General features: G+C 73.0%; 36 protein-coding genes and 1 pseudogene (2 of these 37 only partly in view). 15 read left to right on the top strand and 22 right to left on the bottom strand.

Annotation, left to right across the window (positions count from 1 at the left end):
• The 3 genes from argJ to ETAA1_RS28605 all read right to left on the bottom strand — a co-directional run.
• Positions 1-977, bottom strand: the 5' portion of a protein-coding gene (gene argJ, locus ETAA1_RS28615) for a bifunctional glutamate N-acetyltransferase/amino-acid acetyltransferase ArgJ (protein WP_145244030.1). It extends 214 nt beyond the left edge of the window; only the first 977 of its 1,191 coding nucleotides appear in the window; its start codon is at positions 975-977; the stop codon falls past the left edge of the window.
• A 114-nt stretch (positions 978-1,091) separates the two neighbouring features.
• Entirely contained in the window at positions 1,092-1,448 is a 357-nt protein-coding gene (locus tag ETAA1_RS28610) for a hypothetical protein (protein ID WP_145244029.1), read from the bottom strand.
• Positions 1,449-1,528: 80 nt separating this feature from the next.
• On the bottom strand, positions 1,529-2,629 hold the full coding sequence (locus ETAA1_RS28605; protein WP_145244797.1) for a DUF1559 domain-containing protein: 1,101 nt from the start codon (positions 2,627-2,629) through the stop codon (positions 1,529-1,531).
• 195 nt (positions 2,630-2,824) lie between these two features.
• Here ETAA1_RS28605 and pckA point away from each other — a divergent pair, with 195 nt between their 5' ends.
• Entirely contained in the window at positions 2,825-4,357 is a 1,533-nt protein-coding gene (gene pckA / locus ETAA1_RS28600) for a phosphoenolpyruvate carboxykinase (ATP) (RefSeq protein ID WP_145244028.1), read from the top strand.
• Positions 4,358-4,434: 77 nt separating this feature from the next.
• Here pckA and cysN read toward each other — a convergent pair whose 3' ends face one another.
• From cysN to ETAA1_RS28565, 7 genes are all read right to left on the bottom strand, one after another.
• Positions 4,435-6,363: a sulfate adenylyltransferase subunit CysN gene (gene cysN, locus ETAA1_RS28595; protein WP_145244027.1), complete on the bottom strand. Its 1,929-nt coding sequence runs from the start codon at positions 6,361-6,363 to the stop codon at positions 4,435-4,437.
• A 112-nt stretch (positions 6,364-6,475) separates the two neighbouring features.
• Positions 6,476-7,393 (bottom strand): sulfate adenylyltransferase subunit CysD, encoded by a 918-nt coding sequence (cysD, locus tag ETAA1_RS28590; RefSeq protein ID WP_145244026.1) that lies wholly within the window; start codon positions 7,391-7,393, stop codon positions 6,476-6,478.
• Between the two features lie 26 nt (positions 7,394-7,419).
• Positions 7,420-7,842, bottom strand: a complete 423-nt coding sequence (locus tag ETAA1_RS28585) for an RrF2 family transcriptional regulator (protein WP_145244025.1) — start codon at positions 7,840-7,842, stop codon at positions 7,420-7,422.
• Positions 7,843-7,970: 128 nt separating this feature from the next.
• Complete coding sequence (locus ETAA1_RS28580; protein ID WP_202920484.1) at positions 7,971-8,702, bottom strand: phosphoadenylyl-sulfate reductase; 732 nt, start codon at positions 8,700-8,702, stop codon at positions 7,971-7,973.
• 199 nt (positions 8,703-8,901) lie between these two features.
• Positions 8,902-9,468, bottom strand: a complete 567-nt coding sequence (locus tag ETAA1_RS28575; protein ID WP_145244024.1) for a hypothetical protein — start codon at positions 9,466-9,468, stop codon at positions 8,902-8,904.
• A gap of 147 nt (positions 9,469-9,615) precedes the next feature.
• Positions 9,616-11,121, bottom strand: coding sequence for an FG-GAP repeat domain-containing protein (locus ETAA1_RS28570; protein WP_145244023.1), 1,506 nt, complete (start codon positions 11,119-11,121; stop codon positions 9,616-9,618).
• Between the two features lie 76 nt (positions 11,122-11,197).
• Positions 11,198-13,201: a hypothetical protein gene (locus ETAA1_RS28565; RefSeq protein ID WP_145244022.1), complete on the bottom strand. Its 2,004-nt coding sequence runs from the start codon at positions 13,199-13,201 to the stop codon at positions 11,198-11,200.
• 172 nt (positions 13,202-13,373) lie between these two features.
• Here ETAA1_RS28565 and ETAA1_RS28560 point away from each other — a divergent pair, with 172 nt between their 5' ends.
• From ETAA1_RS28560 to ETAA1_RS28545, 4 genes are all read left to right on the top strand, one after another.
• A complete protein-coding gene (locus ETAA1_RS28560) occupies positions 13,374-13,730 on the top strand; it encodes an STAS domain-containing protein (protein WP_145244021.1) in 357 nt (118 codons plus the stop codon).
• Positions 13,731-13,858: 128 nt separating this feature from the next.
• Positions 13,859-15,349 (top strand): IMP dehydrogenase, encoded by a 1,491-nt coding sequence (gene guaB / locus ETAA1_RS28555; RefSeq protein ID WP_145244020.1) that lies wholly within the window; start codon positions 13,859-13,861, stop codon positions 15,347-15,349.
• A gap of 7 nt (positions 15,350-15,356) precedes the next feature.
• On the top strand, positions 15,357-16,442 hold the full coding sequence (locus tag ETAA1_RS28550; RefSeq protein WP_145244019.1) for a hypothetical protein: 1,086 nt from the start codon (positions 15,357-15,359) through the stop codon (positions 16,440-16,442).
• Between the two features lie 153 nt (positions 16,443-16,595).
• The gene (locus tag ETAA1_RS28545; RefSeq protein ID WP_145244018.1) at positions 16,596-17,909 is read left to right on the top strand and encodes an RNA polymerase sigma factor; all 1,314 of its coding nucleotides are present in this window, start codon (positions 16,596-16,598) and stop codon (positions 17,907-17,909) included.
• A 106-nt stretch (positions 17,910-18,015) separates the two neighbouring features.
• Here ETAA1_RS28545 and ETAA1_RS28540 read toward each other — a convergent pair whose 3' ends face one another.
• Positions 18,016-20,955 (bottom strand): DUF1549 domain-containing protein, encoded by a 2,940-nt coding sequence (locus tag ETAA1_RS28540; RefSeq protein WP_145244017.1) that lies wholly within the window; start codon positions 20,953-20,955, stop codon positions 18,016-18,018.
• Between the two features lie 392 nt (positions 20,956-21,347).
• Here ETAA1_RS28540 and ETAA1_RS32510 point away from each other — a divergent pair, with 392 nt between their 5' ends.
• Positions 21,348-21,509, top strand: a complete 162-nt coding sequence (locus ETAA1_RS32510; protein ID WP_202920483.1) for a hypothetical protein — start codon at positions 21,348-21,350, stop codon at positions 21,507-21,509.
• Here the strand turns inward: ETAA1_RS32510 and ETAA1_RS28535 are convergent.
• Genes ETAA1_RS28535 through ETAA1_RS28520 form a run of 4 tightly spaced genes read right to left on the bottom strand, consistent with a single transcriptional unit; the run spans position 21,506 to position 31,304 of the window.
• Positions 21,506-22,387 carry an EamA family transporter gene (locus tag ETAA1_RS28535; RefSeq protein WP_145244016.1) on the bottom strand — a complete coding sequence of 294 codons (882 nt, stop codon included), beginning with the start codon at positions 22,385-22,387 and terminating at the stop codon, positions 21,506-21,508. The genes ETAA1_RS32510 and ETAA1_RS28535 overlap by 4 nt on opposite strands.
• Before the next feature lie 23 nt (positions 22,388-22,410).
• A complete protein-coding gene (locus ETAA1_RS28530) occupies positions 22,411-24,660 on the bottom strand; it encodes an AAA family ATPase (protein WP_145244015.1) in 2,250 nt (749 codons plus the stop codon).
• Between the two features lie 36 nt (positions 24,661-24,696).
• Positions 24,697-27,924, bottom strand: a complete 3,228-nt coding sequence (locus ETAA1_RS28525) for an AAA family ATPase (protein ID WP_145244014.1) — start codon at positions 27,922-27,924, stop codon at positions 24,697-24,699.
• 59 nt (positions 27,925-27,983) lie between these two features.
• Positions 27,984-31,304 carry an AAA family ATPase gene (locus tag ETAA1_RS28520; protein ID WP_145244013.1) on the bottom strand — a complete coding sequence of 1,107 codons (3,321 nt, stop codon included), beginning with the start codon at positions 31,302-31,304 and terminating at the stop codon, positions 27,984-27,986.
• 101 nt (positions 31,305-31,405) lie between these two features.
• On the opposite strand from ETAA1_RS28520, the gene ETAA1_RS28515 reads away from it, so the two are divergent.
• A complete protein-coding gene (locus ETAA1_RS28515; RefSeq protein ID WP_145244795.1) occupies positions 31,406-32,347 on the top strand; it encodes a TIGR01777 family oxidoreductase in 942 nt (313 codons plus the stop codon).
• Positions 32,348-32,366: 19 nt separating this feature from the next.
• Here the strand turns inward: ETAA1_RS28515 and ETAA1_RS28510 are convergent, their stop codons facing one another.
• On the bottom strand, positions 32,367-33,101 hold the full coding sequence (locus ETAA1_RS28510) for an ABC transporter ATP-binding protein (protein ID WP_145244012.1): 735 nt from the start codon (positions 33,099-33,101) through the stop codon (positions 32,367-32,369).
• Between the two features lie 45 nt (positions 33,102-33,146).
• On the bottom strand, positions 33,147-34,604 hold the full coding sequence (locus ETAA1_RS28505; protein WP_145244011.1) for an ABC transporter permease: 1,458 nt from the start codon (positions 34,602-34,604) through the stop codon (positions 33,147-33,149).
• A 287-nt stretch (positions 34,605-34,891) separates the two neighbouring features.
• Here ETAA1_RS28505 and ETAA1_RS28500 point away from each other — a divergent pair, with 287 nt between their 5' ends.
• Together ETAA1_RS28500 and ETAA1_RS28495 are read left to right on the top strand one after the other, a co-directional pair.
• Positions 34,892-35,884 carry a WD40/YVTN/BNR-like repeat-containing protein gene (locus ETAA1_RS28500; protein WP_145244010.1) on the top strand — a complete coding sequence of 331 codons (993 nt, stop codon included), beginning with the start codon at positions 34,892-34,894 and terminating at the stop codon, positions 35,882-35,884.
• Positions 35,885-36,237: 353 nt separating this feature from the next.
• On the top strand, positions 36,238-38,118 hold the full coding sequence (locus tag ETAA1_RS28495; protein WP_145244009.1) for a protein kinase domain-containing protein: 1,881 nt from the start codon (positions 36,238-36,240) through the stop codon (positions 38,116-38,118).
• Positions 38,119-38,273: 155 nt separating this feature from the next.
• On the opposite strand, the gene ETAA1_RS32505 is transcribed toward ETAA1_RS28495, so the two are convergent.
• Positions 38,274-38,831, bottom strand: a complete 558-nt coding sequence (locus tag ETAA1_RS32505) for a hypothetical protein (protein ID WP_202920482.1) — start codon at positions 38,829-38,831, stop codon at positions 38,274-38,276.
• A gap of 84 nt (positions 38,832-38,915) precedes the next feature.
• On the opposite strand from ETAA1_RS32505, the gene ETAA1_RS28485 reads away from it, so the two are divergent.
• Positions 38,916-40,274 carry a DEAD/DEAH box helicase gene (locus ETAA1_RS28485; protein WP_145244008.1) on the top strand — a complete coding sequence of 453 codons (1,359 nt, stop codon included), beginning with the start codon at positions 38,916-38,918 and terminating at the stop codon, positions 40,272-40,274.
• Between the two features lie 141 nt (positions 40,275-40,415).
• Here ETAA1_RS28485 and ETAA1_RS33975 read toward each other — a convergent pair whose 3' ends face one another.
• Positions 40,416-41,408 carry an RNA polymerase sigma factor gene (locus ETAA1_RS33975; RefSeq protein WP_390621256.1) on the bottom strand — a complete coding sequence of 331 codons (993 nt, stop codon included), beginning with the start codon at positions 41,406-41,408 and terminating at the stop codon, positions 40,416-40,418.
• Between ETAA1_RS33975 and ETAA1_RS28475 the strand changes: the two genes are divergently transcribed.
• Positions 41,361-41,798, top strand: a complete 438-nt coding sequence (locus ETAA1_RS28475) for a transposase family protein (RefSeq protein ID WP_145244007.1) — start codon at positions 41,361-41,363, stop codon at positions 41,796-41,798. The genes ETAA1_RS33975 and ETAA1_RS28475 overlap by 48 nt on opposite strands.
• A gap of 44 nt (positions 41,799-41,842) precedes the next feature.
• Here ETAA1_RS28475 and ETAA1_RS34030 read toward each other — a convergent pair.
• The 3 genes and pseudogenes from ETAA1_RS34030 to ETAA1_RS28460 all read right to left on the bottom strand — a co-directional run.
• Positions 41,843-42,178: pseudogene (locus tag ETAA1_RS34030) on the bottom strand (IS3 family transposase); the annotation flags it as partial.
• Between the two features lie 657 nt (positions 42,179-42,835).
• Positions 42,836-43,966 carry a suppressor of fused domain protein gene (locus tag ETAA1_RS28465; RefSeq protein WP_145244005.1) on the bottom strand — a complete coding sequence of 377 codons (1,131 nt, stop codon included), beginning with the start codon at positions 43,964-43,966 and terminating at the stop codon, positions 42,836-42,838.
• Positions 43,963-50,040 carry a polymorphic toxin-type HINT domain-containing protein gene (locus ETAA1_RS28460; RefSeq protein WP_145244004.1) on the bottom strand — a complete coding sequence of 2,026 codons (6,078 nt, stop codon included), beginning with the start codon at positions 50,038-50,040 and terminating at the stop codon, positions 43,963-43,965. The genes ETAA1_RS28465 and ETAA1_RS28460 overlap by 4 nt, the downstream gene beginning before the upstream one ends.
• Before the next feature lie 907 nt (positions 50,041-50,947).
• Here ETAA1_RS28460 and ETAA1_RS28455 point away from each other — a divergent pair.
• From ETAA1_RS28455 to ETAA1_RS28440, 4 genes are all read left to right on the top strand, one after another.
• Positions 50,948-51,796: a hypothetical protein gene (locus ETAA1_RS28455; RefSeq protein WP_145244003.1), complete on the top strand. Its 849-nt coding sequence runs from the start codon at positions 50,948-50,950 to the stop codon at positions 51,794-51,796.
• A gap of 62 nt (positions 51,797-51,858) precedes the next feature.
• A complete protein-coding gene (locus tag ETAA1_RS33620; RefSeq protein ID WP_145244002.1) occupies positions 51,859-53,673 on the top strand; it encodes a protein kinase domain-containing protein in 1,815 nt (604 codons plus the stop codon).
• Between the two features lie 4 nt (positions 53,674-53,677).
• Positions 53,678-57,115 (top strand): WD40 repeat domain-containing serine/threonine-protein kinase, encoded by a 3,438-nt coding sequence (locus tag ETAA1_RS28445; RefSeq protein ID WP_145244001.1) that lies wholly within the window; start codon positions 53,678-53,680, stop codon positions 57,113-57,115.
• On the top strand, positions 57,112-57,671 hold the 5' portion of the coding sequence (locus ETAA1_RS28440) for a tetratricopeptide repeat protein (protein ID WP_202920480.1). The gene runs 958 nt beyond the window's last position; only the first 560 of its 1,518 coding nucleotides appear in the window; it begins with the start codon at positions 57,112-57,114; its stop codon lies off the right edge, out of view. The genes ETAA1_RS28445 and ETAA1_RS28440 overlap by 4 nt, the downstream gene beginning before the upstream one ends.

Raw genomic sequence — 57,671 nt, 5'->3', positions numbered from 1 at the left:
TCGAACGTCACGCCCGAGTAGCCGGCCGCGGACACGACGCGGCCCCAGTTCGGGTCGTGGCCGAACACCGCCGTCTTCACCAGGGCGCTCTCCGCGACCGTCTTGGCGATCTGCTTCGCCTCGGCGTCGGTGCGGCAGCCCTCCACGTCGATCGTGATGAGGTGGTTCGCCCCCTCCGCGTCGATGGCGATCTTGCGGGCCAGCTCGGCGCACACGCCGCCGACCGCGTCGCGGAACGTCGCCAGGTCGTGCCCGGCGAGCGGCGCGCCGGTGCCGTTCGCCAGCAGGAACACGGTGTCGTTCGTGCTCGTGTGCCCTTCCACGCTGACGCAGTTGAACGTCGTCTCGCACGCGCCCTTGAGCATGGCGTGCAGGTCGGCGGGGGCCACGGCGGCGTCCGTGAGGACGAACCCGAGCATGGTGGCGAGGTTCGGGCCGATCATCGCCGCACCCTTGGCGAAGCCGGTGATCGTGACCGCGCCGCCGGGCAACTCCAGCACGCGGGTGGCGACCTTGATGCCGGTGTCGGTGGTGAGGATCGCGTGCGCCGCGTCGTTCAGCGCGTCGCGGCCGGGGGCGGCGGCGACCACGGCCTTCGGGATGCCGGCTTCCAGGATCGGCATCGGCAGCGGGCGGCCGATCACGCCGGTACTGGCGACGAGCACCTGCTCGGGCTGGCAGCCCAGGTCGCGGGCCACGAGCTCGGTCATGCGGCGGGCGTCGGCCATGCCCTGCTCGCCGGTGCAGGCGTTGGCGTTGCCGGAGCAGACCACCACGGCGCGGGCGTCGGCCCGGGGGAGGCGCTCCCGGCTGACGTGGACGGGGGCGGCGCAGACGCGGTTCTGGGTGAACACGCCGGCGGCCGCGGCGGGGGCGTCGGACACGATGACGGCGATGTCGCGGCGGTTCGGTTCGGAGCGGAGGCCGCTCACGACGCCGGCGTAGCGGAACCCGCGGGCCAGGTGCCAGTCGCTCATACCGGCTATGGTACTCGCGGGGTCAACCGGCCGGAAGCGGCCGGCGGAAAGGTGCGACCGGAACGGCCCGCGGCGGCGCGAGCGGTTCCGGTCGGGCAAACGGGGCAAGCGGCGTCAGTTTTCGAGCTTGATGGTCAGGTTCTGGGTGCCGCCGCTGGGAATCTCCACGGAGTGCTCCGGCTTGTTGGCCGTGTACTTGGGCAGGGCGTTCTTCCCTTCCATCACGTAGGTGTACTTGCCGGTGTTGAGCCGGGCCGTGAACTTGCCGTCGGCCTGAATGACCGCCGCCCCACCCATCTGCTCGGTGGAGGTGGCCAGGAAGACGAGCGTGACATCCTTGGCCGGCTGGCCGTTCGGGAGCAGAAGGATGCCCTTTACCTCCGACGGCTCGGCCCGCTGGGCCGGGGTCGACGAGCACCCGGTAAGAACGGCGACGGTCAGGGCGAACGGGACGAGAAGGCGTGAAGTCATGGTGGGGGATCCGGAGCGTGGAGGGAAACGGCCGCGGGCCGGCACCTGCCGGCCCGCGGGTGTGATCGGGGCGGCCCCGGTCAGTCGAGGCTGATCGTCTGGCCGTCCTCGGCCCCGACGATGAACTTCAGGGTGACGGCCGGGATCGTGTCGCGGAGGAAGCGGACCGAGCCGTCGCCCATGGCGGCCATGCACCCGCCGGTGTGGAACGAGAACGGCTCGTCGTTCGGCCCGCAGTTGTTGGTCTGCCACGGGCACACCGTGCCCCCGCCGATCGGGTTGGCGTTGTTGTTAATCCGGGCCTGCCCGGCCCCGCCGGTCTGGAGGCTGGGGCCGCTCACGCCGTTCGTGGCGGCGTCCGGGTCGGCCCAGGCGAACACCCGGCGGTTGTTCGTGGTGGGGTTGTTGACCGGCCGGCTCGGGGTGTTCATGGCCGAGAACCGCGTGGACCCGGCGCCGTAGGGGAGGATGGTCGGGAAAGCCCGGCCGGCGTCCTCGATCAGCAGGATCGTGTTCGACGACCCGTCCTGAATCGCGTTGATCGTCCGGCCCTCGCAGTTCATCGCGCCGGCGACCCGGTCGGCGACGCCCCCGCGGGTGCCGACGATCCCGCTCGCCGGGTTCGTGATGATGTCGCTCAACGCCGCGGCCATGTAGTCGATCCCGCCGGTCTGGTCGACCGGGTCGCGGCTCTCGTTGGAGATCGGCGTGCTCGGGCACACGTAGGTCTTGATCTTCGTCTGCGCCGCGAGGAACCCGTTCGGGTGGGCGGGGTCGTCGTAGGCCCGCCCCCGCGACTTCGCGTTCAGGGTGGCGTTCCGGTAGTTCGCGTCGGCGAAGTGGTTGTAGTTCACGTCGAACAGGTTGTAGACGGCGTTCTGCTCGATGTACGGCAGGATGAGCACCGACCAGCCGTGGACGGTGTACGTGGTCGAGTTGCCCGACTCGCACTGCCCGACCGAGGGCATCACCCCGTAGGTGGACTCGTAGTTGTGGATGCCGAGGGCCATCTGCTTGATGTTGTTCGAACAGGTGCTCCGGGCGGCCGCCTCGCGGACCTTCTGCACGGCCGGCAGCAGCAGCCCGATCAGGATGGCGATGATGGCGATGACGACCAGCAACTCGATCAGCGTGAACGCGGACCGACGAGTGCGACGGAAGTAGGACAGAGCCTGCTTCATCTACGAGACCTCTGGCGGGTGCCGGGGCGAACCGGCGGTGGATTGCAACATTCGGTCACACATAGTTTGGTGGGCCGGTGTGTGGATTCTGTGAACGACGCGCGTAGGCGCGGAGAATGTTCGCCCGGCCCGCCCCCGGCCGCGGTCGCCGCTATAGTGACCGTGCCCTCCCCGATTGAACCCTCGGAGCGTGGAATGGTCGGTTCGTCCGCCGGATTCGCGTTGGCCAACCCCGGCCGGGTGTGGGCCAACCTGCCGGCCGCGGCGCTCGTCGAGCACGCCGTGCGCCGCGGCGAGGGGGAGCTCGCCGCCCCGGGTGCGTTCGCCGCCCGCACCGGCGCCCGCACCGGCCGCAGCCCCAAGGACAAGTTCACCGTCCGCGACGAGATCACCGGCCCGCGCGTGGACTGGGCCGCGAACAAGCCGATGGAGCCGGAGCGGTTCGCGCGCCTCGTGGACCACGCCCGCGCCTACCTCCAGAACCGCGAGCTCTTCGTCTTCGACGGGTTCGCCGCCGCCCACCCCGCGCACCGGCTGCCGCTGCGCGTCGTCACCGAGCGCGCGTGGCACGCCCTGTTCGCGAACTGCCTGTTCCTCCGCCCCGGCCCCGGCGATCTCACCGGCTTCGCGCCCGAGTGGACGATCCTCCACGCCGCCGGGCTGACGTTCGACCCCGCCGCCGACGGCACCAACTCGGACGCGGTCGTGGCCCTCGATTTCACCCGCAAGCTGGTGCTGGTGGCCGGCACGCACTACGCCGGCGAGATCAAGAAGGCCATCTTCACCGTGATGAACTTCGTGCTGCCCGAGGCCGGCGTGCTGAGCATGCACTGCTCGGCGAACGTCGGCGCGGGCGGCGACGTGGCCCTGTTCTTCGGCCTGAGCGGCACCGGCAAGACGACGCTGAGCGCCGACCCCGACCGCCGCCTGATCGGCGACGACGAGCACGGCTGGGCCGCCGACGGTGTGTTCAACATCGAGGGCGGCTGCTACGCGAAGACGATCAACCTCACCCGCGCCGGCGAGCCGCAGATTTACGACGCGATCCGCTTCGGCGCGGTGCTGGAGAACGTGCCGCTGGACCCGACGACGCACCAGCCCGACTACGCCAGCCAGGCGCTGACGGAGAACACGCGGGCGGCGTACCCGGTGGACTTCATTCCCAACTGCGAGCTGTCGGGCCGCGGCGGCCACCCGCGGAACGTGTTCTTCCTGACGTGCGACGCGTTCGGCGTGCTGCCGCCGCTATCGCGGCTGACGCCGGCGCAGGCGATGGACTACTTCCTGTGCGGCTACACGGCGAAGGTGGCGGGCACGGAAGCCGGCGTGAAGGAGCCGACGCCGGAGTTCAGCACGTGCTTCGGGAAGCCGTTCCTGCCGCTGCCGCCGAAGCGGTACGCGGAGCTCTTGCGGGCGAAGCTGGAGGCGCACGCGGCGCCGGTGTGGCTGGTGAACACCGGCTGGACGGGCGGCCCGCACGGGGTCGGGTCGCGGATGTCGCTGGCGCACACGCGGGCGCTGCTAAAGGCGGCGCTCACAGGAGCGCTGGCGGACGTGCCGTTCGAGGCGGACCCGGCGTTCGGCCTGTCGGTGCCGGTGCGCTGCGAGGGCGTGCCGGACGCGGTACTCCAGCCGCGCCGGGCGTGGGCGGATGCGGCGGCATACGACCGACAGGCGGCGATGCTCGCCGGGCGGTTCCGCGACGAGGCGGCGAAGCACGCGGGGTGAGGGGGGCGGACCGCCGTCGGGGAAGACCCGGCGGGGGGACCGCGATCCGGACGACCTGTGGGTCAGGAGCAGCCGGCTTACGCCGGCTGCTCGCCGAGGTAGCCGCGCTCCTTCAACAGCGCCACGATGCGGCCGACGCTGTCCTCCACGCCGATCTGGTCCGTCGCCAGCACCAGGTCCGGGGCCGCCGGCTCCTCGAACGCCGCCGTCACGCCCGGCATCTGGGCGATCTTCCCCTCGTCCGCCAGGCGGTAGGCGCCGCTCGCGTCGCGCGCCCGCAGCACGTCCATCGGCGCCGTGCAGTACACTTCCAGCACGCGGTCCCGGCCGATCAGCTCCTTCGCCTTCTCGCGCACCGCCTCGTGCGGGGCCACGAACGCCGCCACCGTGATGACGCCGGCGTCGTTCATCAGCTTCGCCACCTCGGCCGAGCGGCGCAGGTTCTCGGAGCGGTCGTCGGCGGTGAAACCCAGGTCGCGGTTGAGCCCCTGCCGCATGTTCTGGCCGTACAGCACCGTCACCGCGCGGCCCTCGTCCCACAGGCGGCGCTCCAGCGCGTAGGCGATGCGGCTCTTGCCGCTGCCGGTGAGGCCGACCAGCAGCACCGTCACCGGCTTCTGCCCGAACCGCGCCTCGCGCTCGGCCGGCGCGATCAGGCTCTCGCGGCCCTTCGCCGTTGCCACCGGCTCGGCGTGGCGCACGGCGCCGGCCTCCAGGATCATGCCGGCGCCGACGGTGGTGTTCGCCACCCGGTCGATGAGGATAAACGCCCCGGTCGCGGCGTTGGTGCGGTACGGGTCGCACGCCAGCGGCCGCGTCAGGCTCAGCTGCACCTGCCCGACCTCGTTCAGCCCGAGCCGCGACACGGCCCGGTGCTCCAGCGTGTTCACGTCCACGCCGTGGCGGAACGCCGACACCTCGGCCGTCACCTGCCGCGTCGTGTGCTTCAGCAGGTAGGTGCGGCCGGGCACGAGCGGCTGCTCGGCCATCCACACCACCATCGCCTCGACCTGGCTGCTGACGTGCGGCGGGTTGTCGGGGTGGACCAGCATGTCGCCGCGGCTCACGTCCACTTCGTCGGTCAGCGTCACCGTCACCGCCTGCGGCGCGAACGCCTCCTGCAACTCACCGTCGTAGGTGACGATGCTCTTGACGCGGCTCCGCTTCCCCGACGGCAGCGCCGTCACCTCGTCGCCGACGCGCAGGATGCCGGACGCGACGGTGCCGGCGAAGCCGCGGAAGTCGAGGTTCGGGCGGATCACGTACTGCACCGGGAAGCGCAGGTCCGTGAGGTTGCGGTCGCTGGCGATGTGGACGGTTTCTAGGTGGTCCAGCAGCGCCGGGCCGTGGTACCACGGCATCGTGTCGCTCTTGGACGCGACGTTGTCGCCCTTCAGCGCCGACATGGGGATGAAGGTGATGTCCGGCAGCCCGAGCTTGGCGACGAAGCCGGTGTAGTCGTCCTTGATGCGCTCGAACACCTCCCGCGAGTAACCCACCAAATCCATCTTGTTGATGGCGACGACGACATGGCGGATGCCGAGCAGCGACACGATGTACGAGTGCCGGCGGGTCTGGGTCTGCACCCCGTGGCGGGCGTCGATGAGGATCACGGCCAGCTGGCACGTCGAGGCGCCGGTGGCCATGTTGCGGGTGTACTGCTCGTGGCCGGGCGTGTCGGCGATGATGAACTTGCGGCGGTCGGTCGAGAAGTAGCGGTAGGCCACGTCGATGGTGATGCCCTGCTCGCGCTCGGCCTTGAGGCCGTCGGTGAGCAGCGCGAGGTCGATCTCGCCGGCGCCGGTGGTGCCGACCTTCTCGCTGTCGCGCTTCACGGCGGCGAGCTGGTCCTCGTAGATCATCTTGGTGTCGTGGAGGAGCCGGCCGATGAGGGTGCTCTTGCCGTCGTCCACGCTGCCGCAAGTGAGCAGGCGCAGCAGCTCCTTCCGCTGGTGGCGGGCCAGGTAGGCGTGGATGTCTTCGTGGGTCAGGTCGGCGGTCTGCATGATCGTCGTGGGTCGTGTGGAACCGGGCACATGGAAGGGGGCTCGGGGCTTTCGCCGCTTGCGGCGTAGCGCTGCCCAGCGCTACGCCGCAAGCGGCGAAAGCCCCGAGCCGCTAAAAGTACCCCTCGCGCTTTTTCTGCTCCATCGACCCGGCCTCGTCGTGGTCGATGACGCGGCCCTGGCGCTCGGAGTTCTTCGCCAGCAGCATCTCCTCGATGATCTCCGGCAGCGTCGTCGCGGCGCTCTCGATCGCGCCCGTCAGCGGGTAGCAGCCGAGCGTGCGGAACCGCACCCGCTTCAACTGCGGCACCTCGCCGGGCCGCAGCCGCTTCTCCATCCGCTCGTCGTCCACCATGATGAGGGTGCCGTCGCGCTCCACCACCGGCCGCTCGGCCGCGAAGTACAGCGGCACGATGGGGATGTTTTCGAGGTGGACGTACTGCCACACGTCGAGCTCGGTCCAGTTCGAGAGCGGGAAGGCGCGGATGCTCTCGCCCTTGTTCACGCGGCCGTTGTAGAGGTTCCACAGCTCCGGCCGCTGGTTCTTGGGGTCCCACTGGTGGAGCTTGTCGCGGAAGCTGTAGACGCGCTCCTTGGCGCGGCTCTTCTCCTCGTCGCGGCGGGCGCCGCCGAACGCGGCGTCGTACTGGTAGTGGTTCAGCGCCTGCTTCAGGGCGACCGTCTTCATCACGTCGGTGTGCGTCTTCGAGCCGCTGTCGAACGGGTTGATCCCCTGGGCCACGCCCTCCTGGTTGATCCACACCTTCAGGTCGAGCCCCTGCTCGCGGCAGAACCGGTCGCGGAACGTGATCATCTCCCGGAACTTCCAGGTCGTGTCGACGTGCAGCAGCGGGAACGGCAGCCGGCCGGGGTGGAACGCCTTCTGGGCCAGCCGCAGCATCACGGCCGAGTCCTTGCCGATGCTGTACAGCATCACCGGCCGCTCGAACTCGGCCGCGACCTCGCGGATGATGTGGATGCTCTCGGCTTCCAGCACCTTCAGGTGCGTCAGGTTGTAGCTGCCGCTCATAATCCTCTCGCAACGCCGCAAGCGGCTTAAATCACGTACTGGTCGGCTTCACTGCGGGCGGCCAGGTCGGCGAGTGTCGTCTGCCGCAGGATGCCCTCCTGCGCCTCGACCATCTTCTCCCACACGGTCCGCACGGTGTGGACGTACGCCGTCGGCTGGAGCTTGTCGTCGGACCGCACCGGCGACTCGGGCGGGTCCATGACGTGGATCACGTCGAACAGCGTGATCTCGTCGGCCGACCGGCCGAGGGTGTACCCGCCGGCCGCCCCGCGGGTGCTGGCCACGAGCCCGGCGCGCTTCAGGTCGAGCAGGATTTGCACGAGGAAGCGCGACGGGATGCCGTGCTTGTCGGCCACGTCGGCGAGCCGCACCGGCCGCGGGTCGGACGACCGCGCCGCCAGCTCCAGCATGGCCACGCAGGCGTACTCGGCTTTGGCGGAGAAGAGCATGGGGTATTGGTGATTGATGAATTAGGATTGATGAATGAAACGCACGGTCGCGGCACCTCGTCGAACCCCCGGAGAGGGGTCGGCTGTTCTTCCCAATCATCAATCCCGAAATCACCAACCATCAATCCTCAGATGCCCGCCCCGTCCTGCACCTCGATCACGTGCAGGCCGCACTCCTTCTTCGACTTGCCGGCCCACCGGCCGGCGCGGTCGTCCTCGCCCGCCTTCACCGCGCGGGTGCAGGGGTAGCAGCCGATGCTCGGGTAGCCCCGGTCGTGCAGCGGGTTGTACGGCACGTCGTGCTTCATCACGAACGCCCACACGTCCTTCTTCGACCACGCCAGCAGCGGGTTCACCTTCACCAGGTTGAACTTCGCGTCCCACGCCACCACGTCGGCCTTGCCGCGGTCGGCCGTCTGGTCCTTGCGGATGGCGCTGACCCACGCCAGCGGAGCGATCGCCTTCACGGCGTCCTGGAGCGGCAGAATCTTGCGGTCGCGGCAGCAGTCGTCGGGCCGCAGCTCGTACAGCGGGCCGCCGTGCTCCGCCTCGTACTCGGCGACCGTCAGTTCCGGGCGGACGTACTCCACGGCCACGCCGTAGCGGTAGAGGATGCGCTCGCGCAGCTCCAGCGTCTCGGCGAACTGGTAGCCGGTGTCGATGTTGATGGTCCGGACCGTGGGCTCGATGCCGGCGAGCATGTGGATGAGGCAGCAGCCCTCGGCCCCGAACGCCGTCGCCATCAGCAGCCGGGGGTGGAAGCGGTCCACGGCCCAGCGCAGCACCTCCTCGGCGGACGCACCCTGGAGGCGCTCGTTCGCCGCAGAAATCTCGTCGGCCGACATCAGGAGAGGGTCCATCCACGACTCCGATTCCACAGAACCCTTATCGGCATCGTAAGGATTGGAGTCGCGGAAAAGAAGTGGTCGCGGTCAGGGTGTGACACAAGCCCTTTGGCTGGCAGTATTTATTGACGCCGAACGGGGGCCCGAAAACGCCCCCGCCCCGGTCTTGCGGACCGGGGCGGGGTGGTCGCCATCACTGCGACGGAGGGTATCGTTAGTACTTGGTCAGGTCCAGCGTCGTCTGCCGCTGCGACTCGGGGTTCGGGCCGACGTACAGGTGCAGGTGGTCCTTGTCGATGTAGATGACCTGCGTGCGCGGCTTCTTCACCTTCATCGGGAACGGGTAGTCCGACTGCACCGTCTCGGTGTAATAGATCACGCATTCCCAGTGGCAGTGGTGCAGCTGCGCCATGCCCACGAGCGGGAAGAACCGCGGCGGGTCGATCTTGTCCACGAGGCGGTTCTTGACGATCACGATGTCGTCGCGGAACGTCTCGTACAGGTACGGGCTGCCACGCGGCACGCGGGGCATGGCCCGGAGCACCTCGCCGTCGGTCGGCGGGTCCTCGCAGATCGGGTCGGGGTAGCCGTTACGCAGCGGCGGCATGATCGGCGCCTTGCCGTCATTCCGGTGGGCGTACTTCTCTTCCATCCGCTCGGTGACCCACGGCGGCACCGGGACCGGCGTGAGGAACCCCATCCCGAGCGGGTAGCAGCCGACCGACCCGCCGAGCACCACGGCGGCGGCGAGCAGCAACAGATGACGACGAAGCCAGGACATGCTCCCCCCTCCGTGCGGACCGATTCGTCCTTGAGTAGCGGAGGTATCGGCCGGTCCGGGTGGGGGAGTTGAGGACGAACTGCGGAGTTGAGCGCGGATACCGGCCGCGGCGGGTTGCCCAGCCCCCGCCGCCTGCGGCCGCGGCCCTCACTTCCCCCGGTTCCGCCACACCGTCACCGGGTGGTCCGTCGTCGGCGAGCTGAAGTTGCCGACGACCAGGTCGAGCCGGCCGGTGCCGAACAGGTCGGCGGCGCAGCACACGACCGCGTCGCAGGTGCCGCTCGCCAGCACGTGCCGCTCGAACTTGCCGGGGGCCGTCTGCTCGAACAGCACCACGGCGTCGGCCTTGCGGGCGGCGCGGTCGGGGAACTTGTCCGCCGGCAGGAAGCTCACCGCCAGCAGGTCGGGCCGCGGGCCGCCGGCGATCGTCCCCGCCACGGCGTTGTGGACGCCGTACATGTCGGCGACGCGGCGCGGCTCGAACTTCAGGTCGCCCATGTTCTCCAGCCACTGCACGCCGTGGTACGGCTTCCACAGGTACGGCTCGTCCAGGATGTCGCCGTTCGTGTAGAGCACGTCGAGCCGGCCGTCGCCGTTGATGTCGCGGAGCTCGACGCCGCTGCTCCCCCAGCCGGGGTGCGGGGCGGAATAGAGCGTGCGCTTCTGGAACTCGCCGCCGCCGCGGTTGAGGAACGCCACCACGGTCTCGTGCTCCTGGGCGATGAGCGCGACGAAGTCGGGCCGGCCGTCGCCGTCCAAGTCGGTGACGGGGACGTGGATCGTGCCGTGCCGCGGGTCGAGCACCTTCGACGCGAACACGGGCGCCTTCCAGTCCGTGGTGTGGTTCTCCAGCAGCAGGAGTTCGCCGGTCGAGTGCAGCCCGAAGACGCCGACCACCAGGTCGCGCTTCCCGGTGCCGCGGAAGTCGGCGGCCCGCACGTCGGCGACGCGGCCGACGTTCTTCAGCAGCTCGACCGCCTCGAACGAGCCGTCGGCCTTGCCGCGCAGCCACGTCACGCCGCCGCAGCGGCGGTCGGTGGGGGCGAAGCTGCCGAGGTCGGCGACGAGCAGGTCGGCGACGCCGTCGCCGTCCAGGTCGGTGACCTCGGCGCGGGCCGGGTTCGGCACCTTGCCGAGGACGCGCCACGCCGGCGCCGCGTCGGCGGGGTTCAGCGCGAGCACGCGGCCGCCGTTCATGTCGCAGGCGACGAGCAGGAGTGGGGCGTCGGCGCCGGGCCGCGGCAGCCGCACCGCCTGGACGTGCGAGATCATCGGCCGCGGCCCCGGCGGCGGCGGGTAGCTGACGGGCTCGAACCGGACCGGCAGCGGCCGGGTGGTCGGCGTCGTGTTCGCGGCCGGGTACTCGTCGGCGGCCTTCTCCTCGTAGTAGCGGACGACGTGGCCGAGCTTCGGCGGGCTGAGGGCGAGGCCCGACTGGTCGAAGAAGCGGAAGCCGCGCTCGACCTCGGCGCGCCAGTGGCGGCGCGGGAAGCTGTCGGCCGGCGGGTAGGCGTGGCACGCGCCGCCGCAGAAGTTGTGGACCTGCGCCTCCACGTCGGCCGGCAGCGGCGCCGCGGGGGGCGGCTCGGGCGGCGGCGTTTTGGTGCCGCAACCGAGCACGAGGGCGGCGAGGACGGCGAGGCGACGGGGCATGGGAGAGGTCTCGTATTCGTGGGGCCGGCTTCCAGCCGGCCTGCGGTCGACCGGCTGGAAGCCGGCCCCACGTCGGCTACCGCTCGCGCAGCCCGAGCGCGATCCCCGCGAGGCCGAGCGGGCCGACCGCGCCGCCGGGCCAGCCCTTCACCGCCTTCTCCTCCTTCGACCGGTCGCCGGACAGCCGGGCGTTGTGCCGCGCCACCCAGAACCGGCCCCACGCGTGCCCGGCCCGCTGCTTCGCCGCGTCGACCGGCGCCTCGAACGCCGACTCGTCCAGCGGCGAACTCGGCGCCGCCGCCAGCCGCAGGGCGTCGGCCTTCGCCCACGCCTTCAGCCCCTCGTCGGGGATGGCGTCGGCCAGTTGCTTCGCGGCGTCCGCCTTCCCGGCCGCGGCCGCCAGCTGCGACAGCCGCAGCAGCAGCGCCGGCGGCGGGGCCGGGTCCGGCGGCTTCTTCCCGGCCGGGACCACCACCTGGCTCATCACCGCGTCCAGCGCCGCGCCCGGGTCGCCGGTCCACTCGCCGATCTGAATCGCCGCCCGCATCCGGGCGTGTAACGGCCCCGTCCGCCGCGCCGCCTCCGCCGCGTCTTCTCCCCTGCCGTCCAGCAGCGCCAGCCCCACGACCACCGCCCGCGCGTTGTCCGTCAGCGTCGCGGTCGGCGCCGGGAGCTTGCCGTCGACGCCGAGGGTCGGCGCCTTCTCGGTGCCGACGGCCTTCCACAGCACCACCGCCGACGCCGGGAACGGGGCGGGCGGCTGCCCCTTCGCCAGCGCCGCCTTCAGCTCGTCGGCGGCCTGCGCGGGGAACGGGCTGGCCTTGTCGGCGCGCCACACCTCGAGCGCCACCACCGCCTTCGCCTCGGCCTGTTCGGGCGTCGAGAACAGCACCGTCGGCAGGTCCCGGGCGACGTCCACCTGCCCCTTCTTGACCAGCTCGCGGGTGAGCCGGCGGGCCAGCGCCAGGCGGGAGTCGAAGTCGGCCGGCAGCACCAGTTGCAGCGTCTTCTGCAGCTCGGTGTGCACGTCCGTGGTCTTCTCGTTGACGCGGAGCTTGCGGTTGCTCGCGGCCTGCGGCACCCACCGGTAGCGGGTACCCGCGATCACCTCCTCGTCGGTCCCGCCGAGGCCGAGCTGGGCCAGGGCGAGCTCGCCGCCGACGGCGTAGCGGACGGCCCCGCCGCCCTTCTTGGCGTCGTCCTTCTGCCCGGCCTGGCCGAGCTCGCCGCGGGCCTTCGTGAAGTGGGCCAGCGCGTCCTTCAGCGCCTTCTCCGGCTCCTTCCCCTCCGTCTCGGTCAGGGCGTACTGCCCGGCGACGGTGTAGAGCAGCGCCCCGCACAGCGGCCCCTCGCCGGGTGGGAGGGCTGCCTGGCCTTCCTTCTCGAACTGGGTGATGGCGTCGTTGACCAGCCGGTCCTCGCGGCCGTCCTTCGTCCGGCCGACGAGCCACACCACGCCGTACACGAGGGCGACGGCCGGGGTGAGCACGAGCAGGGCGTAGAACAGCCGGCGCTTGAGCGGGACGGGTTCGAGCTCGTGGTCGAGGGCGCCGGCCTCCTCCATCGACTTGCGGGTGACGTACCCGCCGCCGCCGCTGCTCACCACGTCGGTCGGCTTCTCGAACAGCTCCTTGCGGAGGCTCGGGCCGGTGTCCTCGGCGCGCCAGTCCTTCGGCTTCTCGTCCTTAGGGACGGGCACCTTGTTCCGCTCGCGGCACTCCGGGTTCGGGCACAGGACGTTCTTGCCGGCCTTGTCCCGCGACTCGGACCACTTGTGGTCGCAGAACGCGCACGTCATCGGGATGGGGGCGTCGGCCGGCTGCTGCTCCTTGGGGGCGTCGGCGAGGGCGGCGAGGGCGGCGGCCTCGATGTCTTCGGGCTTCGGCGCCGGCGGCTTGCGGGCGGGCGGCTTCGGCCTGGCCGGCGACGGCGCGGCGGTCGGCGGGACGGTGGCCTTCGGCGCGGGGATGGTGATGACCTGCCGGCAGTCGGGGTTCTTGCACGTGGCCTTCTTGCCGGCGAGCTCGTCTTTGAGCTTGTACGGGGTGGCGCAGTGCGGGCAGTTGAACTCGATCGCCATGAGGCAGTCCCGCCGCGGAGAACGGAGGCGAACGGACGCGAGGACAGGTGACCCCATTATCCCACCGCGTTCCCCCCACGGCAACGGCCGCGTCCGTCGTCCCGGCCGCCGGGCGGCGACACGGGCCGCGGCAGTAACCTAAGATTCGGCACCGCCCTCGAAGGAAGGCACGATGACCCGGCCGTTCGAAGTCGACGTGGGGTACGACCCGACGGGGCGGGTGTGCGTGGTCGCGCTGGCCGGTAAGCTCGACCCGCCGGCGTGCGAGGTGTTGGAGCCGGAGCTGAACGCCCGGGTCGCCGCCGGGTGCCGGCACTTCGTCCTCGACCTCAGCGGGCTGCGGTACGTCGGGAGCCTGGGGCTGCGGGCGTTCGTGGCGCTGGCCAACCGGGTGCGCGGCGAGGGGGCGGTCGCCGCGTGCGGGCTGACCGGGGGGGTCCGCGAGGTGTTCGACATGACCAAGATGGGCGCGGTCCTCCGCATCTACGCCACGCGCGCCGACGCGGTGGACGCGGTCGTCTCGCGCTGAGCCGGGCGCGCCCGCGCCGGCCCCCGACCCGGTCGCACGTCTCCCGCCTCGCCACTCTGCCCCGGCGGCCCCCGGGTTCCCTATAATCCCGAATCCACTCCACCGCCACCACCCGGGGGGCCGACGCCATGCTCAACCGCATCGCCTACCGCGGCATTACCTTCGACGACGTCCTGCTCGAACCCGGCTACTCCGACGTCGTCCCCAAGGACACCAGCGTCCGCACCCGCGTCAGCCGCAACGTGACGATCAACGTGCCGATCCTGTCCAGCCCGATGGACACCGTCACCGAGAGCGAGCTGGCCATTGCCCTCGCCCAGGAGGGCGGCATCGGCATCATCCACAAGAACCTGTCGGTCCGGGACCAGACCCGCGAGGTGGACAAGGTCAAGCGGTCCGAGAACGGCATCATCACCGACCCCATCACGCTCCCGCCCGACGACACCGTCGGCCACGCCCGGCAGATCATGGAGGAGCACAAGATCAGCGGCGTGCCGATCACCGTGAACGGCGTCCTCAAGGGCATCCTCACCCGCCGCGACCTGAAATTCCTGACGGACAACAGCCAGAAGCTCGCCGAGGTGATGACGAAGGACAACCTCGTCACGGCCCCCGGCAACACCAGCCTGGCCGAGGCCCAGCGCATCCTGACGCAGAATAAGGTGGAGAAACTGCTCCTGGTGGACGATTTATACCGGCTGACGGGGTTGATCACGATCAAGGACGTGGACAACGCCGCCAAGTACCCGGCGGCGTGCAAGGACGAGCGCGGCCGGCTCAAGGTCGGCGCCGCGGTCGGCGTCCACGACCTGGAGCGGGCGGCGTCGCTGATCGCGGCCGGCGTCGACGTGCTGGTCGTGGACTCGGCCCACGGCCACAGCCGCAACGTCGTCGAGACGGTGCGGGCGATCAAGGCGAAGCACGCCATCGACGTGATCGCCGGGAACGTGGCCACCGCCGCGGGGGCACAGGCGCTCGCCGACGCGGGGGCCGACGGGGTGAAGGTCGGCATCGGGCCGGGCAGCATCTGCACGACGCGGATCGTGTCGGGCGTGGGCGTGCCGCAGCTGTCGGCCATCGCCGAGGCGGTGAAGGGGCTGGCGGGGACAGGCGTACCGGTGATCGCCGACGGCGGCATCCGGTACAGCGGCGACATCACCAAGGCGCTGGCCGCCGGCGCCCACGCGGTGATGATCGGCGGGCTGTTCGCGGGGCTCGCCGAGAGCCCGGGGCAGACGATCCTGTACCGCGGGCGGACGTTCAAGCAGTACCGCGGCATGGGCTCGCTCGGCGCCATGGTCGCCGGCAGCGCCGACCGGTACGGACAGGGCACGACCGGCGGCGGGCGGCCGGCCAACGGCAAGCTCGTGCCCGAGGGCGTTGAAGGGCGGGTACCGTACAAGGGGCACCTGGCCCCGTACGTGTACCAGTTGGTCGGCGGGCTGCGGGCCGGGATGGGCTACTGCGGCTGCCGGACGCTGGACGAGCTTCGGACCCAGACGCGGTTCATCCAGGTGACCGCGGCGAGTGTGCAGGAGAGCCACCCGCATGACATCGCGATCACGCAGGAAGCCCCGAACTACAGCACCGCGGACCTGGGCGCCGGCGACGGCGTCTAGCCTCGCCGTGCTCGCCGGCCTCCTCGCCGGGCCGGCCGCGGCCCAGCAGCCGCCCGGCTACCGGCCCGCGGCCGTGTACGGCTCGCCGTACCCGACCACCGCCGGCCAGCCGAACGTCTTCGCCCGCCCCGCCGCGCCGCAGGCCGCGCCCCAGTCGCAGGCCCAGCCCGCGCCGCAGCCGACCGGCACCACCGGCCGGCCGAACGCCGGCCCGCCCCCGGGCTACCGGCCCGTCGGCGGCTCCGTGCCGGCGGCGGCTAAGGGCGCCCCCGCCGGGCAGGTGATGTACTTCCACAAGCCGGCCAACGCCCTCGCCGCGGACGGCATGGCCGACGCCGGCGCCGTCGCGCAGGTGTCGGCGCCCCCGGTGCTGGCCCCGGTCGCCACGGACGCGCCGGTCGCCGTACCCGCGCTGCCGCCGGCCGTTCCCGCCGTGACCGAGCGGCCACTCCCCACGCCGCTGCCGGTGTCGTCGCCGGTGTTCACGTCCGAGCCGATACTCCAGGAGCCGGCCGCGCCGCAGCCCGCGGTGCAGCCGCAGCCCGCGGTGCAGCCGAAGACGCGAGTCTCGCCGAAGGAGGCGGTGCCGCTGCCGCCCGAGGTGACGCGCCTGCCCGGGCGGGACAAGATCTTCCTGATGTACGACGACGAGACGCTGCGGCGGGTGATCCTCGAGCAGGCGAAGAAGAACAAGGTGGGGGGCCTGATCGAATTCCCGGCGCTGCCGCCGGTGGCCCCGCCGGGCACCACCTACGTCAGCCGCACCGGCACCCAGCCGCCGCTCCAGGTGGTGTACGAGTCCGGGTTCGTCGTCCACCGCCGGCTCCACTTCGAGGAGAAGAACAGCGAGCGGTACGGGTGGGACCTGGGGCCGCTGAGCCCGCTGGTGTCGACGGCGGCGTTCTACCGCGACGTGCTGCTGTGGCCGAACAGCCTGGCGAGCGGGCTCGTCACCGGGTTCTGGGACACGAGCGCCGGCAAGTGCCTGCCCGGCAGCCCGGTGCCGTACTTGTGGTACCCGCCGGAGCTGACCCTCACCGGCACCGCCGCCGAGGCGCTGGTCATCACGGGGGCGGCGATCATCGTGCCGTAATTTGAAATTAGTCAGTTGGAATTTGGCTGACGAGCGGATCAGCCCCAAGACTGCTTCTTGGGGCTGATCCGCTCGTCAGCCAAATTTCCAATTTCTAATTACAAATTGCACCTTCCCTGCAAGTCTCCCCCCGCCCGGCGACATGATAGGGGTATGACCCCGCTCGCCGCCCTGTTCCGCCGGTCAGCCGCCGACCCCCGCGCCGACGGGCCGCTGCTCGCCGCCTTCGTCCACCACCGCGACGAGCCCGCGTTCGCGGAACTCGTCCGCCGGCACGGGCCGCTCGTGTGGGGCGCCTGCCGCCGGGCGCTCCCCGACCCGGCCGACGCCGAGGACGCCTTCCAGGCCACGTTCCTCGTGCTGGTGCGGCGCGCCCGCGCGCTCACCGCCGCCGGCACCGTCGGCCCGTGGCTGCTGAAGGTGGCGGCGCTCACCGCCCGCAACGCCCGCCGCAAGAACGCGCGCCGCCTCGCCCGCGCCGCGCCGCTGCCCGACCTGCCCGACCCGCGGCCGGTGCCGGCGGACGTCGACGACGTGCTGCTGGGGTTGCCCGAGCGCTGCCGGGCGGCGGTGCTGCTGACGCACCTCGAAGGCCTCACCCACCGCGAGGCCGCCGACCGCCTCGGCTGCGCCGAAGGGACGGTGTCGTCGCTCGTGTCGCGCGGGCTGTCCCGGCTGCGGGCGCGGCTCGGCGTCGAGGTCGCGCTCGGCGTCGCCGTGCCCGCGGGGTTGGCCGACGCCGCAGTTCGATCGGCGACGGCGGATCAACTCGCGTCCGCGTCCGCTTCGTCACTCGCCCGGGAGGTATTGCGCATGTTCTGGGTCCGCAAGGCGACCGCCGCCGGCTTCGCCACGCTCGTGGTTCTCGCCGCCGGGTTCGGCGCCGGGATGGCGGTGCGCGAGGCGCCGGCCGCCGGTCAGGACAAGGAGAAGGCCGCCGTGGCCAAGGGAGACGCACTGGGTGGCCCCAAGGCGCCGTACATCGTGCTCACCATCCGCGGGCTGCCGCAGGCCGGGGCGTCCCGGGGCGTGCTGGAGCCGTTCACGATTACCGAGTTTGACGAGAGGGGGAAGTGCCTGTGGAGCGTGATACCGGGCCGCGACCAGGCCGAGAAGTGGAGCACGACAGTGAAGCTGATCGAGCTCGACCAGGAGGCGATCATCGGCGGCGCGCGGGCGTACCTGACGCGGGTGCGGAAGGACGCCACCGCCCCCCGCGACCTGCGGGTGGTGATCGAGAACGACGCCCAGGTCGGCGGGTTCACGCTGGAGGGGTTCAAGGTCTGCCGCGACGCCGGGTTCGACACCATCCGCCTGACGGGCTACCTGCCGAGCGGCGGCGGCTTCATCCCGATGTTGAAGGTCGGGCCGAACGGCGAGGCGGAAGGGTACAAGCGCTACCGCGGCGAGCTCGTCGAGACGAAGAAGCTGCTCGCTGACTACGCGCAGATGCTGCGGACGTTGTGAGCGTGGGCGCGCGGCGCTACGGGGTTGGTAGCCGCAGGCGGAACTCGCGGCTACGACTGCCCCCCAGGTTGTCCCGGGGTAGACCAGCGCCACATCCACAGCCGATTCAGTCCGCGAACAGGAACTCGCTGCTGTTCAGCAGCACGCGGCACAGGTTCGCCAGCCCGTGACGCCGGGCGTACTCGCCCCACGCGGCTTCCTCCGCGGGCGTGGGCGCTCGGCACAGCACGCGCTCCGCGATCGCCCGCACGTCGCCCGCGGCGGCCAGGTGCTCGGCGTGGCGGAGCATGAACTTGTTGTTCCACAGCACCAGCGCCTGCGGCGCCCCCACCGACGCGCCCCGCGCCGGCGCCGACTGCGACGCGTCCGGGCAGTCCAGCGCCTCCAGCAGCGGGTCCGGCCGCGTGCGGAAGATGAACCGGTACACGCTCCGCCGCCGCGCCGCGGGGGCGTCCACGTCGAAGGCGTCGTAGTCGGCCTCGGGCGTGACGTGGATGCCCGGCTTGCTCGTGAAGTGCGCCACCGGCGGGCCGTACATCGTGAAGTCGAGCCGGCCGCTGACCAGCAGCACCGCGTCGCGCACCGTCTCGGCGTCGAGGCGGGAACGGTTCATCCGCCACAGCAGGCGGTTGTCGGCGTCCTTCGCCGCGGCGGCGGGGTCGTGCCGCACCGCCTGGCGGTAGGTGCTGCTCGTCAGGATCAGGCGGTGCAGCGCCTTGAGTGAGCCGCCGCGGTCGCGGAACTCGGCGGCGAGCCAGTCGAGGAGTTCCGGGTGCGACGGGACGCCGCCCATCGCGCCGAGGTCGTTCGGCGTGTCCACGAGGCCGCGGCCGACGTGGTAGTGCCACACGCGGTTGGCGACCACGCGCCACGTCAGCGGGTTGCGCGGGTCGGCGAGCCAGTCGGCTAGCGCGGCGCGGCGCTCGCCCTCGCTGGTCGGGTCGGCGAGTTGGAAGCGCGCCGGCAGCGCGGTGATCGCCTCGACCGTGCCCGGGTGCGCGAGTTCGCCGGGGCGCGTCGGCTCGCCGCGCTTCAGGACGTGGACGGGGCGCGGTGTCGGCGCCGGGCGGAAGCTGCCGTCCGCCGTGAAGCGGTTGGTGCCGCAGTAGACCTTCGCCGGCGCCGGCAGCGCCGCCAGTTCGGCGCTCAACCGGCGTTCCCAGGTCCAGCGCGAAAGCTCCGCCGTCTGCGCGTCGGTGCGCGGGTTCGCCGCCAGCGCCGCAGCCACGGGCGCCGGCAGCGGCTTCGTCGCCTCCGCGCCGGGCGTCGTGGTGACGGACAGGCGGAAGCGGCCGATCAGGTGGCCGCCGCCGTGCAGCTGGTCGAGCTCGACGGTCAGCGCGGTGCCGGCGTCGAACCCGACCGCCTTCTCGAACGCGAACACGGCCCGGTGCGGCTGGCCGACGGCGGGATAAATGCCCCAGGCGGTCGCAGCGTTGCCGTCGATGGCGCGGGGCACCGCCCAGCCGTCCTGGTCGAAGTCTGCGGCCGCGGCCGTCAGCTTCACCGCCACGGCCTTCGCGGGCTCGCCGGGCGGGTGCACCTTCACGCGCACCTCGGACAGGTGGAGGTTGCCGTTGTGGCACCGGCCCGGCCCCTTGTGCGGCAGCGAGTCGTCGCACAGCACCTCGACGCGCAACGCCGTCAGCCCGCCACGCGGCACCGTCAGCGTCGCGGTGTACGTGTCCTTCTCCGGCGTCGGCCCCGTGGCGAGCACGGACCGATCCGGCTGCGGCTTCAGCTGCGAACCCTGCTTCGAGCTGACCGCCACGGGCGCGACCACTTGCCAGCCGGCGTCGGGGTCGCGCAGCGCCGCCACCGCCGCGCGCCGCTCGGCCGTCAGCAGCGCGGGGTCGGCGCCCTTCAGCTCGCGCACCAGCGCCAGCTCGGCGGTCAGCGCCGCGCGCCGCGCCCCGACGGCGGGGTCGGCGTCGTACTGGCGTTCGGCCTTGTCCACGCCGGCGAACACGGCCTGCAGCGCGTAGTAGTCCTGCTGCGAGACAGGGTCGAACTTGTGGTCGTGGCAGCGGGCGCACCCCACCGTGAGGCCGGCGAACGTGGTCATCGTGCTGGTCACCACGTCGTCGCGTTCCAGGTTCCGGGCCGCAATCCGGTCGAGGCTGTTCTCGTTGATGTCGCGCAGGCCGCTCTCGTCCCACGGGCCGGCGGCGAGGAACCCGGTGGCGACCAGCGCTTGCGGGTTCCCGGGGTACAGCACGTCGCCGGCGACCTGCTCGCGCACGAACCGGGCGTACGGCGTGTCGGCGTTGAACGAGCGGATGAGGTAGTCGCGGTACGGCCAGGCGTTCGGGCGAAACCGGTCCTGGTCGTGGCCGTGCGAGTCGGCGTAGTGGGCCACGTCGAGCCAGTGCCGCGCCCAGCGCTCGCCGTAGCGCGGGGAGGCGAGCAGCCGATCGACGTAGCGCTCGTAGGCGTCCGCGGCCGGGTCGGCGAGGACGGTGCGAAGTTCTTCCGGCGTCGGCGGCAAACCGGTCAGCGTGATCGACGCGCGGCGGGCGAGCGTGCGCCGGTCGGCCTCCGGCGACGGCCGCAGGCCGTTGCTCAGCAGCTTCGCCAGAACGAAGGCGTCGATCGGGGTGCGAACCCACGTCGCGTGCTCGACCGGCGGCGCGGGAACGGGCGGGCGCACGACCGGCTTGAACGCCCAGCCCGCGGCGGGCGCCTTGGCAACGGGGCCGGCGTCGGCCGGGAGCGGCGCCTTCGCGGCGACCCAGCGGCGGAGGGTGTCGATCTGCGCGGCGGTGAGCGGGTCGCCCTCGGGCGGCATCCGCTTGGCGCCCTCGCTGCCGGTGACGTGGCGCAGGAGTGCGCTGTCGGCGGAAGTCCCGACGACGGTGGTGATGCCGGCGGCGGTGTCGAGGCGGAGGCCGCCGCGCTGCCGGGCGGGGCCGTGGCACTTCTGGCACCGCGCCTCAAAGATCGGCCGCACGTCGCGCGCGAAGTCCGGCGCCGGCGGCTGGGCCGAAACTGGCCACAGCGGCAGGGCCGCGAACCCCGCGATCAGAAGCCCCACCCTGGCGCGCATCCGCGTCCCCTCGGCGGTCGGGAGAACGACACCACGATACCCGACGCGGCGGGTTTGGCACACCCCGTGCATAACAGATCGGCGTCACACAACCTGTCGGGCCGGGAATCCCCGAGGCCCGCCGCCACATTCCCCCGCACGTCCCCCGACACGTTCCAGAAGGCCGGTGGCGAAAGCCGCCGGCTTCTTCTTTTGTGCCCGCGCCAATTACGGGGTGTGTTCGGCTCCTTCCGGTGGTGACGTGCGCAACCCAGTTCCGCGCGGCCGGCAACTCGCCCGCCGGCACCCCCGCTGCGTGAACCGCCTCCGCCCCCGCCGCGGAAGCGGTTTTCGCCCGCCGCGGCGGGTAAGAGTTGCAACCCGTGTACTTCCTTCACCCCGGAGGGACCCGCATGGACGCCGCCGACCCGACCACGCTCATCGCGTTACTTCTCGACCCGTGCCTGACCGCCGACGAGGCCCGCCGCGAGGCGGCCGCGACGCCGCGCCGGCGGCCCCCGCCCGACCCGCAGCCCCGCCGCGACTGGCACGACCGGCCCGAGGCCCACGCCTAGCGCCGTCGCCACACCAGCAGCGCCACCCCGAGCACCACCAGCACCGCGGCGCCGCCCGTCCGCGCGGACAGCTCCTCGCCGAGCACGGCGGCGCCGAGCAGCACCGCCACCACCGGGTTCACGAAGGCGTAGGTGCCGACCGCGGCCGGCGACGCGACCGTCAGCAGCCAGTTGTACGCCGGCAGCGCCACCAGCGCGACCGCGATCAGGTAGCCGAGCGCGACCACCGATGTAACGGTCACGGCGCCGGGGTCGAAGCGGCTGCCTTCGCCGATCGCCAGGCCGAGCGGCACCATCAGCACGCCGGCGGCGAGCATCTCCATGCCCGCGGTCCGCACCGGCGACGCGGGCAGCTCGGCGTACCGGTTCACCAGCGACCCGACGGCCCACGCCGCGGTCGCGCCGAGGAGCACCGCCGTCCCGACGGGGTGAATGCCGCCCGGCGCCGACAGAATTGCCACGCCGCCGAGCCCGAGGCCGATGCCGAGTGTCTCCCGCGCCCGCGGCCGGCCGCGCCCGCCGTAGCCCCAGTCCAGCACCAGCAGCCACGCCGGCAGCGTGGCCACGACCAGCGCCGCGGCCCCGGTCGGCACCGTCAGCTGCGCCCACGACACGCCGCCGTTGCCGCACACGAACAGCAGCACCGCCCCGGCGGCCGCGGCGCGCCAGTGCCGCGCCGTCGGCCGCGGGTCGCCTCGCCCCATGCCGACCGCGTACAGCACCGGCCCAGCAATGAGGAAGCGGGTGCCGGCCATCAGGAACGGCGGCACGGAGTCGATCGCCAGCCGGATGGCGAGGTACGTCGAGCCCCACAGGAAGTAGATGGCGGCGAACGCGAGCAGCAGCTTGAGGCGGGCCGGCGGCGGGTCGGTCCCCATCACACTCCCTTGCGGCGGGCGGTTCACCGATTGTACGGACCGGCCGCGAACGTCACGCCGCCCGCGGTGTGGTCGGCGACGACCGCGCGGCCCGCGGCGGCGGGGTTCGCCAGCAGCCACCGGGCCAGCGGCGCCACCACCTCGCGCTCCACCGTCCGCTGCAACGGCCGCGCCCCGTAGCGGGCGTCGAACCCGACAGCCGCGAGGTGCGCCACCAGCCGGTCCGTCCACGTCACGGTCACGCCGGCGAGGCCGTCGCGCCGCGCCACCGCGGCCAGTTCCCGGCACGCGATCCGCTCCACGGCGGCCGGGCCGAGCGGGTCGAACGTCACCACCGCGTCGAGGCGGTTGAAAAACTCGGGGCGGAAGAACGCCATCGCCGCCCCGGTGTAGTTCACGCCGCCCGACGGGCCGAACCCCACCGCCCCGCCGCGGCCGGCGCCGAGGTTCGAGGTCATCACGATCACGGCGCTGCGGAAGTCGGTGACGCGGCCGTACTGGTCCGTCAGCCGGCCCTCGTCGAAGACGCCCATCAGCGCGTCGAACACCTCGGCACTGGCCTTCTCCACCTCGTCCAGCAGCAGCACGCAGAACGGCTCGCGGCGCACCCGCTTCACCAGCTCGCCGGGCTCGCCGTGCGGCGGGCCGAGGAGGCGCGCCGCGGCGTCGAACCCGCCGTACTCACTCATGTCGAGGCGCACCAGCCGCGGCGCCTCGCCGGGCCGCTTCGCCGCGTCCTCGCCGTGGCCGTACAGGTACTCGGCGAGCGCCTTCGCCAGCTCGGTCTTCCCCACGCCCGTCGGCCCGCAGAACAGCAGCACCGCCGGCGGCCGGCCGGGGTCGGTCACGCCCGCCTTGATCGCCGTCACCACGTCCGCGGCCGCGGCGCACGCCGCCGGCTGGTCGATGACGCGGCCGGTGAACCACCCCAGCACGTCGACGCGATCGAGGGTGCGTTCGTCGCGCAGCAGCAGGTCCGGCAGGCCGGTGCGGGCGCGGAAGCGGGTCACGGCGGCGTCGGCCGTCACCTCCTTCACCCCCTTCCGTGCGGTGGCATCGACCAGCTCGCGGGCGAAGCCGGCCGCCGGGCCGGGGAACGGCGCGTACGGCTGGAAGCGGCGGAACAGCCGGACGATGCTCTCGCCCGTCCCGCGGCCGACGTTCAACCCCGGCCCGGACGCGGCGGTGGCGAGCTGCTTGTCGATGACGGCCAGCGCCGCGGCCGGCTCGAACGCTCGGACCGGCACCACCTGGAACAGGTCGGCGAACCCCGGCAGCAGCCGGCGGCAGGCGTCCAACTCCGCGGGCGTGGCCTCGGCCGCGACGCGCACTTCCCCGCGCGCCAGGTACGGCGCCAGGAACGCAGCGATGCTGTCGCCGGGGCCGGTGCCGCCGCGGCGCACCAGGTCCAGCAACCGATCGACGCACAGCACGCCGCCGATCTCGCCGAGGTCGGCGACGACCTGCTCGACGCGCTCCTCCCACTGGCCGAGGTACTTCATCCCGGCCACCAGCCGGCCGGCCGACGTGAGCCAGAACCGCCGCTTCCCGCCGCGCCGCTCGGCGTCCTTCACCGCGTCGGCCAGCAGCGTGGACTTGCCGACGCCCGCGTCGCCGACCAGCAGCACGCTCGCCGTCTCGTCGTGCAGGGTCTTCGCCAGTGCGGCGACTTCCGGCTCGCGACCCCAGGCCCGGGCGAAGCCCTTGCGGGCGGCGCGGTCGCCGAGCGGCTCGGCGACGCGGGCCAGCGTCTCGGGCGCTTCCTTCACGGCGGCGCCGGCCTCGCGGACGCGGACGGGGAGCGTGTCCAGGTCGGCCTCCGCGGGCGGGAAGAAGCCGGCGACCTGCGCGGGCGTCAGCCCTTCGAGCTTCTGCAGGGTGTACCGGCGGACGAGGTCCGGCAGCTCCTTCGCGTCGGGGTAGTCGAAGCGGTAGCCGAGCTGCGGCAGGTCGGCGGCCGGCTGCCCGCTCGCACGCACCGCGGTGACGACGAGGACGCGCAGGTCCACGGCCTCGGCGCTCGGGTGGAGGCGGTCGCCGGTGCGGTACTCGGGGCGGACGGCGACGCGGACCCAGCGCAGCTCGGGGTCGAGGAAGTCGGGCGGCGCGACCCACGGCCGGTGGCGGTGCTCCCACGTCAGGAAGTCGCGCAGGTCGGCCTTCGCGTCGGCGGCGGACGACCCGAACCCGACGGCGCCGTGGTCGAGCGCGGCGGCGTGGCACCCCCCGGCGGGGTCGCGGTAGACGACGACGGGGTAGCGGACGGTGGGCACGACTTCCCTCTCCCGCCGCTCGCGGAGGTGCAAGCCTCACGCGCGCGGCAATGCCGTCAGGGTGAACGCCCGCAGCTGGTCCGCCGCGTACGGCGGCGGCACGACCAGCCCGGTGCGCACGTCGAACACCGGCTGCCCCTCGGGGTACACCCGCACGACCGGGCCGAACCCCGCCGGCGCCGCGGCCGGCCAGGCGTCGAGCACGTCCACGCGGACCGGCCACGGACCGCCGTGCGTCGGCAGCACCAGGTGCGTGCCGACTTCTGTCTGCGCCAGTTCCCGGGCCGCGACACCCTTCACCTGGAAGACCACGTCCGTAACCGGGAGCCCCGCCGGCCGGCTACTCACCACCTCGACGCCCAGCCCCGCCGCCCACGCACTCATGAAGAACCGCGCGACCGGGGCCGAGGCGCCGTCGCCGCCGCCGAAGCCGCGCAGCCACAGGAACGTCGGCCGGTCGTCGGGCGCGGCGGAGGCCGTGAGCGCCAGCAGCGCCAGCCGGTTCTCCAGTTCGAACAGCTCGCCGTCGGCGTCGGCCGGCTCGGCGTCCAGCATCAGCTCGTGGACCGCCTCCTCCATCGACACCGCCGACAGGAACGAACGGTACGGCTGCTGGGCCTCGTGGTTGACGCCGAGCCGCGTCCGCTTGAGCGACCGGTAGCGGTTCTTGCGGCCGACCGCCTCCGGCTGCCGCGCCACGACGTTGAAGGCGCGCTCGCCGCGCGCCTCGACCCGCTCCAGGTCGGCCGCGACCGTCCGGGCCTGGTCTTTCAGCGCGAAGTAGCGCTCCTGCTCGGCCGTGACGCGCCCCGCCACCACCCCCGCCCCCGGCCGCAGCGCCGCGACGCGCCCCTCGATCCGCTCCAGCGCCAGCCTCGCCGCCCTGGCGCGGTCGGCGGCGGGCAGCGGTTCCGCCGCGGGAAGCCGTTCTGCCCAGCCCGGGGCGGTCACGTCCACCGCCAGCGCGCCCGCCTCGGCGCGGACGCTCACCACGGTCAGCTCGCCGGGCGCCAGCTTCGCCAGCGCCGCAGCCGCGGGGCGCGTCAGTTCGCGCTCCACGGCGCGCTTCATGGCCCGCGCCCCGAGCGCCGGATCGTACCCGGCGTCGATCACCCGCTCGACGGCGGCGGGCGTCACGTCCAGGGCGCAGCCGCGCTGCGCGAACCCGGCCCGCCCCAGCACGCCGTCCACCAGCCGCCGCGCCACCGCCCCCAGGTCGGCGCGGCTCAGCTTCCCGAACGGCACCACGCGGTCGAGGCGGTTGAAGAACTCGGGCCGGAAGAACCGTTCGGCCGCCCGCACGAACGCCCGCGGGTCGTCGGCGGCGCCGAACCCCAGCTTCCCCTCCGCCTCGCGGACGCCGATGTTCGACGTGAGGATGACGACGGCGTTGGTGAAGTCGGCGGTGCGGCCGAGGGCGTCGGTCAGCCGCCCCTCGCCGAGCAGTTGCAGCAGCAGGTCGAACACCTCGGGGTCGGCCTTCTCCACCTCGTCGAGCAGCACCACGGCGAACGGCTGGCGGCGGATCGCGGCGGTGAGGAGCCCTTCCGGACGGGCAAAGGTGCCGACCAACCGCGCGGCCGCGCCGGGGTGGTTGAACTCGTTCAGGTCGAACCGCACGAGCCGGTCGGCGGTGCCGAACAGGACGCGCGCCGCGGCCTTCGCCGTTTCCGTCTTGCCGACGCCGGTCGGGCCGACGAGGAGGAACGCGGCCAGCGGCCGGCCGGGGTCGTTCAGCCGGGCCTTGGCGATGCTCACCACGTCGGCCAGCGCCTCAGCGGCCTCCGGCTGCCCGACCACCTGCCTGGCGAGCTGGTCGCGCACGTCGTCGCGGTCGAGCCGGGCCTTGGGGTCGAGGAACGCCAGCGCCAGGCCGCTGCGGGCGACGACGTCCGCGAGCACGTCGTCGCGGGTGATGCGCGGCCGGTCCTTCGCGTCCGGCACGCACTGCTCGGGCTTCGGCTTCGCGGCGCGGGCCGCGAGGCGGGTGAGCACGGACGCACCTTTCCCGGGGAAGGCGGCGGTGCGGTCGTAGCGGCGCTGGGCGTCGATCACCGCGGGGAGCACGTCGAGGCCGAACAGGCAGTCGTGCTTCCCTTCGAGGCGGCGCTGGACGCCGACCAGGGTGCGGAGCGTGTCGGCGTCGGTCGGCTCGCGGACGGGCAGGACGTGGAACAGGTCGGCGAACCCGCGGTCGCGCTCGCGCAGGACGCGCAGCCCGTCCGGCGTGATCTCGCCGAGGACGCGCACGGCGCGGTCCTCGAGGTACGGCTTGAGCAGGTTCGCGGCGCTCAGGGTGCCCTGGCTCGTCACGCCGGCCTGGAACAGGCCGATCAGGTCGTCGAACAGGAGGACGTGGTCGCGCTTGCGGGCGTGCCGCAGGATCGCCAGCAGCCGGGCCTCCCACTGGCCGACGTAGCTCATGCCGGAAATCAGCCGCTGCGGCGACACGAGCCACACGTTGCCGCGCTGCACGTGGACGTGCTTCCGCTCCGCGACGCGGTTGAAGGCGCACTCGTGAACGACCGCCGTCTTGCCGACCTGCCGGGGGCCGACGAGTAGCACCGGCCGGCGGTCCGGTGCCGCCAGCAGGCGCGACAGCTCGGCGACCTCCGCGGCGCGGAAGGCGGCGCGGTCGAGCTCGTCGGGGTAGAGCCAGTCGAGGCACCGGCCGACGCGGCGCAGCTCGCTCGCCCCGTCGGGCTCGCCCGCGCCGCCGAGCATCAGAAACGCCAGCGGGTCGGCCGCCTTCACCACCGCCGGGACGCGCGCCGACACGTCCATCACCTGCACCCACGCCTTGCCGGTCAGCGCGTCGGCGACGGGGTTCACGTCGTCCGGCTCGTCGGCGTCGCGCTCGGCGGCGCGCCAGTGTTCGTCGAGCGCGGCCTTGGCGCGGTCGGCGAGCGCCTCGCCGCGGGCGACCTCGAACCACACGTCCGGCACCGCCGGGGTGAGCGCGAGCCGCCGGCCGAGGTGCTCGAAGGTGACGAACAGGAACTTGCCGCGGAACTTGCGGCGGCGCAGCTCGACTTCCAGGGCGAGGCGGTGCTGCGCGACCGGCGGCGCGAACGCCCAGCGGGCGGCCACGTCCTGCCGGTCGGCGCGGGCGTCGAGCTCGATCGCCCGGACGACGTCGCCGGCGAGCCGGGTGAGGAGGCGGTTGAGGTTGGTGTCGGTGCGGGCCGGGCGCGGGACGAACAGCGGCCGGGCGGCGAACCCGGTCTTCGATTCGGCGACGTAGATGGGAACGCGGAACCGCATGGGAGGAACCCCGTCCGGGGCTCGAGGCTCCGCCGCTCGCGGCGAACGCCTCGAGCCGGTTATTCCAGCACCACCACTCGCAACCGATGCCGCGCGTTCGCCGCCAGCACCGGCGGCAGCAGCGCCGCCAGCTCGCCCCACAGCCCCTCGAACGCCTCGCCGGTCACAGCGTCGTCCACGCGGCCCTTGCCGCGGTCGTACACCCGGCGCGTCTCGTCCGCCTTCACCGCCCCGCGGCGGACCATCGCCACCGGCGGCCGGTACTCCATCAGCTTCTCGCCCGTCGCCCGCACCAGCACGTCGGGGTTCCCCTCCTCCGCGGGCGTGCCGACGAACTCGTGCAGCCCGGCCTCGGCCGCGAACCGCAGGTCCGCCGCGGGGCCGGTCAGCTCCAACGCCACGCCGATCGCGCCGTCGGGAAGCTCGTCGGTCCGCGGCTCGGCGCGCATCACCACCCGCACCGCCGACCCGGCCTTCTCCCACAGCCACCTCTCGCCCCACGCCGTCACCGGCTCGTCGCCCTCGGTTTTGGGGAACTTGGGCGGCTTCTCCCTCGCCTCGACCAGCCGCGCCTCCTCGGCCGTCACCGCGGCGAACACCCGCCCCTCGGCGCGGATGCGGTGGCGCTCGGCCTCGGAACGGTAGGCGTCGGCCAGCGCCGCGAGGTGACCGCGGTGCTCCGAGTACAGCACCAGCGTGACGCGGTCCGCCCCCGGCCGGCTCGCCGCGTACAGGCGGAACAGCAGCGCGTCCCAGTCGGCGGCGCCGGCGGCCAGGCGCGGCGCCAGCGCCGGGTCGGCGGCGTCGGCGTGGAAGGCGACCACCGCCGCGTCCTCCACCTCCTCCGCGGCGACCCGCTGCCGCCGCACCTCGACGGCCAGCTCGCGCAGCCGGCCGAGGCGGGCCAGCGCCGCGGCGTCGCCCGGCCGCTGCGGCTTCCCCCGGGCCTGCCGCGACCGCACCCGCTGCTCCACCTGGGCGAGCTGAACCACCTCGTTCTCCACGTCGCGCACCGCCGTCGATTCCGCGAGCAGCTGGTGCCAGCGGCGCCGCTCCTGGGCCTGCGCCGCCTGCCGACCGACGGGGCTCGCGGGCTCGCCGCCCCCCTTCGCCCCCGGCACCGGTCGGACGGTCACGGCGATGTCGCCGGCCGCCACGCCCACCGCGACGGACAGCGGCGCGTCGCCGGGGTGGCGGTTCATCTGCCGGGCCAGCGGGGCGAGGAGGTCGCGCTCCATCGCCCGCTTCAGCGGCCGGGCGCCGTACCGCGGGTCGAACCCGACCGCGGCGATGCGGTCGAGCAACCCCTCCCCGGTGGTCACGCGGACGTTGCGGAAGCGGAGGCCGTCGCGGGCCAGCACCTTCGCCCACTCGCGGTCGGCGATGCGCCGCACCACGTCCGGCCCGAGCGGGGCGAACGGCACGACGCGGTCGAGCCGGTTCACCATCTCCGGCCGCAGCGCCTGCTCCACGGCACGGGTGAAGTGCGCCGCCGCGCCCGCGGCCGTGGGGCGGTCGGCGCCGAAGCCCGCCGACCCGGCCCGGAACGACTCGGCGCCCAGGTTCGACGTGAGGATGACGACGGCGTTGCGGAAGTCGGCGAGCCGCCCGCCGGCGTCGGTGAGTCGGGCCTCGCCGAGTGCCTGCAACAGCAGGTCGAACGCGGAGGCGTCGGCCTTCTCGACTTCGTCGAGCAGCAGCACGCAGAACGGCTGCTCGCGCACGGCCGCGGTCAGCAGCCCTTCGGTGTTGAACGCCGAGCCGACGAGCCGCCGCACGGCCACCGGGTCGGCGTACTCGCTCATGTCGAACCGCGTCAGCCGGTCGGCCGAGCCGAACAGGAACTCGGCCAGCGCCTTCGCCATCTCCGTCTTGCCGACGCCCGTGGGGCCGACGAACAGCAGCGACGCGACCGGCCGGTTCGGCCGCGCCAGGCCGGCCTTCACCGTGGCGAGCAGGTCGGCGACGAGGCTCACGGCTTCCGGCTGGCCGACGACACGGTCGGCGAACCAGTCGCGCGTGGCGGCCGGGTCGAGCGGCACGGCGGGGTCGAGCAGCGCGGCGGGCAGCCCGGTCTCGCGGCCGAACCCGGTGAAGACTTCGCCCTCGCCGATCGGCGTGCGCGGCGGGCCGTCGCGCCGCAGCCGGTCGAGGAAGCGGAGCGGCCGGCCGGGGTACGCCGAGTACGTGGCGTAGCGGCGGTGCAGCCGGTCGATTGCCGCCAGCGCCTCCGGCGTCGGCTCGCGGCGGCGGTCGGCGTCGGCGAACTGCCGGAGGATACGCCGGCCGCGGTCCGGGCCGGGCTCCTCGACCGTGATTTGGCGGAACGCGTCGGTCAGCTGCGGGTCTTCCTTCTCGATCAGCGGTAGTTGCTCGGGCGTCGCCTCGGCCACGCACAGGAGCTCGCCGCGGGCGATGGCGGGGCGCAGGAACGTGGCGATCCCGGTGGGGTTGCAATTGCTCTTGCCCACGTCCATCAGTTCGGTCAGGCTGCCGACGTGGAGAACGGCCCGGAGCTTGGCCGCCTCCTTGATCAACTCCTGGCACCGCTCCTCCCACATGCCGAAGCCCGTCTGCCCGGCGACGAGCCGGCTGCCGGTGGTGCGGTAGAACGGCGTCGCGCCGAGGCGGTAGGCCGCGGCGCGACGCACGAGTTCGCCGAACGCCGCGCTCTTGCCGACGCCGCTGGGGCCGACGAGCAGGACGCTCTGCGGCGGCTTCGCGGCCAGCGCCTCGGCCAGCTGCGCCACCACCTCCTCGGCCTCGAACGCGGCGTCTTCAGCCTCCGGACGCACGACCGACGCCACGGTCTGAAGCACCGTCTTTTTCGGCCGCTCGGCGTCGCCGCGGGCGGCCCGCTCCTTGAGCGACGGCAGCCTCGCGGACACGTCGAGCCAGTCGAGCCGCAGGCCGCCGGTGGCGACGCCGGCGAGGGCCTTCAGGGTCTTCGTCAGCTCGGCGCGCCGCAGCGCGGCCAGCGCCTCGCGCGCTAGCAGCGCCGGCAGGTCGTCCTTCGGCGCGGCGATGACCTCGACGCCGAGCGCCGGGATGCGGGCGACGACGAACCCGGCCTGCTCCCACGCGACGGCCTGGAGCTTCAGCGCCACGGGCGTGCGCCACAGGTCCGTCTTGCGCGGCGGGGCCACGTCCACGGTGAAGGCGACGAGCCGGGCGGTGGTGGCGCGGCGGCGGCGGAACAGCTCGCGGGTGTCGAGCTTCGGCAGGCGGACGGCGAAGTCGTGGCGGATCATCGCGGCGGCCGCGTCGGGGTCGGCGGCGAGGCGAGCGACTTCCGGGAAGAACAGCGGCTCGGCGAGGACGGCCCGCGGCCCGACCCGGCGGTGGACGACGCCGACGGCGAAGCGCGTGTCCGACGCCATCGGTGCTCCTCGGGGGTGGGGTTGGTGTATGACGCGGCGCGGTTGTGCCCGCGGCGCGGGCACGGTTCATGGGATGTTCCGACCCCGGCGAGGGTTCGCGCGTGAAGGTCGTCATCCCCGGTGGCAGCGGCCAGGTCGGCACCCTGCTCGCCCGCACGCTCGTCGCCGGCGGGCACGAAGTCGTGGTGCTCAGCCGGGCGCCGCGGCCGGCGCCGTGGCGCGTCGTGGCGTGGGACGCGGAGACGGTCGGCCCCTGGGCCGCGGAGCTGGACTGCGCCGACGTCGTGGTGAACCTCGCCGGCCGCAGCGTGAACTGCCGCTACGGCGCCGCCAACCGGCGGGCGATCCTCGACAGCCGGGTGCGCTCCACGAGGGCCGTCGGCGACGCGATCACCCGCGCGGCCCGGCCGCCGCGGGTGTGGCTCCAGATGAGCACCGCCACCATCTACGCCCACCGGTTCGACGCCGCGAACGACGAGGCAACCGGCGTTCTCGGCGGCGCCGAGGGCGCGCCCGACACCTGGCGGTTCAGCACCGACGTGGCGGCGGCGTGGGAACGAGCCGCGGTCGCGCCGCCGCACACGCGGCTCGTACTGCTCCGCACGGCGATGGTGATGAGCCCGGACCGCGGCGGCGTGTTCGACACGCTCCTCGGCCTGGTCCGCCGCGGGCTCGGCGGCACGGCCGGCGACGGACGCCAGTACATGTCGTGGATTCACGAGCGCGACTTCGTCCGCGCCGTGCTGTGGCTCGTCGCGCGCGACGAGCTGGCCGGGCCGGTGAACCTGGCGGCGCCGGAGCCGCTGCCGAACCGCGAATTCATGGCGGCGCTGCGGGCGGCGTGGGGTACGCGCGTCGGGCTGCCGGCGTCGCGGTGGATGCTCACGATCGGGGCGTGGCTGATGCGCACGGAGACGGAACTGATCCTGAAGAGCCGCCGCGTCGTGCCGGGGCGGCTGCTCGCGTCAGGCTTCGCGTTCGACTTCCCGACGTGGCCCGGGGCCGCCGCGGAGTTGTGCGCGCGGCGGCGGGCGGGCGGGTGACGGTCACGGCCCCGGCGGGTCAGACGGCGACGAGGTGGGGCCGGGGCGGCGCGTGGCGAAAGGAGTGGGTGTCGTCCGTCAGGCGGCCGGCGGCCATCCGCACCACGCGGTCCGTCGCCGTCACGATCTCCAGGTTGTGCGTCACCATCACGATGGTCACGCCCTCGTCGCGGTTCAGGCCGCGCAGCAGCTTCACGATCTCGCCGCCCGTCTCGGCGTCGAGGTTGCCCGTCGGCTCGTCGGCCAGCAGCACCCGCGGCCGGGTCAGCAGCGCCCGCGCCACCGCGGCACGCTGCATCTCGCCGCCCGACAGTTCCCGCGGCCGGTGCTTCAGGCGGTGACTCAGGCCCACGCGGTCCAGCAGCTCGTGGGCGCGCTTGCGCCACTCCTTGCGGGCCGACCACCAGCCCCACGCGGAGTGCTGGATGTACGCCGGCATCAGCACGTTGTCGAGCGTGTTGAGTTCCGGCAGCAGGTGGTAGAACTGGAAGATGTAGCCGAACGTGTGGTTCCGCAGGGCGTCGCGGCCGCGGGCCGGCAGGTTGTCGATCCGCTTGTCGTCCAGGTACACGGCCCCGCTGTCGGGGGCGTCGAGCGTGCCCAGCAGGTGGAGGAGTGTGCTCTTGCCCGAGCCGGACGCGCCGACGATGCTGAGGAACTCGCCGGTGCGCACCTCCAGGTCGAGGCCGGTCAGCACCTTCACGGCGACGGCGTGCCGGTGGTACGTCTTCGACAGGTTCTCGGCCCGCAGCATGTCGGCACCATTGCGAGAAGCAGATGTACGGAGCACCGGGCCGGGTTACTCGAACCGCAGCGCCCGGACCGGGTGGAGCCGGGCCGCCCGCCACGCCGGCAGCAGGCTGAACACCACCGCCGTCGCCACCGCCCCGGCGTTGATCGTCAGCACCACCGCCGGGTCCACGTGCGTCGGGATTTCCTTGAAGTAGTAGATGTCCCGCGGGAAGGCCGTGACGCCCGTCAGCCGCGACAGCACCACCTCGATCTCGTTGATGTTCCGCGTGAACCACAGCCCCAGCACCGTCCCCAGCCCGGCCCCGACGCTGCCCAGCAGCAGGCCGTAGCCGAGGAAGATCGACAGCACGCCGCCGCTCGTCGCGCCCAGCGACTTCATCACGCCGATGTCGCGGTACTTCTCGGCCACGATCATCGTGAAGATGGCCAGGATGCTGAACCCGGACACGCCGACGATCAGGAACAGCAGGATGTTCAGGATCGTCCGCTCCACGTCGATCGCGGCCAGCAGCGGCCCCTGGTTCTGCTCCCACGTCGCCACCCGGTGGCCGTCGCGCGGCGGGAACAGCTCCTCCAGCTTGGCCGCCACCGCCGCCTTGTCGCGGTCGTAGTTCTTCAGCTTGATCTGCAGCGCCGTGCACCGGTCGCCCATGCCGCGGATCCGCTGCAGCTGGTCGAGCGGCACGAACACGAAGCTCGAGTCGTACTCGCTCATCTCCGTCTTCACGTAGTCGGCGACGACGAAGCTGCCCCACACCGGCTTCATCTCGGCGCCGCCGGTCGTGGTCACCGTCACAGCGTCGCCGGGGCGGAGGACCGCGTCCTCCTCCGTGCTCCCGTTGTGCGTGTAGCGGACGTGGGCGATGCTGTACCCGAGGATGGTGCCGAACACCTTCGGGGCCGGCGGCGGCTCGTCGCCGAACAGCTTGGCCGCCGGCAGCGCCAGCTGGTCCGGCACCAGCTTCGGGGCCGGCACGTCGAGCGCCTTCTCGCGCTCCTGCTGCATCCGCTCCAGGCGCTCGGCGTGCTCGCGGTTCTTCGCCAGCCGCTCCTCCGCCTCCGCGGTCAGCTCGAACGTCGGGGTCGGGCTGTCCTTCTGCCGCACCAGGTACTCGGCGAACCCGCCGACGGCGGTCCGGCTGGCCGGGTCCACGCCGATCAGGCGGACCGGCTTCATCACCGGGGCGCCGTTCGGGTAGCTGAACTGCAGGATGGCGAACACCTCGACCGTCGGGCTGATCGCCTCCACCTTGTCGCCGATCTCGCTGTGCAAAATCATCTGCCGCAGCTGGTCGGGGCTCGCGGGGAAGCCGTCGGCGCGCTCCGTGTCCACGACCACGTCCGAGATGCTGCCGTGCAGCCGGTCGCGGAGCTTGGTGCTGAACCCGCTCATCACCGAGTTCACGACGATGAGCGTGGCCACGCCCAGCATCACGCTGACGATGCAGACGAACGCCAGGTAGCGGGTCTGGAGGTAGCGGACGCAGAGGAGCAGCTTGTACACGGGTTCCTTCCCGGAACGGGCGGGGTGCCGGCACCCGGCTTCTATCACGCCGTCGGGCGCCGCTCAAGCCGAAGTGAGAAGCGGGGCAAGGCGGAGGCTCAAACCTCGGGCCGAGTCCATTGTGTGCCGCCGACCCCCCCGGGGGGTCGCGGCACGCATTGAGTCTATGCCACAAATTAGTATTGGAGCGACGCCGTGCCAGTTCCCGCCGTAACGCCCGGCGCCGACTCGGCTTCGGCTCGCTACCTTCTCCTCACCGGTCCACTTCTCCCCCGGGAAGGTCGAACATGCGTGCCATTCTGATCGCGGTCGGCGTCGTGCTCGCGGCTCCGGCCGACGCTCCCGCCGAGTGGCGGCCCCTCACCACCGAACTGCTCGCCCGCGAAAAGACCGGGTTCGGCGGCCTCTGCGGCGTCGTCGTCGAGCGGTCCACCGGCCGGCTCTTTGTGGACCTCAGCGACCGCGGCCTGTTCACGTCCGCCGACCGCGGCGCCACCTGGACCCGCGTCGAGAACAGCCCCCCGAAGGGCCGCACCGAGACGCCCGGGTGCCTCCAGCTCGACCCCACCGGCAAGACGCCGCGCCTCCTCATGCCGCTCGTGTACGGCAGCCCGATCGCCGTCGGCACCACCGGCAGCGGCCCGTGGCGCGTCCTCGACAAGGCCTCGGCGCACGTGGACTGGTGCGCCGCCGACTGGAGCGACCCGGACCTCAAGTTCCTGCTGGCGCTCAAGCACGAGGCGAACGGCCTGCTCCTCCGCTCCCGCGACGGCGGCAAGACGTTCGACGACCTGGGCAAGGGGCACGGCCCGGCGTGGGTCTTCGACGCGAACACGGCCGTGGTGACCCGCGTGAAGACGAAGGACAACCCGACGGGCGGCGTCGTCCGCACGACGGACGGCGGCGCCACCTTCGCCCCGGTCGCCGACTTCACCCCGACGGCGCTGCCGCGGGTGGGGCCGGACGGCGTGTACTGGCTCGCCGACGGCGGACTCCACAAGACGACTGACGCCGGCAAGACGTGGGCGAAGGTGGGGCCGGTGAAGGACGGCCGGTACGGCCCGGTGTTCGGCAAGGGCGCGGCGCAGCTGTTCGTGCTGACCGGCACCGGCGTCGTGGAGAGCGGCGACGGCGGGAAGACGTGGGCGGCGCCGGTGGCGGTGCCGGCGGCGCTGAAGGGCGTGTCGGCGCTGACGTGGCTGGACTACGACCCGACCTCGGACACGCTGTACCTGATGAAGATGGGCTCGGAGCTGTACGCGCGGCGCCGCGGCGAATGATGCGGTGGCGGGATTCTGGGTGGCAGCCGCAGGTCGACCGGGGTGCGTCGCTGTCGACCGGTCTCCCCCCGTGGGCAGGGGATCTCTGGGAGTGTTAATTCGCCTTGAAGCCCTGTAGGACGCGCTCCAGGGACTTCGTGTCCAGGGCGGCACTTGGCCGCCTGGCGTTGATGCTCCCTTTCGCCGTGTCCTGCTCCAGCAGCGAGGCCGTCACCGGGTTCCCGCCGGTGTACGGGCAAAACCAGTACCACGGCAGCAGTTCAAGAAGCGTTGGCCCTGCCGCAAACCCCGTGCTAGTGTTCCTGAGAGCATGCCCAGGTACTGGGCGATAGCCCACCGACCACGGCCGAACAGTGAGTTCCGCCGTCCCGCCCGGCAACCTCCGCGACGTGATGACCACCACGTACCACCCGGGGATTTGCGAGAAGTACCCCGGCGCCGAGCCGTTGCCGGGCTACCGCCTGCTCCAGCCGCTCGGCCGGGGTGGGTTCGGCGAGGTCTGGAAGTGTGAGGCGCCCGGCGGGCTCCCGAAGGCGATCAAGTTCGTGTCCACCGCCGGCGACCAGTTCCGCCAGGAGCGGGGCGCCGTCGAGCAGATCAAAACCATCCGTCACCCGTTCCTCCTCTCCCTCGAGCGGGTTGAACTCGTCGGCGCCGAACTCGTCATCGTGATGGAGTTGGCCGACTGTCAGCTGGCCGACCGGTTCAAGGCGTGCCGGGCCGACGGCCACCCGGGCATCCCGCGGGACGAGCTCCTGAACTACCTCGGCGACGCGGCCGAGGCGCTGGACATGATCGGCAGCCGCTACGGCCTCCAACACCTCGACGTGAAGCCGGAGAACCTGTTCCTCGTTGCCGGGCACCTGAAGGTCGGCGACTACGGGCTCGTCCGCCGCGTCCACCGGGCCGGGGACGGGGCCGACGACCGCCGCGGGTTCACCCCGCGGTACACCTCCCCCGAGGTCCTCCGCGGGGCCGTCGACCCGCGGTCGGACCAGTACAGCCTCGCCCTCGTTTACGTCGAACTGGCGACCGGCGTGTTCCCGTACCCCGGCCGCACCGCCGAGCAGCTCATGCTGCAACACGCGACCACCCCGCCGGACCTTGCCGCGGTCCCGTACGCCGACCGGGCGGCGGTCGGGCGGGCGCTGGCGAAGAACCCCGGCGAGCGGTTCCCGTCGTGCTCGGCGTTCGTCGCCGCCCTGGCCGAGACCACCGGCCTGCCGCCCGAGGCGATCACCCTGCCCCCCGCCGCCGCCTCGCCGGCCGAGACGGACGAGGCGACGATCCCGAACGGCCCGCCCGTACTGGCGGTTACGCCACCCCTGCCCGAGCCGGCGCCGTCCAACAGCCGGTCGCCGTCCGGCACCCCGGGCCGGCCCGGGTCCGGCCGGCTGTCCCGCCGCCGCGAGCCCGAGCCGCCGAAGCCGGCCGACCCGTTCGCCGGGCTCCGGGCTGTCCTGCCGGTGGCCGAGTTCCACGGTGTCCCCGGCGAACGGCAGCACGAACCGGCTGGCACCACCCCCGAGTTCGTCGAAGCCGTTCTCCGGGCCGCGGCCGACGACCCGGACACCCTGGCCGCGCACGACGACCCGGACACCACCTGCAACTTCCTGTCGACACTCCCCGCCGGGATGGTGCCGCTCAAGCTCGGAATGGTGGCCGAGCGGTGGGGGATGGAGGTCAAGCAGCAGGACCCGGTCCGGGTGGTGTTGTGGCGGGAAGCCCCGCCCGACCCGCCGAAGGGGGGCAAGCCGGACCCGAAGGCGCCGCCCCGTCCGCGGACGGGTTTCGAGGTGACCGTCCGCCGCCCGGTCCCGCCGTCGGCCGAGTACATCGCCTCCGGCGCGGTGTGCGGGGTGCCGAACTCCGTGTTCACCCTCCTGTCCATGTCCGACCTGCCGGCGATCTTGACCGACGTGAAGGGTGTGTTGCAGAACCTCGAGGAGCGCCGCGCCCACCCGCGGACCCGGGTCGAGCGGCCGGTCCGGGTATACCCGCTGTACCAGGACGGGGTGGTCGGGGCGCCGATCACCGGCAAGTCGGTGGACCTGTCGGCCAGCGGCATCCGGTTCCGCACCCCGGACGCCGTCCGCACCGGGCGGATGTACGTCGAATTCCCCGGCGTCGAAGGCGTGTCCGGGCTCGCGGTGTACGTCCGACAGGTCCGGAGTTGGCAGGAGCCCGGCGGGCAGATGACCGTCACCGTCGGCCGCTTCTCCGGCAGCGGCTGAGCCGTGTACAAGACGTAACCACCATCCGGGCGCTCGCGCGACAAGAACGGAATCCGCTTGTCGTCCGGGCTCCAGCATCAGTCACGCACGTCCGCGTTGTGGGGAAGGCGGCGAAGTCGGAGAGGTGCGTGACGGTCGGAGCGAGTTCGGGCAGATCAAATCCTTACCGGGCCGACCGCGAGCGAATTGCCCGGGCGGGCGCGACGTGTCGAACGAGTGAGTGCCATGATTGCCGGTGGACCGCTTGCAAGCCACGTCTCGATTCTGTTAAGCGCCAGAGAGACGTCGGCCTGCTCGGAGGGAGTTATTGGGACGATCTTGATATCGACGGCCAACCCGCCAGTTAACAGGCGCGAGTCACCTGAAATCCTAGGCGTTTCGCTGTATCGCCCCTCTCGGGCTGATAACTGGAACCTTAAAGCTGTTAACTGACGCCTCTCGTGTCTCAAGAGACGGAGAGACTTTCCGACCCCCAGACCGCCCACACCACAACTCCTCGTCCCACCAACCGACCAATCAGTCTGCATCCGCCGCGTCTTGCTCTTCCCGGTCTGCTTCTTGGCGTCCGTCGGGCTCTCCAGGGTGTTCGCGTGGATCGCCGCCGTGACCAGGTTGACGACGGCGAACACGTACAGCAGGTGCTTGCAGTCCCAGGTGCCGACGACCAGGCGGTGGCCCTTCACCCCGAGGGTGGCGGTGAGGGTCGGGACCATCGGGAAGACCACGCACACGGCCGGGTTCGGGGCGGGGGCGCCCTGACCACCGGTACAATGCCTACCCGATCCGCCGGAGCTGCGATGCTGTTCACCACCCTGGGCCTCCACCCGTCCCTCGTCCGCGCCGTCCGGGCCCTCGGGTACGCCGAGCCGAGCCCCGTCCAGGCCGGGGCCGTCCCCCCCGCCCTCGCCGGCCGCGACGTCCTCGCCACCGCCCCGACCGGGACCGGCAAGACCGCCGCCTTCATGCTCCCGCTCCTGCACCGCCTCCTCGCCGGGCCGCGGGGCGGCCCCCGCGCCCTCATCCTGTCCCCGACCCGCGAGCTGGCCGAGCAGATCGAGGCCGTCGCCCGCGACCTCGGCCGGTACACCGACCTGCGCCCGGCGCTGATCGTCGGCGGCCGCCCGATCGGCCCCCAGGAGAAGGCGCTGCGGGCCGGCCCCGACATCGTCGTCGCCACCCCCGGCCGGCTCCTCGACCTCATCCGCCAGGGGGCCGCCCGCCTCGACCGGGTCGCCGCCCTCGTCCTCGACGAGGCCGACCGGATGCTCGACATGGGGTTCCTCCCGGACGTCAAGCGGATCGTCGCCCGCCTCCCGGCCCGGGAGCAGACGCTCTTGTTCTCCGCCACCCTCCCGCCGGTCATCGCCGGACTGGCCGCGGAACTCCTGCGGAACCCGGCGGCCGTGCAGGTCGGGCGGCGGACGGCGGCGGCGGTCGGGATCACGCAGGCGGCGTACCCGGTCCCCGGGCACCTCAAGACGGCCCTCCTCCGGCACCTGTTGCGGGGGACCGAGATGCCGTCGGTGCTGGTGTTCACCCGGACCAAGCACGGGGCGAAGAAGCTCGCCCGGGTGATCGAGGCGGACGGGTTCACGGTCGGCGAGCTGCACAGCAACCGCTCCCCGGGCCAGCGGACGACGGCGATGAACGGCTTCCGGCGGGGCGCGTTCCAGGTGCTGGTGGCGACCAACATCGCCGCCCGCGGGCTGGACGTGGACCACGTCACGCACGTCGTCAGCACCGACGTCCCGGACGTGCCGGAGGACTACGTCCACCGGGTCGGGCGAACGGGCCGGGCGGGGGCGACGGGGGACGCGTTCGTGCTGGTGTCGCCGGACGAGGAGGCGGCGCTGGGGCGGATCGAGCGGCAGCTGGGGCAGCGGCTGCCGCGGGTCACCCTCCCGGACTTCGACTACCGCCAGGCCGCGGCGCCGGGGGCGGCCTCGGACGGCGACCGGCCGCGGGGTCGGGGCGGCCCTGGGCGGGCGCGGCCGCCGGCGGGGCCGGGGGGCGGCCCGAAGCGGTCGCGGGGTGGGAAGCCGTCCTCGGACGGCACGGGCGGCGGGCGGCCGCCGACGGGCGGGCGGGCGCCGACGGGCGGGCGGGCGGGGCCGATGAAGCCGTCCGGCCCGCCCAAGCCCCGCCGTCGGAAGTGACCGCTCGGCTCGTCCGGGGCTCCGGGCGGCGACGTGCGGACACGACGGGGTGAGAGATGACGCGCTTGCGGCTGGCCCGGCTCGGCCGGGCGGCACTACGACGTGCTCCGGCCGGACTGGTGATCATCGCGGAACTGGCCGTCACCCCCAGGGCCGCCACCACGTCCGCCCCCGGGGCTGCCGGCCCCCGGAGGTGTCGTCGAACGGCCGCCGGTCGTCGTGCCCGGCGGACACGACCGGCGGGTGGCACTCGAGGTCCTCCGCCCGGCTCCCGGCGTCCAGCGCCCGCCCGACCGCCCGGTACTCCTCGCTCCGCTCCACCACCGCCCGGAAGCCCGCATCGCCGAGGCAGCTGACCTCGCAGGCGATCGCCAGCCCCTCCCGGAACACGGGCTCGTCGGCCAGCGGCCGGGTCCCGATCACCCGCCCGTCGGCGGTCCGCCGGACGTAGTGGTCGGCGAACCGGACGCCCATCCCGTCGAGCATGGACCGGGCCAGGGCGAGCGGGAGGAAGTCCACGACCTCGGCCGCCAGCGGCCGGGGGATGCCGACCCCCTCCAGCCCGGCCCGGAGGTCGGCCAACCCGGCTCGCTGGTGCGCCTCGAACACGGGGACGGCCAACAGGATCGCGTCTCGTGCTGTCATCGCGGGCCCCAGAGGGCGGGGTGGGTCGCCAGACAACACCTGCCGCGGCGGGTGTCGTCCGACGGATCGCCGGGGTCGGAACTGTGCATGGTCAGGCCGGGATGCGGGGGATTGTCGTCGGTCGATTCTAGCCCACCGCACCAGAAGATGCGCGTCTTCCGGGACGACGATGGGTGAGACGCCTGGTTCAGAGTACGCGCTCGGCGGATCGCCACCCGGCGGGCCGAACAGCTGTCGCAGTTGCTCGGCCTCGGCCCGGTCGTCCTTCGGGAGTCGGTCGAACAGTCGCTCCGCGGCCGCGTACTCCTCCCGCCCGCGGACGACCTCCCGCCCCGCCGCGGACAGAGATGGGAGTTTGATGGCGATGACCTGTCGAGCAGTATTGGTCGCCGTCTGGTACAGCCAGGCGACGGCGGCCCCGTCGGTCGGTAGTCGGCCGCGGTGACGGATCAGGGCGAGCACCGGGTCCTGAAAAGCTTCCTCGGCCAGGTGATCGTCACCCAGGACGGCGCGGCACCGAGCATAGATCCGCCCACCGACCGCATCCTGTCCACCGTCGTCCGGCTCCGGGTGTACCCGACCTACGCTGTCATCGGGTACCTGTTCGGGGTGTCCGAGTCGGCCGCCCGCCAGCTCGCCGGGTGGTCCATCCCGGTCCTCGCCGCCGCCGGGAAGGACACCATGCGGATGCCCGACCCGGGCCGGCACCACCGCCGCGACCTCCCGGCCGTCCCGAGGCACACCCCGGGGTTGGCGGTGCTCGTGGACACGTTCGAGCAGCCGACTCACCGGCCGCGGCGACGACAGCGGGCCGACTACTCGGGGAAGAAGAAGCGGCACACGCTCAAGGCTCAGGTCGAGGTGGACTCCTTGGACTGAGTCTACACCGCTAACTTCGTGTCCACGAAACTTGGGGAACCTCACCCGTACCGCCGCCTCACCTCGGCGTGAACCTCCTCGATGGCCCCGACCAACTCCCGCCGCCGCCGCTCGGCCGGGCTGTCGGGCCGGGCGGCCCAGGCGTAGTACCCGCTGGCCGGCACCTCCAGCGCCTCGCACCTCCAGGTGACCGGCCACTCGGCGGCGTGGTCGGCGATGAACCGGAAGGTCAACTCGGCGGGCTGGCGGAGTACGCGGCGGCTTTTTAACAGGTCCCGCTCGGCCCGGAGCCGGCGCAGCTCGTCGTCGGCGGGCGTCGGGTGGCCGTGCCCCGGGAAGGCGTCGCCGCCGCACTCCTCGAACGCCTGCTTCCAGGTTCGGCGTGCCGTCCGGCCGGCGGTGGTGCTGCTCGACGTGAGCCTTGAACGCGGCGATCAGCTCGGCCACCGTCGCCCCCTACGGGGCCGCGCGGGCCACCGAGGCCTGGTCGGACGTAGCCGAGATTTCGGCGCAGATGCGGGCGAACTCGGCACGCGACTCGGGCGAGTCGTAGCGGCCCAGGGTGACCCACCGTCTGTTCAGCCAACAGCGGGCGGAGTTCTGTTGCGGGTGCTTGCAGTAACTAGGAAACTGACACTTGGGACGCGGCATGCGGGACCCCCGGAACGGGGGTTTACGGAACGACGTTCCGTAAACCCGAGCTGTTCCGGCCGCACGCCTCACGTGAGGCGGACACCTAAGCGGTGTGGCCGTAGCGAGTGAGAGAGCTCCTCTGGAAGAACAGGTTACAACCGGCGCTCCGAGGGGGCTCGCGCGCGAGATCGGCGCGAGATTTCGGCGGGTGTGGTTGCGGCGGAAGGGGTTGCGAATTCTCTCGTGGTCGTGCGGGGGCGAGAGAATAGGAGTTCGTTGGTATCGGTGAGGGGTGTGGGGCGAACAGGTTGCGAACTCCGCGTTTTTCCGCGAGAGCCGGATTGCACACGGCGTCCGTCCGCGGGGTCGTGTCCTCCACCACCGTCCGCCCGGTCCACCCGCGGTCAGACGACGCTCGGCCGGGCGGGGTCGATGTGGTCCGGCACGCCCGCATCGGCGAAGCGCTCCAGCAGCGCCTCGGTCCCGTGGGCCCGCTCGTAGTTGCGCTCGGCCGTGTGGATCGGGACGGCGGTGTAGAACACGACCTCGGTGCCGTCGGCCAGGTACGCCCGCTCCAGCGGTGCCTTGTCGGCCAGGAGCAGCCAGCACGTCAGCGCCGTGCCGGGGCCGAGGGGGGCGGGCGGGTCGCCGTTGGCGACGACGGCGACCGGGCCGCCGTACCCGACGCCGGTCTGCCACGGGTAGGCGGCCAGCCGGCGGAGCCAGTGGACGGGCCACAGGTGCGCGTCGGTCCAGTCGGCCGGGTCGTCGGGCCAGCCGGCGAGGAAGCACGCGAGTTCGGCGCGGTCGTACCCGTCGCCGGGGCCGGGGGGCTGGGGGCGGGCCGACATGCCGGCGGTGAACAGGCAGACCACGCCGTCCCCGTCGGCCGCGCGGACCGGGACCGGGTTGGCGTCATCGGGGACGATCGGGAGCCAGGAGTTCGGCCGGACCGGGCCGACGGCCCGGTCGATATGCTCTGGTATCGGGTCGGGTAGTGGCCGGGGGACGTACCCCGGCACCTCGTGTGGCTCCAGCGCACCCTTCGACCGTAGGTAGGCGGCGATCTCCGGCTGGCCGCCGGCCCACCCCAAGGGGGTCCGGTTGGTCCGGTCGAGAACGTTCAGGTACGCCCCGGCCTCAACCAAAAGGCGCACCATCTCGAAGTTCCCCAAATAGATGGCCGCCGACAGCGGAACACACGTGTCGAAATCTCCGTCCCACCCGTAGTTGACATCCGATCCGTGCTCAAGGAGCCAACGGACGGTGTCGAGGCGGTTGCACCGACTAGCCGTTCCGATCGGCCGGTCAGGCGTCTGCGGGTCGTCAGGCATGTTGACATCCACGCCCCGCCCGACCAGCAATGCGACGAGTGCCGTGTTGCCATCCCGTGCGGCGGAGTGAATCATCGTGGAGGCGCACTGGGGCGATGTCACCATCTCGGGGTGGTCGTCGAGTAGACGGGCAATACCCTCCAGGTCGTTCGTCCGGCGGAACCCGCCGAACCAGATCAACAGATCTTGCTCGGTCGTCATGGGACGTAGTTCCTCATGCCGCGGAGGCTCTCGTTGATGTACCGTTGTGCCACGTCTTGGAGGATGGTGACGATGTCCCCCCTCGAACCGTGCTGTAGGTACGCTGCCTTGAGTCGGTCACGGATGTCCTCGATCGACGCCAACCAGTGCCTGTGGGCGGGCGCGTACGCGAGGTTCTCCTTATCCCAGTACGGGTTGATGCCGTAGTAGAGCAGTATGTCCCGGGCCTCCGCAGCGACTGGCTTCGATGCCTGCCGTTCTGTCGTTGGCCCCGCGTCTGCCCCTTCCTTGAACACGATGTGATGCCCATGGACATCGCCATTGAAGGTGGCACGGGCGGCGACATATCCCCTGTTCAGAGCGTCGGCGTCCGAGAGACCGTGTCGGACCGGGATGTTGACCGCCGTCGACCACGGCGAGGTCCACGTCGAGGAGTAGATCAGTCCCTTCCACTTGGTGATTTCGACCGCCGGGTATGAAGGGGCGGCTGGCACCATCGGCCGCGGACCCGAGAAGTCCTTGATGTTCTTCTCTTCGATGTCATGCGCCGTCTTGACGCACGGCAGTTTGAAGTGGCCCTTGAGCACACCCGCGAGATCGGGTGTGTAGTTAGCTGGGGCGCTGACGCGGTCGAACCACATCTCGAACTGAACGAGATCGACCACCGCCGCCCGACTGTTCTCCACTTGGCCCATCGCTCCGTACTTCCCCTCCCCGCGTATCGTCTGGATGATCGTAACCTCCTGAGCTTGAGTCAGTTGCCCGGTGATGCCGGGCTGACTCTTCACCTGCTCGACGACCTTGTACCCGCTCAGGAAATCAATGGTGTAGGTGTTGTGGGCCCAGACGGCGAAGCCCCAGTGGTCGTCCCCCACGAAGTACGTGTGGTGGTCGGCCACCCGCAGGTTGTACACCGCCTCGTACACGCCAGTCTCGAACACCTCCTCCACACCCACCCACGCCCCACCCAGCGTCGCCAGCCGGTCGCCCCCGCGCAGCGCCCCCGCTGCTGTCCACCCCTCCCCGGCCACGTAGAACGGGTGCTCCGGCGTCGTCCGGATCACCCGCCCGCCGGCGTGGACGTGCAGCACCACGTCCGTCCGCCGGAACGTCTCCTCCACCGCCTTCCACTCGGCCACGCCCGCCGGGTCGTACTCGCCCTGCGCCAGCACCTCATCCCCGGCCCGGATGTCCTCAACGGCCCGCCACCCGGCGCGGGTCAGCAGCTTCGTCCCGGCGGCGAAGCAGCCCGTCCCCAGGGCCACGCAGGCGTGGGCCTGGATGGCGTCCTTCACCCGCCCCAGGGCCGCCGTCACCTGCTGCTGGAGGGCGCGCAGCGTCGCCATCGGCACCGCCGCCGGCGGCGCCCCGGGGGCCGGCAGCGTGTCCTTCTGGAGCTTCACCGCGGCCGCCACCAGCGCGTTCAGCGCGGCCGGGGCGCGCTTGCCGAGGAACATCTTCGGGTCAAGAACGAGCACCAGCCCGTTCCCGCCCGGCGACACCTGGACGAGCTTCACCTTGATCGCCCGCGCCCCGGCCGTCCGGCCCGTCTCCTGGGCCACCCACAGGTGGTAGGTCTTGCCGTCCACGCTCACCGTCACCGCCGCCGCCATCCGCCCGTCGTACATCCCGCCGGCCGTGCCGCCGGGGGCGGCGGCCGTGCCCGGGGCCGGCGTCCCCGGCGGCACGGCCGCCGCCACCCGGGCGAAGGCCGCGATCAGGGCGGCGTCCACCCGGGATGGGACGAACGCCAGCCCGCTCTTGATCCGCTCCCCCATGTTCCCGACGCCGAGCTGGCTCCCGGCGAAGCTCAGCGCCTTGTCCATCGCCAGGTCGAACATCTCCACCAGCTTCGTCTTCACCGCCGCGGAGTTGCCCGGCACGGCCGCCGCGGCCAGGGCGTCGAGGAGGGCGTCGACGGCCGCGAGGACGCCGTCCTTGTTCGCGTTCAGCCACCCCAGGGCGTTGTACAGAGAGATGAACGCCCCCGCCCCCGGCACGAACTTCGCCACCGCCTGGGCGGCCGCGCGCAGCATCGCCTCCTGGACCTTGGACTGAATCGCCCCCTTGACCTGGTCGAGCAGGACGTCCGCGTTCAACACGCCGAGGTCCAGGCCCGCCATCACCGGGTCATTCTTGATCCGGTCGAACAGGGTCCGGAGGCCGGCCGGGCCGGCGGCCGGGTCGATCCCCTCGAACCACCCGGCTACCCGCTCCAGGGCGGCGAGGTTACCCGCGCCGAGCTGTCGCCGGGCCACGTCGTACACGTGGTCCCAGGTCAGACCGGCGTACTCGAGGAGGGCCGGCAAGAGGTTGTCCCAGTTCCACTCCGTGATGTTTTGCAGGCTCTGCACGGCCGTCGGGCCGAGGACCGCGGTCATCAACTTCCGGAGCAGCCCCTGCGGGCTGGCCAACTTGTCCTTGAGCTCGGTCATCGCCCCGACGAACCCGTCCTTCAGGTTATCGAGAGCGGTCGTGATCCCGGACGGGGACGTGAAGGCGGCGACCAGCGCGTTCACCTTCGGGCCGAACCGGCCGGCCAGCTCGCGAAGGATGGCCAGGGTGTCCAGCACCCCCCCGCCGGTGTCCGGCGGGGGCGCCCCGGTGATGTAGACGACCTGGGGTTGGTACAGGGTTTGAGCCCGCGTGAAGTCCCCCTGGAAGTCCCGCACGAAGTCGAACCGCGAGGTGGTCTTCCACAGCTGACCGTCCCGGAGTAGGTCGGCCGACACCTGGACCAGAGCCTGCCGCCCGGGGGGCAGGCCGGGCAGATGGAAGGTCACTTCCCCCGACCCGTTGGACGGGGTGTAGCTCAGGAACTGGCACTCGTCCGCCTTGAGCTGGATGCTGCTCCCGTTGATTTCGTAGACCGCCACGGTCACCCGGTACTGCACCGTCACCCCGTTCCCGAGCCACTCCCTGGTCGCCGCGTCCAGTTCGTACCGGACATCAAGGGTTTGCCACGGCACGTAGTCCGCGGCCGTCCGGTGGTTGAGGTACATCGAGTACCGCGCGTACACGTCCGGGTCGTTCATCAGGCTGCCGTCGGTGTTGAGGACCGACAGCGTGCCGTACACCTGGTCCGTGATCCAGGTTCCGCCGGACGTGCCGTGGGTGGTGTGCATCCCACCCCGGCCCGGGTTGGCGTACCCGGCCGGGTCGTCCACGATCACCTTTAGGAATTCCCGCCGCTGGGGGGCTGACCCCCGATCGGGCGCGGGCGGCGGGGGCGTGCCCGGCGGGAGGACCGGCGCCAGGCCGGGTTCGGCGTCGGCCGCGGCCGGGCGGGCGCCGCTGTCCGTCGCCCACGCCTGCACGTGGTAAATCACCCCGGCCCGGTAGTACGGGAGCGAAAGGTAGGGCGTCTGCGTGACAATCTCCTCGTCCAGTTGGGAGCCCTGCGGCAGTTCGCCGGTCACGTGGGACGACGAGTCGAGGCTGATTCTCCAGTGGTATTTGACGTCCAGCGCGTCGGTCATGGCCGACTCGGGCGGCGCGGGCGTGTAGTCCACGCCCGGGGTGGGCGGGTTGGCCGTCCACGGGGTGGCCGTGGACGGCACCCCGACGGGCTGCCGGTTCCACACCCGCCGCCCGGCCGCCCGCACGTCGTCGAACAGCAGCGTTTGGCCCGGCCGGATGGCCCACACGTCCTGGTTCGAGGTCGCCTTGTGGGCGATCTGGGTGCCCGCGTTGATCGCCCACGACGGCCACACGTTCGTCACCGTCGCCGCCGCCGACACGTCGGTGTGGGTGCCGCTGTCGTTCTCCACCCGGAGGACGGCCGTGAACGTCCCGTCCTTGGCGTAGGTGTGGGGAAAGCTGATCGTATCGGTGGCGGTGTCCACGGTGAACGTGTCCGGGTCCACCTGCTCGAAGCCCTTCCCCTCGCCCCAGTCGGCGTACACCGTCAGCGTGTCCCACGTGTCCGGGTCCACCTCGCGGATCGTGAACACCGACGGCGTGCCCTCGGCCACGGTCGGCACCGGGGACACCTCCTCGACCGGGGTGAAGTCGTCGGCCGTGACCGCGAACCAGTTCTCCCCGACGTTCCCGTCCACGTCCGTGGCCACCACCCGGACGGACCAGTCGCCGTACCACGGGAACACGTAGTGCTCCGGCGCCTCGTGGACGCTCGGGTCGAGCCACTCTTCCTCGCCCTCGAAGCTGACGTACCAGTCCAGGTGATCGATCGGCCGCTCGGCGTCCACCTCCACGGCCATCGGGGTGGGCAGCATGGCGGTTGTGGTCACCGGCTCTTCGGGGACGGTCACGACCGGGGCCGGGTATCGGACGTTAACGGCCAGGCTGTACACCTGCGGGGCGCCCGCGACCAGGACCAGGCGGGCGGCCACCGTCCGCGCCCCGGCGGTGGTGAAAGCAGTCTCCGCCTCGGGGTCGGGCCCGGTCGCGTCGACCGTAAAAGTGCCGTACTGGTAGTCGAAGTCCCACTCGACCGCCGTGTAGTCGGGAACCGTGTCGTCCGACGTGAGGGTGAACCACACCGGCTCGCCCTTCACCACCGGGTCGGCGTCCGCCTCGACGTGGATGCCGGCCGCGGCCGGCGGCGGGGAGGTGCCGCCCGGCGGGGGCGGGGGCGGCGGGGGTGGAGAGGTCCCCCCGGACACCATCAGCCACCCGGCCGTGGTCAGGTTTGAGTACACGACGTCGCCGCCGTACGCCGCGGTCACCGAGTACGCCCCGGCAGCCGGGGCGGTCGCGGTCAGGGTGGCCAGGGAGCCGTCGCCGTACGGGGTGAGGGGGACCCCCGACCCGAGGACGACCGGGGCGCCCCCCAGGGCCGGGACGGCGGTAAACGTGACCGCGCCGGTCGGGGCCGGCTGGCCGCTCGCCGGGGACAGGGTGACGGTGATCGTGACCGGCGCCCCGGCCGCGGGGGCACCGGGGGAGATCGTCGGCTGTGACATGCTCGGCACGACCGGGTCGTTACTGGCGGCCAGGTTCACGCCCCCGGCCGCCCCCGGCCCGAACGGCAGGAAGGCCGCCGTCGGGAGGGCGGCCGCCACGCCGGTGGCCCCGTGGAACACCCGCACCTCGGCCGGCGTCCGCCCCGGCCCGGTCGCCGCCACCACGTCGGCGAACTCGTCGTCGTCGGCGTAGCACAACGCCACCCGGACCCCGGCCGTCATCCCCGGGCCGAACGGGGAGAACGCACCGAGTGAGGCCCCGGTCCGCCCGCTGAACACCTTCACCTCGCCGGCGATTCCCGGCCCGGACCCGACGACCAGGTCCGGCGTGCCGTCGGCGTCCACATCCCCGGCCTTCCAGTCGGCCCCGACCGCCACCCCCGCCCGCCCGGCCGCGTCGAAGGCGAAGAAGTCGCCGAGCGGGCCGGGGGCCGGTCGGCCCGTGGCCAGGTCGAGGACCCGGACCCGCGGGCCGCCGCCCGGGCCGGCCCCGACGACCAGGTCGGCCCGCCCGTCCCCGGTGAGGTCGGCGGCGGCGATCGACACCCCGCCGGCGAAGTCCGGCTCGAAGGCGAAGAAGGAGGCGAGTTGGCGGCCGTCGGCCCCTCTGAAGACGCGGACGTGGGGGCCGCCCCCGGCCCCGGCGGCAGTGATCAGGTCGGGCACGCCGTCGGCGTCCACGTCGGCGGCGGCAACCGACACGCCGCCATGGAACCACGGGACGTAGGCAGTCAGGTCGCCGAGCGGCCCGGGGATGGGGTCGCCGGTCTTCCCATCTAGCACTTGCACCCGCGGCGCCCCACCCGGTCCGAGGGCGGTCACCACGTCCGGAAAGCCGTCGGCCGTGAAGTCGGCGGTGGCCACCCGGACCCCGCCGGCGAACCCCGGGTCGGCGACCAACCGCTCGAACGTCAGCGCCCCAGTGATCGCGTCGAAGGCCCGGACGATTGGTGGCGGGCCTTCACCGGTCCCGGCGTAGAGGACGGGGTACGGCAGGGGCCGCCCGGTGGGCACGACGCGGTCCTCCAGCCCCTCGACTCCGAGGCGGGGGCGGGGGGCGGGCTGGGAACGGCGGGTGAGACGGGTGGCGACCCACTCGCGGAGGGCGAGGAGACGCGCGAACCGGGTGTAGCGAGTGGGGAGAGGCATGGGGGCGATCCCTGGCTCAGAAGAGTCGTGTCCGGATGACAAACTGACACGCGCGCACGCCAGATTCGGTGTGTGTACGTGCCGAAGGCATACCGTGATTGGGGATGGATTCTCACCTGGCAAGAAATGGTTGTCAATGACCGGTTGTGCGGAATGTCCGGATTGTGACGGAACGGGCGGCGGAGTGGCCAAGCCGCTATCAGTCGTTCTCCGTCTCGCCTGTCCTCAGCGGGTGCCTCCCAGGAGCTGCGAGGAGTCAATCGAGATTCGCCCGGAAAACCGGACATGAAAAATCGCACGACGTGTCGCGGCGGAAGGGCAGGCGGTACCGGCGAGTCGTCGTTGGCCGGCTTTCTCCGCGACGGAGACGCCGACTCCAGGCGTTGAGACGGCTCCTTGCGCTGAAATCCGGGGGCGGTGGAGTGGCCCAGCGCGGGCGATCGCTTGGCGACCTGGCCGGGGGGCTGTAGGTGCTGGCCACGGCGGCTATAACCTCGCGGGCTGCGCCGACGCGGGTGCTGGTGAAGGCCTCGCGGGCCAACGGAGCCGGAGCCGGCGATCCGGGCGGTGCCGGCGGCCGACCCGGGGCACGGTCCGGCACGACCGCTGGGTGCGGCGGCGGGCGCCCGTGTCGCAGTTCGACTGGTCTGCACAGCCTGCGTCAGACCTAGCCGGCGACCGGCGGGTGACTAATCCAGCCCGTAGCCCCTTCCCGTGGGCGCCGGCCACCGTCGGGTCTTGTTACCCTTTGTCTCCTGTGAGCGATCGTGTGACCGCCCGCCCACCCGCCGCTCCCCCCGCCGCGTTCTTCGAGTCCGACCCACCCGCCCCGGGCGAGGGCCGTTGCGAGGCGCCCAGGTGCAGGTGCGGGGGCGTCCAGATCCCCGACGGGGGAGGGTACTTGTGGGTGCCGACCGAGGTGGCGGCGTGCCGCTCCCAACTGCGGACCGTCGCCCAGGTGGCGGCCGCCCGGGCCGACGAGACGGGGGCCGCATACCGGGAGATCGGGCTCCTCATGGCGGGCGTGCCGGCCGACGCGGTCCCCGACCTCGGCCGGCACGCGGGCGGCATCGACCGCGGGCACCTCGCCCCGCTCCTCCTGTGCGAGCGTGCGGCGGCCCGCCGCCGCCTCGACCTCGAGCGTTCGGCGGCCGACGCCCGGCACTGGTGGCAGACGCGCACCGCGCCGTGCGACCCGACCCCGACCGCGGACCAGGCCCGGATGCTCCGGGCCGTCCGCTGGCCGGCCTACGGCCTGTACGCCGCGGCCGGCCTCACCTGGGCGGCGGTGGTCGCCCTCCCGGTCGCCGTCTGGCTGCGAGGCGGGAACCTGTTCGAGCCGATCTGCTTCGGCGTGTTCCCGGCCCTCGCCGGCCTGTTCTTCCTGTTCGCCGGGTTTTGCCTGCGAACCCTCTCCGTCCGCATCGCGGTCCTCGGGGCGTGCGCCATCCTCGTCTTGACGCAGGTCGGGATCCCGCTCGCCGCGTGGGTCGTGTTCGCGCTCTCCCGCCCCGGAGTGTGGGACGCGTTCGACAGCGTCGGCGTCTCGCTCGGCGTCGCGCCCGGGCCCGACCCCGCGGGCGAACGGCCCCGGGGTCGTCAGGACCCCACCCCGATTGCGATCGCGTGTCCCCGCTGCGGCAAGCGGGCGACGGCGCCGGGCGCGGCCGAGGGGAAGACGGCGCAGTGCAAGAAGTGCGGCGAGCGCTACCCGATCTTCCGGGCCGCCGCGCCCCCTTCGGCCCCGCCGAACTGAGACGCCTGGACCGGAGCCCGGCGGCGCGTCAGAATGCGTTCCTCTCCCTTATCGGAGCCCCGATGCGCCCCGTCGCCCTGCTCCGATGCCTCGCCCGCGTCGCTGTCCAAGCCGTCGGGGGCGCCGTCGGCCTCGGCGGGGCCGCCGGGTTGGCGGCGGAGGTCATGCGCGAGTGGGAGCAGCAAGCCGACGCCGCCGGGCGACGCGCCGAGCTCGAACGCCTCGTCCGGATAGCGGCCGACGAGTTCCGGGGCGAGGTCGAGGTGGTCGTCCGGGAGGCCGCGGCCGGCCGCCCGGCCGCGGTCGTCGCCGCCGTCACGGCGTTCCTCTCGCGGTTTCCCGACCACGCCCGCGGGCGACTCCGCCGCCCCGACGACCTGACCGGCACCAGCCTCCCCCCGGGCCTCCGCCTCGACACGCCGGCCGACCTCGCCGCCTTCCTCCCGCCCGTGTCCGCCGCGCCGCCGGCGACCGAGGACGAACCCGACGACGCGGCGCAGGTGGTCATCCGGTACACGGCCGGCCCGGCCGCCGGCCGCGAGGACGTGTTCACCGAGCCGGCGATCCTCCTGTTCGGCCGGGCCGCCGACTGCGACCCGCGGCTCCCGCAGGACGGGTGCGGCCGGGTGTCGCGCCGACACTGCATCCTGGAGGCCAACCCGCCGGACGTGCGCGTCCGCGACCTCGGGAGCAAGCACGGGACGTTCGTGGACGGGCACCTGCTCGGGAAGCGGCCGAAGGGCGCCGACCCGGCCCCGGGGTTCGAGTCCCCGGACCACGCCCTTGCGGACGGCGCCGAGGTCCGGCTGTCGGACCGCGGGGAGGTGGCGTTCACCGTCCGCGTGTCCGCCCCGGCCCGGACCGGGACGTGGTCCTGCGCCCAGTGCAGTCGGGAGGTCGCCGAGGCCGGGGCCGGGCGGCCCGGGGCGTTCGTGTGCGCCGACTGCCGCCGGGAGGCGGGCACGGTCGTCAGCGACGCGGCCGCCGCGGCCCGCGCCGGCGACCCGGAATTGCTCGTCTTGCAGGATTACGAGTTGGGGAAGGAACTCGGGCACGGCGGGATGGGGGCGGTGTACCTGGCCCGGCACGTCACCACCGGCGCCCCCGCCGCAGTCAAGGTGATGCTGCCGAAGGTGGCCGCCGGGGAGAGGGCCGTCGCCCACTTCCGCCGGGAGATCCGCAACACCGCGGCGCTGGACCACCCGAACGTCGTCCGCTGCCTCGGCCACGGGTTCAGTCGGGGGGCGTTCTTCCTGGTCCTGGAGTACTGCGACGGCGGGAGCGTGGACCGGCGGATGGCGAACCGCGGCGGCACGCTCCCGCCCGACGATGCGGTCGGGATTGCGCTGCAGGCGCTCGAGGGGCTGGAGTACGCCCACCACGCCCCGATCCCGTTCGTCCGCCGGTCGGACGGGTCCGAAGGGACGGGCGCGGGGCTGGTCCACCGTGACATCAAGCCGGCGAACCTGTTCCTGGCCGGGGCCGGCGGGACGGTGCGGGTCGGCGACTACGGGCTGGCCAAGGCGTTCGACGACTGCGGGCTGACCGGCGGAACCCGCACCGGGGACTACGCCGGCACCCCGAAGTACATGTGCCGCAAGCAGGTGATCGGGTACAAGACGGCCGGCCCGGAGGTCGACGTGTGGTCGCTGGCCGCCACGCTGTACGCCATGCTCACGGGCCACGCCCCGCGCGACTTCCCGTCCGGGATGGACCCGTGGCTCTGCGTCCTGGAGGACGACCCCGTTCCGGTCCGCCGCCGCAACCCGGCCGTGCCCGCCCGGCTCGCGGAGGTCGTGGACGAGGCGCTGCAGGAGCCGGAGATGCCGTTCCGAACGGCCGCGGCACTTCGTCAGGCGCTCGCGGCCGTGGTGTAGCGACATGCCGACGGAACCACCCCCAACCACCACCGACGCGACCGCCGCCGTCCCGGCCGTGTGGGAGCCGGGGTCGGTCGTCCTCGGGCAGTACCGCGTCGACGCCGTCCACGAGGGCGGCGCGATGGGGCTCGTCTACCGGGTCCACCACCTCGGCTGGGGGATGGACCTGGCGGTAAAGTCCCCGCGGCCGGAGGTACTGGCCCGGGCCGGAGGGGCAGACCGGTTCCGCGACGAGGCCGAGACGTGGGTCCGGCTCGGCCCCAACCCGCATGTCGTCACCTGCTTCTACGTCCGCACCCTGGGCGGCGTCCCGCGCGTGTTCGCAGAGTACGTCGCCGGCGGCACCCTTCACGACTGGGTGGCAGACGGACGGCTCTACGTGGGCGGTCCGGGCGAGGTGCTGGCCCGCGTGCTCGACGTTGCGATCCAGTTCGCCTGGGGTCTCGGGTTCGCCCACGGGACGGGGCTGATCCACCAGGACGTGAAGCCCGGGAACGTCATGATGACCCCGGGCGGCGGCGCCAAGGTCACTGACTTCGGGCTGGCGCGGGCGGCCGGCGGTGGGTACGGCGGCGGCACCCCGGCGTACTACTCGGCCGAGCAGGCCCAGGCCCGCGCTGAGGCGAAGGCCGGCGCCGGGGGCCGCACCCGGCTCACCGCGCAATCCGATCTGTGGTCGTGGGCGGTGAGCGTCCTCGACCTGTTCGCCGGCGGGGTGTCGTGCCGGTATGGCGGGCAGCTGGCCGGCGAGGTGCTGGCCGAGTTCCTGGCGGCCGGCGGGCCGGGCGGGACGGTCCCGCCGATGCCGGCGGGGGTGGCGGAACTTCTCCGCAGGTGCTTCTGCCTCGACCCGGCCGACCGCCCCGCCGGGCTGGACGAGGCGGCCGACGCCTGCCGGACCGAGTACGAGACGGCGACCGGCACCGCCTACCCGCGATCGCGGCCGAACCCGGGGGCGAACCCGGCCGACGGGCTCAACAACCTGGGCGTGTCGCTCCTCGACCTCGGGCGCGGGGCCGACGCCGACGCCGCGTTCGCCGCCGCCCTCCGCGCCGCCCCGCAGCACCCGGAGGCGACGTACAACGCCGTCCTCCGCCGCTGGCGGGCCGGGGCCGCGACCGACACCGACGCCCTCCGCGACATCCGCGGCGTCGCCGGCGGGCCGGGGCGGGAGTGGGTCGGGTCGTACCTCGCCGGATTGGTCCACCTCGAGCGCGGCGACCCGACCGCAGCGGCGACGGAGTTTGAGCGGGCCGCCCACATCGCCCCGGCCGAGGCGGAGGTGCAGGTCGCCCTCGCCGCCGCCCGGAAGGCGGTCGGCACCGGTCGCGGCGACCCGCGGGAGTTCACGGGGCGGGACGGGTTCTCGCTCGGCCCCGACGTGCTGGGTGTGAGCCCCGACGGCCGGTCCGTAGTGTCCGGCGGCGTGTCGGCGATCGACCTGTGGGACGCCGCCACCGGCCGGCACGTCCGGGCGTTCGCGGGGCACGTCGGCGACCGGGAGCGGAGCCCGCCGGTCCTCGGGTCCGCGAACGCCGTCGCGCCGACCGCGGACGGCCGCTACGCCGTGTCCGCCGGCGACGACCGGACGCTGAAGGTGTGGGACCTGGCGACCGGGGCGTGCGTTCGGACGCTGACCGGGCACACCGACTGGGTGCGGGCCGTGGCGGTGACGACGAATGGCCGGTACGCGGTGTCCGGCAGCGGCGGCGACATCCGCCCGAAGGGCGAGCAGGGGGAGGACGCCGTCCGGGTGTTCGACCTGACCACCGGCCGCTGCGTGCGGTTGCTCCGCGGGCACGCCGGAACCGTCCACGCGATCGCCCTCGGGGCTGGGGGGCGTGTCGCCCTTTCCGGGAGCATGGACGGCACGGCCCGGCTGTGGGATCTGCGGGCCGGCTGCTGCACCGCCACCCTGGGCGAGCACCCCGGCGGGGTGAATGCGGTCTGGCTCGACGCTGCCGCCCGAACGGCGGTCACCGCCGGGCAGGACGGGCTGATGCGGGTGTGGGACGTGCCGACCGGGCAGTGCGTCCGGGAGCTGGCCGGCCACGTTCGCGCCGTCCGGGCGCTTGCGTTGACGGCCGACGTCCGGCGGGCGTTGTCCGTCGGGGAGGACGATTACCTGCGGCTGTGGGACGTGCCGGCGGGGCGGTGCCTGTGGTCGCAGGAAGTCCGGTGGGGCTGGCGACAGGGGTCGGTCGCGATCGCCCCGGCGGGCGACACCGGCTTCCACGCCGACGGCCGCGCCGTGACCGCCTGGCGGCTCGACGCCCCCGGCCTCCGGCCGGCCCCGCCGGCGCTGTGCCGGGCGACGACCAGCGAGGTCGTGTCCGCGGCCGAGGCGGAGTTCCGGCGCGACCTGGCCGCCGCCCGCGCCGCGCCGCCGTCCGTCGCCGCGGCACACGTGCGGTCGGCCCGCGACCGGCCCGGGTGCGGCCGGCGGCCGGAGGCGACGGCGGCGTGGGCCGGGCTGTACGCCCAACTCCCGCGCGGGGCGTTCCGCGGGGCGTGGGCCGACGGCGCGTTCCCGGCCCACGCCGGGCCGATCACCGGGCTGCGGCTGGGGCGGGTGACGGACGTCTGCGTGACGGCTGGGGAAGACGGCCGCGTCCGGGTGTGGGACGCCGCGGCCGGCGAGTTCGTCCGCGACCTCACCAATCCGGCCGGGTGGGTCGGGGCACTGGCCCTCGACCCCGACGACCGGTTGGCCGCGTGGGCGGCGGAAGACGACGTGGTGCGGGTGTGGGACGTGACCACTGGGCGACCGGTGCGAGCGCTCCCGACGGGCCGGTCGTGCCGCGCGGTGGCGCTGCTCCCGGGCGGCGCCGTCCTCACGGGGCACGCCGACGGCACCCTCCGCCGCTGGGCCGCCGACGCCGACCAGTGCGTCTGGGAGTGCCAGTCTCACCCCGGGCCGAACCCGATCGTCCATCACCTGGCCGCGGCGCCGGACGGGACCCGGGCGGCAACCTGCGGCTTCGACGCCACCATCCGGGTGTGGGACGCGGCGACCGGGGCGGCGGTCCACGTCCTCCGGCGGCATACCGAGGTCGTCGAGGACTTCGCCTTCACCGCCGACGGGCTCGTGTCGGGGGGCCTCGACAAGTCCCTCAAGTGGTGGGACGCGGAGAGCGGCCGCCGCGTGGCGTCGCTCGACGGGCCGTCGCTGGTCCTCGCCGTCGCGGCGAGCCAGGACGGCCGCGTGGTCGTGTCGGGCGATCACGACCACGCGGTCCGCGTCTGGGAAGCGGCCGGCGGGCGATGCCTGGCGACCCTCGAAGGGCACGCCGGGCCGGTCCGGGCCGTCGCCCTCGACCGGCACGCCCGGTTCGCGCTTTCCGGCGGGGAGGACGGCACCCTCCGCCGCTGGTTCCTCGACTGGGACCTGCCGATTCCCACGGCCCCCGACCCCTTGCCGACGGAGACCTCTCGATGAGCCGCGACCGCGCGAAGATGCTGAACGACGAGGGGATCCGGCTGGCCGGGGGCGGAAACCCGCGGGCCGGGAAGGAGAAGCTCCTGGAGGCGATCCGGGAGGACCCGACGTGGGGCATCCCGTGGAACAACCTCGGCGTCATCTACCGCGACCTAGGCGACCCCGCCGAGGCGCTGCGGTGCCTGCGGAAGGCGATCGAGTTGAACACCTTCGGGGGCGGCCCGTCCCCGCCACCGCCCCCGCCACCGCCGGCGGCCCCGGCGGGCGGGGGGCTGTTCGACAACCTGATGCGCGGGGTGGAGACGGTCGCGGTCCGGTTCGACGTGGACAAGATCGAGAGCGCCGCCTACGGGGCGAAGTGCTGGGAGATCTTCTGGGAGGAGTTCGAGCCGGCCGAGTTGAAGACGGCCGTGCTCCACGACGGCGACTCGATGGCGTCGTTACGTGGTCACGAGAACGTGTTCTGCGTCGCCGTCCAGCGGCTCGACCCGCACCTGTACGACATAGTCGCCGAGGCGCTGGGGCGGAACGCGCGGTTCACCGCGGCCGCCGCGAC

Source organism: Urbifossiella limnaea, from assembly GCF_007747215.1.
GTDB lineage: Bacteria > Planctomycetota > Planctomycetia > Gemmatales > Gemmataceae > Urbifossiella > Urbifossiella limnaea.
Note: the sequence above shows the minus strand (reverse complement) of the source record. Positions and strands in the feature narration are given on the sequence as shown.

Excerpts from the sequence above, each read along its gene's own strand:
- ETAA1_RS28460 (WP_145244004.1), bottom strand. The coding sequence starts at position 50,040 with ATGCCTCTCCCCACTCGCTACACCCGGTTCGCGCGTCTCCTCGCCCTC.
- ETAA1_RS28465 (WP_145244005.1), bottom strand. The coding sequence starts at position 43,966 with ATGACGACCGAGCAAGATCTGTTGATCTGGTTCGGCGGGTTCCGCCGG.
- ETAA1_RS28610 (WP_145244029.1), bottom strand. The coding sequence starts at position 1,448 with ATGACTTCACGCCTTCTCGTCCCGTTCGCCCTGACCGTCGCCGTTCTT.
- ETAA1_RS28525 (WP_145244014.1), bottom strand. The coding sequence starts at position 27,924 with ATGCGGTTCCGCGTTCCCATCTACGTCGCCGAATCGAAGACCGGGTTC.
- cysD (WP_145244026.1), bottom strand. The coding sequence starts at position 7,393 with ATGAGCGGCAGCTACAACCTGACGCACCTGAAGGTGCTGGAAGCCGAG.
- ETAA1_RS28575 (WP_145244024.1), bottom strand. The coding sequence starts at position 9,468 with ATGTCCTGGCTTCGTCGTCATCTGTTGCTGCTCGCCGCCGCCGTGGTG.
- ETAA1_RS32510 (WP_202920483.1), top strand. The coding sequence starts at position 21,348 with ATGGACGCCGCCGACCCGACCACGCTCATCGCGTTACTTCTCGACCCG.
- ETAA1_RS28510 (WP_145244012.1), bottom strand. The coding sequence starts at position 33,101 with ATGCTGCGGGCCGAGAACCTGTCGAAGACGTACCACCGGCACGCCGTC.
- ETAA1_RS28500 (WP_145244010.1), top strand. The coding sequence starts at position 34,892 with ATGCGTGCCATTCTGATCGCGGTCGGCGTCGTGCTCGCGGCTCCGGCC.
- guaB (WP_145244020.1), top strand. The coding sequence starts at position 13,859 with ATGCTCAACCGCATCGCCTACCGCGGCATTACCTTCGACGACGTCCTG.
- ETAA1_RS28560 (WP_145244021.1), top strand. The coding sequence starts at position 13,374 with ATGACCCGGCCGTTCGAAGTCGACGTGGGGTACGACCCGACGGGGCGG.
- ETAA1_RS28445 (WP_145244001.1), top strand. The coding sequence starts at position 53,678 with ATGCCGACGGAACCACCCCCAACCACCACCGACGCGACCGCCGCCGTC.
- ETAA1_RS28540 (WP_145244017.1), bottom strand. The coding sequence starts at position 20,955 with ATGCGCGCCAGGGTGGGGCTTCTGATCGCGGGGTTCGCGGCCCTGCCG.
- ETAA1_RS32505 (WP_202920482.1), bottom strand. The coding sequence starts at position 38,831 with ATGGTCCCGACCCTCACCGCCACCCTCGGGGTGAAGGGCCACCGCCTG.
- ETAA1_RS28585 (WP_145244025.1), bottom strand. The coding sequence starts at position 7,842 with ATGCTCTTCTCCGCCAAAGCCGAGTACGCCTGCGTGGCCATGCTGGAG.
- ETAA1_RS28605 (WP_145244797.1), bottom strand. The coding sequence starts at position 2,629 with ATGAAGCAGGCTCTGTCCTACTTCCGTCGCACTCGTCGGTCCGCGTTC.
- ETAA1_RS28565 (WP_145244022.1), bottom strand. The coding sequence starts at position 13,201 with ATGGCGATCGAGTTCAACTGCCCGCACTGCGCCACCCCGTACAAGCTC.
- ETAA1_RS28535 (WP_145244016.1), bottom strand. The coding sequence starts at position 22,387 with ATGGGGACCGACCCGCCGCCGGCCCGCCTCAAGCTGCTGCTCGCGTTC.
- ETAA1_RS28520 (WP_145244013.1), bottom strand. The coding sequence starts at position 31,304 with ATGGCGTCGGACACGCGCTTCGCCGTCGGCGTCGTCCACCGCCGGGTC.
- ETAA1_RS28580 (WP_202920484.1), bottom strand. The coding sequence starts at position 8,702 with ATGGACCCTCTCCTGATGTCGGCCGACGAGATTTCTGCGGCGAACGAG.
- ETAA1_RS28485 (WP_145244008.1), top strand. The coding sequence starts at position 38,916 with ATGCTGTTCACCACCCTGGGCCTCCACCCGTCCCTCGTCCGCGCCGTC.
- cysN (WP_145244027.1), bottom strand. The coding sequence starts at position 6,363 with ATGCAGACCGCCGACCTGACCCACGAAGACATCCACGCCTACCTGGCC.
- ETAA1_RS28545 (WP_145244018.1), top strand. The coding sequence starts at position 16,596 with ATGACCCCGCTCGCCGCCCTGTTCCGCCGGTCAGCCGCCGACCCCCGC.
- ETAA1_RS28570 (WP_145244023.1), bottom strand. The coding sequence starts at position 11,121 with ATGCCCCGTCGCCTCGCCGTCCTCGCCGCCCTCGTGCTCGGTTGCGGC.
- pckA (WP_145244028.1), top strand. The coding sequence starts at position 2,825 with ATGGTCGGTTCGTCCGCCGGATTCGCGTTGGCCAACCCCGGCCGGGTG.
- ETAA1_RS33620 (WP_145244002.1), top strand. The coding sequence starts at position 51,859 with ATGCGCCCCGTCGCCCTGCTCCGATGCCTCGCCCGCGTCGCTGTCCAA.